Here is a 57,671-nt window from a genome sequence, read left to right as displayed (position 1 = left end):
AACGGACGATATCGAATTAGCTTTTTAAGACACGGTAGTGCAGGCGCAGCGTTGGACTACGCCTGTCGTCTACTCCCAAGAGACTCAAACGAAGATCCGATGCGTTCGGCGCTACCATCGGAATCCCTTTCGCAATGACGACAGGTTCGATTGCCAAGATCACTTCGTCGATTAGCCCCTCCTGAGCGAATGCGGCGTTAGGCTGCGAACCACCAGCGAGCAAAATTCTGTTCGACCCGGATCGCATGAGAAATGCAACCGCTTCCTGCGGCGACGATGCGCGGATCGAACCCGGCTGGGTGGCGAACATGCTATCCCGCGTCACGACCACCAATGGCAGTTCCGCAAACTGACGGCGTACGGATTGTTCGAAAAGCTGGTGTGTTACGCGGCCCCAAATGATGCCATCACAGGCGCCAGCGAGCTCGAGAAACATCTCCCAATCAGTCTTCGACAGGAAGTCTTCTGATTGATCCTCGCGCGCGGCCATCCCGTTAAGCGAGACGGCCATCCACAGCGTTACAGTCATGACGGGCACCTCTTCTTGAACACGACGGCTCCGAACTATCGCGACAGGTCGATCCGAGAGCCTCGTGCCATCACGTCAAGACGTCAGCCTTGAACGAATGTGTTGCCTGGATTGAAGATATAATTAGAGGTTGCTGATGCCAAGCACGGAATCGAACTGGCGTCGCCTCACTGGCCCTCGCCGGGCCAGGGAACCCACAGGTCGAGATTGAGGCCGCGCTTCATCGAGAGGGTCGCCGCGTGGCTCGGCGAGGCCAAGGCCAGCAGCACGAGCAGTGCGGTATCCACGAGCAGTGCGGTATCAAAGTCTTGATCATCGCCCTCAACAGTGCAATCCGATGCCATGTCGCGCGCGGAGCAGGTGCCTTGCCGCGACTGAAAAAGGAAGCGCAATGGGCGATCATGGTGAATCGGTGGCGCTGCTGGCCGGCCTTTCCGGTGCGCTGACGGCATTCGGCCACCGGCTGCTGGCGCGGGTCTATTACGCCGACACCGATTTCTCCGGTGTCGTCTACCACGCACGCTATCTCGAATTCCTCGAGCGTGGCCGCTCCGATTATCTCAGGCTCACCGGCGTGCATCACACGGAACTTGCCGACGGCAAGCATGGCGAGAAGATCGTGTGGGTGGTGCGCCGCATGGAGATCGATTTCCGCATCCCTGCCCGCATCGACGACATTCTGACCATCGACACCCGCACGGAGGCCATTTCCGGCGCGCGCATCTTCATGGCGCAGCAACTCAAACGCGGCGACGAGGTGCTGGTCGAGGCCAAGGTCGAGGCGGCGATCATCGGCGAGAACGGCCGCCCGAGGCGCTTTCCCAGGGAATGGGTCGCGGCCTTCATGCCCAAGGCGGTTTCCGACAGCTGAACAGGCGGATAGGCCGGACAACTGCCCCTGGGGCGCGGCAATGCGCCGCGCCTTATATACTAACCCATCGTTAACCATAACGGTTCATGAAGAGAGTGGTGAAGATTGACGCTATCCAGCGCCTTCCTTTCACCAATATTTGCCCCGAAAAGGCCGGGAAAGGCACGGTTTGGGGTGTCCGGTAGCTTCGTGCGAACCGATCACAAGGGATGCCAGGGGCCAGCCGGCAGCTTCGCCCGGAAAATCTTAAGGACGTTACGATGGAAAATATCGCACTCGCCGAACCGGGCGCGCAATTGTCGATTTGGGCGCTGTTCATGCAGGCCAGCTGGGTGGTCAAGCTGGTCATGATCGGGCTGCTCTGCGCCTCGGTCTGGACCTGGGCGATCATCGTCGACAAGCTGGTTGCCTATGGCCGCATGCGGCTGGCGCTGAACCGCTTCGAGCAGATCTTCTGGTCGGGGCAATCACTGGAAGAGCTCTACCGCACGCTTGCCGACCGCAAGACGTCAGGCATGGGCGCGATTTTCGTCGCGGCGATGCGCGAATGGAAAAAGAGCTTCGAGAAAGGCGCCAAGTCGCCGCTCGGCCTGCAGACCCGCATCGACAAGGCGATGGATCTGGCGCTGACCCGCGAGATGGAGAAGCTCGAGGGGCGCCTTGGCTTTCTCGCCACCACCGGCTCGGCCGCCCCGTTCATCGGCCTGTTCGGCACGGTCATCGGCATCATGACCTCGTTCCAGGCGATCGCCGGTTCCAAGAACACCAGCCTTGCGGTGGTCGCGCCCGGCATCGCCGAGGCGCTGCTGGCGACGGCCATCGGTCTGCTCGCCGCCATTCCGGCCGTCATCGCCTACAACAAGCTGTCATCGGATGCGAGCAAGCTCGCGGTGCGCATGGAAGGGTTCTCCGACGAGTTCTCCGCCATACTCTCGCGCCAAATCGATGAAAAAGTCGCGCCGAAGGCCTGAGGAGCAAAAAGATGGGTATGTCGGTAGGCATGGCAGGGCGCGGCGGGCGCGGCCACCGGCGGCGCGGCCGTCACCATGGGCTGATGTCGGAGATCAACGTCACGCCGATGGTCGACGTCATGCTGGTGCTGCTGATCATCTTCATGGTCGCGGCGCCGATGCTGACGGTCGGCGTGCCGGTCGACCTGCCGGACACGCAGGCCAAGGCGATGAATGCCGACACGCAGCCGATCACCGTCTCGATCGATGCCGCGGGCAAGATCTACCTTCAGAATACCGAAATCCCGATGGACGATCTGGTGGCCAAGCTGCAGGCGATCTCCAAGACCGGCTATGATGAGCGCATCTTCATCCGCGGCGACAAGTCGACGGACTATGGCACCGCCATGAAGGTCATGGCCCGCATCAATGCGGCCGGCTACAAGAACATGGGCCTGGTTTCATTGCAGGAACAGGACCAATAGACGCGCGATGAGGACCGGCCTCACCACATCGGTGATCTTGCATGCCGCGGTGCTGGCCTTCGGCCTGTTCACGCTGTCGGCACCAGCCGCGCTTCCGTCGGCGGACGTCGAGTCGGTCGCGGTCGATATCGTGCCGATGGAGGCCATCGCGCAGACCTTGCAGGGCGACAAGAAGGCCGTGATGCATGAAAAGCCGGCGCCGCTGCCGACGCAGCGTCCGGACATCGTGCCGAACGCGCAGAAGGTCGGCGAAAACAGCGTCGATACCGACAAGCCGATAACGCCCGAAGCCAAGCCGAAGCCCGTCGACATGACCTCGGCTCCGCCGCCCGCCCCGACTCCGACCGAAAAGCCCAAGCCGGAGGATGTGCCGAAGCCGCAGGAGAAGCCCAAGCCGATACCGGCGACGGAAGTGGCGCCGGCGCCGCAGCCCAAGGAAGAGGTGAAGCCCGAGCCCGTCAAGCAGACGGAGCCCAAGCCGACGCCTGCCAAGGAGCCGACCCCGACGCCGCCGCCGGACAAGACCGCGGCCATCGAGCCGACGCCCGCGGTCAAGCCTGATGCCGTCGCCCAGGCGATCGCCAAGGACCAGCCCGACGACGCCCAGCTTCCGGACTCCGCGCCCGCGCCGCAGGCGCGACCAAAGCCGCAACCGCAGCCGGCCCAGGCCGAAAGCGCCAAGGCGCCAGAACGCAAGGATGCCGAAAAGCCGGTCAAGGAAGCGTCATCCAAGCCGAAGTCCGACGACAAGCAGTTCAACGCCAATGAAATCTCGGCCCTGCTGGACAAGCAGAAGCCCTCCGGCGGCGGCGCCAAGCGCTCGACCCAGCAGGCTTCGCTCGGCGGCGACAAGGATCAGGGTCAGAAGCTGTCGAAGTCGGAGCAGGGCGCCTTGGAAAGTCAGTTGGGTGGCTGCTGGACCTTGCCGGCCGGGCTGGAAGGTTCGGAGAATTTCGTCGTCGTCGTCCGTTTCAATCTGGACACCTCCGGCAAGCTCAATGGCCGTCCTGCCGTCGAGAAATCGAGCGGCAACCGGCAGTTCGACGAAAGCGCGGTGCGCGCGGTTCAGAAATGCGACATGGCCGGCCTGCAGGTGCCCGCCGGCAAACAAGACATCTGGTCAGACATCAGGGTCACCTTCGACCCAAGGGAAATGCTCGGCCTCTAGGCCCGGCGTCCACACAGTCAAGAAGAGAAGCGAGAAGATATGAGATCTTTCCTCAAGCCGCTCCTGACGATTGCAGCGATGGCGCTGGGCATGACGGCTGTCGTTCCCATGCCGGCATGGGCGCTCGTCGAGCTCAATGTCAACAAGGGCAATGTCGAGCCGCTGCCGATCGCCGTCACGGATTTCCAGGGCGGCGATGCGCTTGGCGCCCAGATTTCCCAGATCGTCACCGCTGACCTGAAGCGCTCGGGCCTGTTCGCACCGATCGACAAGAGCGCCTTCATCGAGAAGATTTCCAACCCGGACGCGGCCCCCCGCTTCGACGACTGGAAGGTAATCAACGCGCAGGCGCTGGTCACCGGCAGCGTCAGCAAGGAGGCCGATGGCCGGATCCGCGCCCAGTATCGGCTGTGGGACACCTTCGCCGGCCAGCAGATGGCCGGCGAGCAGTTCTTCGCCAACGATGCCAATCAGCGGCGCGTCGCCCACATCATCGCCGACGCCATCTATGAGCGGCTGACCGGCGAGAAGGGCTATTTCGACACGCGTGTGGTGTTCATCGACGAGTCCGGCGCCAAGAACGCACGCAAGAAACGGCTTGCCATCATGGATCAGGACGGCGCCAACGTGCGCTACCTCTCGGACGGCAGGTCGATCGTGCTGACGCCGCGCTTCTCGCCGAACCGGCAGGAAATCACCTACATGTCCTATGAAAGCGGCCAGCCGCGGGTCTATCTCCTGCAGATCGAGACCGGGCAGCGCGAACTGGTCGGCAACTTCCCCGGCATGACCTTCGCGCCGCGCTTCTCGCCCGACGGCCAGAAGGTGATCATGAGCCTGCTGCGCGACGACGGCAATTCCAACATCTTCGCCATGGATCTGCGCAGCCGCTCGACGACAAGGCTGACCAATTCGACGGCCATCGACACCTCGCCGTCCTATTCGCCCGATGGCAGCAAGGTGGTGTTCACCTCCGACCGTGGCGGCCGCGCACAGATCTATGTGATGGGCGCCGACGGGTCGGGCCAGACTCGCATCTCCTTCGGCGACGGCGTCTACTCGACGCCGGTGTGGTCGCCGCGCGGCGACCTCATCGCCTTCACCAAGCAGACCGGCGGCGAATTCCAGATCGGCGTCATGAAGACCGACGGTTCGGGCGAACGCATCCTGTCCTCCGGCTTCCAGCAGGAAGGGCCGACCTGGGCGCCGAACGGCCGCGTGCTGATGTTCTTCCGCGACTCCAATGGCGGCCCGAAGTTGGTTTCGGTCGATCTCACCGGCCGCAACGAGCAGCCGATCCCGACCTCGAACTTTGCGTCCGATCCGGCCTGGTCGCCGCTGCTGGAATGAGTTGCACAGAGAAACACTGCATTGTCGAAAAGGGGCTTCAAGGCCCCTTTTCACGCCTTGGTCGCGTTTTGGCCGCATTTCCGCCTAGGGTCCGCGCGCAATGTCGCCCCTGGTTCAGCGTTGGGCGTAACGGTCGCGGACGGCGGCCTAAACCAAATTTTAACCGTGTTTCTTGAATGCCGGTTAACCCAAACGTGGTTACTGGGTGATCAACGAAATCACTCGAATGCGAAGGAGAGGCGGCATGGGCCGTATCGCAGCACTGACCAGAAATCCCGTCATGATCGCGCTTGTGGCGATGCTCGCCATCGCCGGTTGCGCCTCGAAGAAGACGCCCAACAGCGCGGCTGACCTCGGCCTCAACGGCGCCGGCGCCGCAACGCCCGGCTCGGCGCAGGACTTCACCGTCAACATCGGTGACCGCATTTTCTTCGATACGGACTCGTCCTCGATCCGCGCCGACGCGCAGACGACGCTTGCCCGCCAGGCGCAGTGGCTGAACCAGTACAAGCAGTATGCCATCGTCGTCGAAGGTCACGCCGACGAACGCGGCACGCGCGAATACAATCTGGCGCTCGGTGCCCGCCGCGCCGCCGCCACCCGCGACTTCCTGGTTTCCAAGGGCGTTTCCGCCAGCCGCCTGAAGACCATTTCCTACGGCAAGGAACGTCCGGTCGCGGTGTGCGACGACATCTCCTGCTGGTCGCAGAACCGCCGCGCGGTCACCACGCTCAGCGGCGCCGGCTCCTGATCGGCAAAAATACAACACCGGTTTGGGAAAGGCGGCCGTGAGGCCGCCTTTTTCATATCTGGGCCGCGGAAACAAAATTTGGCCGAAGTCTCGCGCCCTGCTATGAGCCGAGGGCGCTTGGCTGGTCCCACCCCGATTGGAAGGCGCGGACAGACTAACGACACACGCGAGAGGCACATGCATTTGAGATCGGTTCTGAGCGGCACGCTTGCGGCGCTACTCCTATCAGGCGTCACCGCCCTGGCTAGCGGCCTGGGGGCTGATGGCAAGGCGCAATCGACCGACAGCGGCTTTTCCTTCCATCTGCCCAGCATCGAACTGCCCAGCCTCTTCGGCGAGAAGAAGCAGCAGGACCAGGTTCAGCTCGCGCAACAGTCGAACGGCGCGGGCGCGACCGGCCTCGAGGACCAACTGCGCCAGATGAACGGCAAGATCGAAGAGCTCAATTTCCAGATTCTGCAGATGCAGGAGCAGATCCGCAAGCAGCAGGAAGACAACGAGTTCCGCTTCCAGCAGCTCGAAGGCGGCGCGCAAGGCGGGCAGCCAGCCGGACAGAAGAAATCGCAGGCTGCACCCGCCAATGGCGACAACAGCGTGGCCGAGGCACCGGCCACGCAGGCGCCGGTCGATACCGGCAACCGGGCTGCCAGCCAGTCGTCCGGCGGCCAAAGCGTCGAAGACGTCATCGTCGAATCCTCCGATGGCGACCCGGGCAAGGTGATCCCTGGAAAGGGCGCGCCGGAAAAGAATTTCGGCACCATCACGGTCGACAAGAACGGCAATGTGGTCGATGCCGGCGGCAGCACCCAGGCGACCGCGCCTGCGCAGGATGCCGCTCCGGCCACCAGCGCTCCGGTCCCCAACGCTCCGGCCAAGTCCGGCAAGCCCAACGGCACGGTGGTTGCCGCACTGCCTTCGACAAAAGATCCGGAAGAGCTCTACCGCAATTCCTACCAGTTTATCCTGTCGGGCGATTACAGCACCGCCGAGCAGGGGTTCCGCGACCATATCTCTCGTTTCCCCAAGGACGCCAAGACGGCGGACGCGCATTACTGGCTGGGTGAATCCCTGCTCGGCCAGCAGAAATACCGTGACGCCGCCGAGGTCTTCCTCGCCGCCAGCAAGGATTATCCCAAGGCCAAAAAGGCTCCCGACATGCTGTTGAAGCTCGGCGTGTCGCTGGTTGGCCTCAAGCAGCACGATGTTGCCTGCGCCACCTTCAGCGAAGTCGGCAAGCGCTACCCCGATATCTCGAATGCGCTCAAGGAACGCGTCAAGCAGGAGAAGGCCCTGGCTGCCTGCTGATGCTCGATCCGGAGCCTGATCTTTCGACAAGACTTCTTTCGCATATCGATTTTACCAGCGGCGCCGTTGCGGCCGTGTCCGGCGGCAGCGACTCGACCGCCCTGCTTCTCCTCCTCAAACAGTATCTCGACCGAACCGCGCCGTCCGCCAGGCTGCTTGCGGTGACGGTCGACCATGGCCTGCGGCAGGGTTCGGCTGCCGAGGCGCAAGCCGTGGCGAAGCTTTGCGCGGAACGCGGCATCGCCCACCGAACCCTCGTCTGGTCCGGGCGCAAGCCATCGACCGGCCTGCCCGCCGCGGCGCGGGAAGCGCGTTACCGGCTGCTGGCGGAAGCGGCGCGAAGGGAAGGCATCGACCTGATCGTGACCGGCCATACCGCCGACGACCAGGCCGAGACAGTGCTGATGCGGGAAGCCCGCGAAGAGGGGCTGGCCCGTGAAGAGGGAGCGGGCCGCGAGGAGGGCCGTGGCCTTGCCGGCATGGCGCCGGCCACCCTTCACGACTGGCGCGAATGGATCGTGCGGCCGCTTCTGGGCACGCGGCGCGCGGCGCTTCGCGACTTCCTCAGGCGCCAGAATGTCGGCTGGGCCGACGATCCGACCAATGCCGACGAGACCTACGAACGGCCGCGTCTGCGCGCGGCACTTGACGGGGGTGCCGGCGCGCAACGCATGGATAGCGCCCTGGCACTGGCGGCGCGGGCGGCCTTGGACCGCACGCAGCTTGGTCTGGCCGCCGCCGAGGTCATCCTTCGCTTTGCCAGCCAGCCAGCAACGGGGCTCATCAGGCTCGATCCGGCTCTGCTGTGCGCCGGCGACGACCGTGCGGCCGTCTATGCCTTGCGCATTCTCCTGGCGGCGTCAGGCGGGATTGCCTTCCTGCCGGACAAGGCCCGCAGCGAGGCGTTGTTCGGCCGGCTTAGGGCTGGATTTCTTTGCGCCACATTGTCGCGGACCGTCGTCGATTTCCGTCGTGCTGGCATCTTCCTGCACCGCGAGATGCGCGGCTTGCCGCCGGCAGCCACCGTCCTTGACGCCGCCATCTGGGATGGCCGTCGCCAGATCACGTTGCACGACGGCAACGGCGCATTGTTGATCGCGCCGCTTGGGGCAGCAGCGGCGAAACGGCTGGCGACCGGCGAGGGCGAGACACCGCAAAGCCTGATACGCGCGGCGTTGGCGGCCGAGCCCGCAGCGCGGCAAGCCGTTGAGAATCCTGGTTCGGCGCCGGACTGGCCGGTATCGCCACGGTTTGAGGCGCGGCCGGTCATTGCTCCCTTTGCGCGCTTCCTGCCGTCTTTCGATCTGGCGCCGGCGCGGGCCGCGGCCTTGCTGATCGGCACGCCACCGGTTCCAGCGCCGCCATTGGCCGGCCATAGTGCAGGCCGATCATGGGCGAAAGCTTAACCCACACGTGCTGTTATGCTTGGCAAGGGGAAGTGCTCTCCCTATGTTAGGCCCAAGTTTCCTCTCATGATGCGTGTCCGCCCGCGGACGCCAACGGGACAATTGATGAATCCGAACTATCGCAACCTCGCGCTCTGGGCGATCATAGCGGTCCTGCTCATTGCCCTGTTCAATCTGTTCCAGACGCCGCAGACGCGCGGGGCTTCGAGCGATGTGCCTTATTCGCAATTCCTGCAGGATGTCGCGGCAGGCCGGGTCAAGACGGTGACCATTGCGGGTGCCCGCATCAACGGCACTTACACCGACAATTCCAGTGGCTTCCAGACCTACTCGCCCGGCGATCCCTCGCTGGTCTCGCGGCTACAGGACAAGAACGTCACCATCAATGCGCGTCCTGAAACCGACGGCTCCAATTCGCTGTTCGGCTATCTGATCTCGTGGCTGCCGATGATCCTCATCCTCGGCGTCTGGATATTCTTCATGCGCCAGATGCAGTCCGGATCCGGCCGCGCTATGGGTTTTGGCAAGTCGAAGGCCAAGCTTCTGACCGAGGCGCATGGCCGCGTCACCTTCCAGGACGTCGCCGGCGTCGACGAGGCCAAGGAAGACCTGGAAGAGATCGTCGAGTTCCTGCGCGATCCGCAGAAGTTCCAGCGGCTCGGCGGCAAGATTCCGCGCGGCGTGCTGCTGGTCGGCCCTCCCGGCACCGGCAAGACGCTGCTCGCCCGCTCTGTCGCCGGCGAAGCCAACGTGCCGTTCTTCACCATTTCGGGTTCGGATTTTGTCGAGATGTTCGTCGGCGTCGGCGCGAGCCGCGTGCGCGACATGTTCGACCAGGCCAAGAAGAATGCGCCCTGCATCATCTTCATCGACGAAATCGACGCGGTCGGACGCCATCGCGGCGCCGGTCTCGGCGGCGGCAATGACGAGCGCGAGCAGACGCTGAACCAGCTGCTGGTCGAGATGGACGGCTTCGAATCCAACGAGAGCATCATCCTGATCGCCGCCACCAACCGTCCCGACGTGCTCGATCCGGCGCTGCTGCGTCCGGGCCGTTTCGACCGCCAGGTGGTGGTGCCGAACCCCGACATCGTCGGCCGCGAGAAGATCCTCAAGGTGCATGTGCGCAACGTGCCGCTGGCGCCCAATGTCGACCTCAAGGTCGTCGCCCGCGGAACGCCAGGCTTCTCCGGCGCCGACCTGATGAATCTCGTCAACGAATCCGCGCTGATGGCGGCGCGGCGCAACAAGCGCCTCGTCACCATGGCCGAGTTCGAGGACGCCAAGGACAAGATCATGATGGGCGCGGAGCGCCGCTCGTCGGCCATGACGCAGGCCGAGAAGGAGCTGACCGCCTATCACGAGGCGGGTCACGCCATCCTGGCGCTCAACGTGCCGTCGGCGGACCCGCTGCACAAGGCGACCATCATTCCGCGCGGCCGCGCGCTGGGCATGGTGATGCAGTTGCCGGAAGGCGACCGCTACTCCATGAGCTACAAATACATGATCTCGCGCCTCGCCATCATGATGGGCGGCCGCGTCGCCGAGGAGTTCAAGTTCGGCAAGGAGAACATCACGTCCGGTGCCTCCTCCGACATCGAGCAGGCGACCAAGCTGGCGCGCGCCATGGTCACCCGCTGGGGCTTTTCCGACAAGCTCGGCCATGTCGCCTATGGCGACAACCAGGAGGAAGTGTTCCTCGGCCATTCGGTGGCGCGCACGCAGAACATCTCGGAAGAGACGGCGCAGATCATCGACGCCGAAGTGCGCCGCCTGATCGACGACGCCTATTCGACGGCCAAGTCGGTGCTGACCAAGAAGAAGAAGGAATGGATCGCGCTGGCGCAGGGCTTGCTCGAATACGAGACGCTGTCGGGCGACGAGATCAAGCAGCTGATCGCCGGCCAGAAGCCCGCGCGCGACCTCGGCGACGACACGCCGCCCAGCCGTGGCTCGGCGGTGCCGAAATCCGGCGGCCGCCGCAAGAAAGGCCCCGAGCCCGAAGGCGGCATGGAGCCGCAGCCGTCAAGCTGAGGAAGAGCAAACACCCACGACAAACGCCGCGGATCAAACCGCGGCGTTTTGCTTTTGGGGCGGGAGAAGATGTAGAGCTGTCCGGGAATCGCATCGCGGCGTTGGCGATTTGTGAAAGTCGATGTGACGTGCAATCCCCCTTGGTAGGGGAGATGCCCCGGCAGGGCAGAAGGGGCGCTGTCCCGTCGGTATGTCAAGGAAAGCCTTGCGCCCACGGGCTTTGGACTCCACCACGCATATTTTTCCTTCCTCAATCGCGGTTTCGCCGAACCACCGGTCCCGCCTGCGCGAAGGTGAACCCAAGCGGGATTGAAGCCGCGATCCCCCGCGCCCCTCTGTCCTGCCGGACATCTCCTCCAAAAGGAGTGAGATTGGCGGTGTCGCCGACGGCGCTTCCTTGCAGCGCCCATTGACCTCGAGCCCAACAAAAAGCCCGCGAACCTTGCGGTCCGCGGGCCTTCGTCAACCGTTGCGAAACGAGATCAGCTCTTCAGCTTGGCATTGCAGAGGCTGTAGAAGCCGCCACCCTTCTGGATCCACTTCAAGCCGCCAAGCGTCTTGGCATCCTTGTTGGCGTAGTACTGTTCAAGGCAGGTGTGCATGCGACCCTTGGCCGGGGTCTCGGTGGCGAATTTCGGCGAGATGGCGGTCGGGAAAGTCACGCCCTTCGGCGCGGCGACAGTCGGCGTTGCCGGTTCCTTGGTGTAATTTGCCTCGCTGGGAGCTGGCACGGTCTCGTCATCGGATGCGCCGGCACCGCATTCGCTCTTGCGGAAGTCGTTCCACTTCGTGCCCTTCAGCGTATTCGCCGTCTTTGCAGCCTGGTACTTGGTGCTGCATTCGGCCATGGTCAGGCTCTTGCCACCGCTGGCGGCGGGAGCCGCGGCAGCCTTGGTGGTGGCCGGCTTGGTGGTGGCCGGCTTGGTGGTGGCCGCCTTGGTGTCGACGGCAGCCGATGCTCCGGCGGCGCATTCGGTCTTGCGGAAGTCGTTCCACTTCATGCCGTTCAGCGTGCCGGCGGACTTTGCAGCCTGGTACTTGGCGCTGCATTCCTTGGCGGTCAGGCCCTTGGCCATGCTGTCGGCGGTCGCGGCGGCGGGTTTGGTGGTCTTCGTGTCTGCTGCCTTGGTGTCGGTGGCCTTGGCATCGGTCTTGGTGGCCGCGGCGTCGGTGCCGCACTGTGCCTTGCGGAACTGGTTCCAGGTCTGCCCGGCAAGTGTCCCCGCATCCTTGGCGGCGTTGTACTTCGTGCTGCACTCGGCCATCGTCAGTGCGTTGGCTGGCGCGGCCAGAAACAACGTCACGACGGCAAGGCCGGTCAGAGTGGCAAGTCGGTGGATGAGCATAGCGTTTCTCCGTTGCTGCAGCCCATTAATACGTCCCAGCAAATCAATAGCGCTCAACGGTCGGTTGCGCCAGATGCCAAGTGAGGTATATATCGGCGGAAGCTGGTTTTCCCGATAAGGTGATGAAATCATTGTCCCTTACCGGCCCGAAACAAGGTTTTCCGCGTGCATTTGCGCCGAATGGCTCGCAAAACTGGTATATTGCGGTGTCGGAGAGCCGCCATGCTGCGTTGCGGCCATGTTGTGTACGGTGCACAACAATGATTTTCTAAGGATCGTAACATATAATCACACAATGTGATCATGGCGCATCGGCCAATTGTGGCATGACGTGCCGGATAAGAACAATCGGGGATACCGACTGGCATGGCAGGAAATTACTTCGGAACGGACGGCATTCGCGGGCGCGCCAACAAGTTTCCGATGACCGCGGAAGTGGCCATGCGGGTCGGCATGGCCGCCGGCCTTTCATTCCAGCGCGGCAGCCACCGCCATCGTGTGGTCCTGGGTAAGGACACCAGGCTTTCCGGCTACATGATCGAGAATGCGATGGTGGCCGGGCTTTGCGCCGCCGGCATGGATGTGTTCCTGCTCGGCCCGATTCCGACGCCGGCCGTCGCCATGCTGGTGCGGTCGCTGCGCGCCGACATCGGCGTCATGATCTCGGCTTCGCACAATCCCTATTACGACAACGGCATCAAGCTGTTCGGCCCCGATGGCTACAAGCTCTCGGACGAGATCGAAGAACGCATCGAGAGCATGCTCGACAAGGATATCGAACTGGCACTCGCCGATTCGGACGGGCTTGGCCGCGCCAAGCGTGTCGATGGCGTGCATGACCGTTATATCGAATTCGCCAAGCGCACCTTGCCGCGCTCGATGTCGCTTTCAGGCCTCCGGATCGTCGTCGATTGCGCCAATGGGGCGGCTTACAAGGTGGCGCCCGAGGCGCTGTGGGAACTCGGCGCCGAGGTCGTGGCCATCAATGTCGAGCCCAACGGCTTCAACATCAACAAGGAATGCGGTTCGACCCATTCGGCCGGACTGCAGAAGAAAGTGCATGAAGTGCGCGCCGACATCGGCATTGCGCTCGACGGCGATGCCGACCGCGTCGTCATCGTCGATGAAAACGGCGCCATCGTCGATGGCGACCAGATCATGGCGCTGATCGCGGAGTCCTGGCATCAGAGCGGGCGGCTTGCCGGCGGCGGCGTTGTCTCGACCGTCATGTCCAATCTCGGCCTCGAACGCTTCCTGGGCGACATGAAGCTGCAATTGCACCGCACCAAGGTCGGCGACCGCTATGTGGTGGAGCATATGCGCGCGCATGGGCTCAATGTCGGCGGCGAACAGTCGGGCCACATCGTGCTGTCGGATTTCTCGACCACCGGTGACGGCCTGGTGTCGGCATTGCAGGTGCTGGCCTGCATCAAGCGGCAGGGCCGCCCGGTCAGCGAACTGTCGAAGAAGTTCGAGCCGGTGCCGCAGATCCTGAAGAATGTCCGCATCGCCGGCGGCAAGCCGCTCGATGAAGCCCCGGTCAAGGCCGTCATCGAGGATGCACGCCACCGTCTCGGCAAGGCCGGGCGGCTGGTCATCCGCCCGTCCGGCACCGAGCCGCTGATCCGTGTCATGGCCGAGGGTGACGATCCACAACTGGTCGAGGCGGTCGTCAACGACATCGTCGAGGTGATCTCGGAAACACGCAGCGCCGCCTGATCCCAATCGCGCCCGAAGGACGTCGCGTCCGGTGCGCCCGGAGTGCGTCACGCGCTCCGCTTGCATCGAAGCCCGCCCTGCCGGCGGGCTTTTCGTTGGCCGGAGAACCAGCCTCCGGCTTTGTCGAAATCCTCGTCGAATTCCCTCGGATTTCAGAGATTCGTGGTTAATCGACAGGGTTAAACGGCTTTTAACCTTTGCAATTCATTATCCACGCCTGAAAGCCAATCTTATTCGGGCGCGATCGCGCTCCGGGGTTCCGAGGGGTGACAAGCATGTTCAATACAGCAAGAAAGGCCTTGTTTGCCGCGCTGTTCGCGGGCCTGGCCTGGCCGGTGTTCGCGGCCGACCTTCCAGAACCGGTGGTCGAAGAGGCCCCGCCACCGGTCTACGAGCAGCCGGTCGATGTCGGCGGCTGGTACATCCGTGGCGATATCGACTATCACAAATCCGATGTCCGCGGCATCGACTATATGACTTACACCGTCGACCCCTGTAACTGTTCGGTCACGCCGGGCAGCAAGAGTTTCGACTATGGCAGGCTTAAGGGCGGTTTCTCGCTCGGCGGCGGCGTCGGCTACAAGATCAACGATCATTTCCGCACGGACCTGACCGCCGACTACTGGTTCAAGTCGAACTTCAACGGCGGTACCTCGGATATCAACGGGACTTCAACCGAAGTATCGAAGATGAGCGCCTTGCTGCTGCTTGCCAACGCCTATGTCGATATCGGCACCTGGCACGGCATCACGCCCTATGTCGGCGCCGGCATCGGCGGCGCGCGCGTCAAGTGGGATGATGTCTACGATCCGAACACCACCGAGCATAATCCCGGAGCATCGAACTGGCGCTTCGCCTATGCGCTGATGGCCGGCGCTTCCTACTGCCTGACCGATAAAATCATCCTCGATGCGGGCTATCGCTTCTCGCATATCCAGGGCGGCCGCATGTTCGAGTGGGACGTGACCAGCTCGGGCCCTGGCTTCGACCGTGGCATCAACACACATGAAGTGCGCGGTGGCCTGCGCTATCAGTTCGGCGGCAACAACGGGTGCGCCGCACCTGTTGTGGCCTACCAACCCGAACCCGAGCCGGTCTACACCAAGTAAGACCTACCTGCTTCCGATGGTTACGAACCGCCCGGCTCAGCCGGGCGGTTTTCGTTCGGGCGGTCTTTCGCCGGGTGGCTTGAAGATGTTTCCGTTCGAAATCAAATCGCTAACGCTCTGTTAGCCTTAACCGTGACTTAACCACTATGGTTAACAATGCTCCCTGAAACGATGGCGGCCGCCGTGATTGCAGGCGCCAAATCCGGGAGTCGGGATCATGACACTCACATCGCGTATTGTGCTGGCGGTTGCCGGACTCGGCCTTTTGCCACTGACACCGGCACTCGCCGCCGACTACGATCCGCCGATCTATGTCGACCAGGCGCCTGATTACGTGCCGGTCGAAGTCGGCTCGGGCTGGTATCTGCGCGGCGATGTTTCGTATCTGGCGCAGAAGAGCTTCAAGAACGAGGATTTCGCCTTTACGCCTGCCAGCTTCGACGACAAGGAAGATCCGGTCTTTGCCAGCATCGGCTTCGGCTATCACTTCACCGATTATCTGCGCGCCGATCTCAATTTCGGCTATCTGCCCGGCAACAAGATCGGCGTCGGCTATGACGATACCGCGATCGTAACGCCGCCGGCAACTTCGACCGTCGCTTCGGCGTCCCTGACGAATTACGCCTTCACGGGCATGCTCAACGGCTATGTCGATCTTGGCACCTATGTCGGGATAACTCCTTACCTCGGCGCCGGCGTCGGCATCGTGCGCAGCACGCGCAAGCTCTCGGCGAGCTATTTCACCAACAATAGCGACCCCACCGACGATTTCGTCCAGAGCGACAACAAGACCCAATACTCCTTCGCCTATACGTTGAATGCGGGCCTTGCCTATCAGGTGACCAAGAACGTTTCCGTCGACCTGGGCTATCAGTACTTCTCCGCCCCCAGCGCCGAGTATGTGACGGCAGCAAGCCTGACCTCCTTTCCCGTTCACAAGGGGATCAGCAATCACCAGGTCAAGCTCGGGCTGCGCTACGACCTCTGGTAGGCTCCGGACGCATCAGGACTTTGACGGCGGATCCGTGCGGTCCGCCGTTTGCGTTTGAAGTCACGACATCCTGATCGCAGAGTGCCAGTATCCTGGCAGCGACAAAAACTTTTCCCTTGACGCCTGAAGCCTGAACGCATATCGCCGTCCGTGGGCCACCCCTCCCCAACGAGGGGCCACTATCTGGAAGGATAGACCACGATGACGACTCCCGCGAAGCCCGGACTCCGTCCGGCAAATCCCAATTTTTCCTCAGGTCCTTGCGCAAAACGCCCCGGCTGGTCGGTCGAGGCACTTAAAAACGCTGCGCTCGGGCGTTCCCACCGTGCCAAGATCGGCAAGACCAAGCTCGAACAGGCGATCGAGCTGACACGAGAAATCCTCCAGGTTCCTGCCGGCTACCGCATCGGCATCGTGCCGGCGTCCGACACCGGCGCGGTCGAGATGGCGCTGTGGTCGCTGCTCGGCGAGCGCGGCGTCGACATGGTCGCCTGGGAGAGTTTTGGCTCCGGCTGGGTCACCGACGTGGTCAAGCAGCTGAAACTCGCGGATGTGCGCAAAATCGAAGCTGGCTACGGCGAATTGCCGGACCTGTCCAAGATCGATTTCGACCGCGACGTGGTCTTCACCTGGAATGGCACCACATCGGGCGTGCGCGTGCCGAATGGTGATTTCATTGCGGCCGATCGCAAGGGGTTGACCATCTGCGACGCCACCTCGGCGGCTTTCGCGCAGAGGCTCGATTTCGAAAAACTCGATGTCGTCACCTTCTCCTGGCAGAAGGTGCTGGGCGGCGAGGGCGCGCATGGCATGCTGATCCTCAGTCCGCGCGCCGTCGCGCGGCTGGAAACCTACAAGCCGGCCTGGCCGCTGCCGAAAATCTTCCGCCTGACCTCGGGCGGCAAGCTGATCGAAGGTATCTTCAAGGGCGAGACCATCAACACGCCGTCAATGCTGTGCGTCGAGGACTATCTCGATGCCCTTCAATGGGCGAAGTCGATCGGCGGTCTGGATGCGCTGGTCGCCAGGGCGGATGCCAATGCCGCGGTTCTCGACGGTTTCGTCGACAAATCCGCATGGCTCGGCCATCTCGCCGTTGAGCCCGCGACGCGATCGAACACGTCCGTATGCCTGTCCTTCACCGACCGGCAAGTCGCAGCGCTTGACGCGGACGGGCAGGCGGCGTTCGCCAAGGCTCTCGTCTCGGTGCTCGACAGGGAAGGCGTCGCCTACGACATCGGCTCCTACCGCGACGCGCCTCCTGGCCTGCGCATCTGGTGTGGCGCGACGGTCGAGACCGCCGATCTCGAAGCGCTGCTGCCCTGGCTCGACTGGGCCTTCGCCGCGCAGAAGGCATCGCTGAAAGCGGCTGCCTGAGATTTCGGTGGCGGCCCGCGGGCCGCCCATTCCCCGGATCAATCCCATTTTCAAGGAGGCCGCCATGGCGCCCCGTGTTCTCGTTTCCGACAAACTTTCTCCCACCGCCGTGCAGATCTTCAAGGATCGCGGCGTCGAGGTCGACTATCTGCCCGATCTCGGCAAGGACAAGGAAAAGCTGCTCGAAGTTATCGGCCAGTATGACGGTCTCGCCATCCGCTCGGCGACCAAAGTCACCGAGAAGCTGATCAATGCCGCGACCAACCTCAAGGTCATCGGCCGCGCCGGCATCGGCGTCGACAATGTCGATATCCCGGCGGCCAGCCGTAAGGGTATCATCGTGATGAACACGCCCTTCGGCAATTCGATCACGACAGCCGAGCATGCCGTCGCGATGATCTTCGCGCTTGCGCGCCAGATTCCGGAGGCCAACGCCTCGACCCATGCCGGAAAATGGGAGAAGAACCGCTTCATGGGCGTCGAGATCACCGGCAAGACGCTGGGCGTCATCGGCTGCGGCAATATCGGTTCGATCGTCGCCACACGTGGCGTCGGGCTGAAGATGCATGTCGTCGCCTTCGACCCGTTCCTGTCTGACAAGCGCGCCGAGGAGCTCGGCGTCGAGAAGGTCGAGCTCGACGAGCTCTTCGCGCGCGCCGATTTCATCACCCTGCACACGCCGCTGACCGACAAGACGCGCAACATCATCGATGCCGCCGCCATCGCCAAGATGAAGAACGGCGTGCGCATCATCAACTGCGCGCGCGGCGGGCTGATCGTCGAGGCCGACCTCGTCGCGGCGCTGAAGAGCGGTAAGGTGGCGGGTGCCGGCATCGACGTGTTCGAGGTCGAACCGGCGGAGCAGAACGCCCTGTTCGGCATGGACAATGTGGTGGCGACACCGCATCTCGGCGCCTCGACGGCGGAAGCGCAGGAAAATGTCGCGCTGCAGGTTGCCGAACAGATGGCCGACTATCTGATCAAGGGCGCCGTCTCCAACGCCATCAACATGCCGTCGATCACGGCGGAGGAAGCGCCGCGGCTGAAGCCGTTCGTCAAGCTTGCCGAAGTGCTCGGCGCCTTTGTCGGCCAGGTCACGGAAGATCCGATCAAGGAGGTCGAGATCCTGTTTGACGGCTCGACCGCGACGATGAACACACGCGCCCTGATCAGTGCCGCACTCGCCGGCCTGATCCGGCCGCAGGTCGCCGACGTCAACATGGTGTCGGCGCCTATCATGGTGAAGGAGCGCGGCATCATCGTCGCCGAGGTCAAGCGCGACAAGTCGGGCGTCTTCGACGGCTACATCAAGCTCACCGTCAAGACCGAGCACATGACGCGCTCGATCGCCGGCACCTGCTTCTCGGACGGCAAGCCGCGCTTCATCCAGATCAAAGGCATCAACCTCGATGCCGAGGTCGGCCAACATATGCTCTACACGACCAATGCCGATGCGCCCGGCATTATCGGCCTGCTTGGCACCGTGTGCGGCGAGAACGACGTCAACATTGCCAACTTCCAGCTTGGCCGTAACCGGCCGGGCGGTGATGCCATCGCGCTGCTCTATCTCGACGCGCCGTTCCCGGAAAAAGTGCTGGAGCAGGTGCGGGCGCACAAGTCGATCGACTCGGCCAAACGGCTGCAGTTCGACGTGAGCGCGGTTTAGGCCCACACCGTCGCAATCAGGCGCACGAGACGTCCCGTGTGCGGGCAAGCACGCGGGACGTTTCGTTTAGCCTCGGTTTCAGCCGGCGGACCGCATCCCGCGGCGGACGCTGCCTTACCCGATTCCTGCATAGTTCGGTCCTTCCCGGGCCGTGATTGACCGTGCGAGCTTGGCGCCTGGTCCAAGGATTACTTTTCAACTTCCTGATATATTAGCCGGCGCCGATAAGCATAAAGCCTGGCCTAATCTAACGATTTTGTGATCTGCTTGACGATGCGGATTTCTTTCCGCAGGCTGTCATCAATCGACCCGCCTGGCTTGAACTTAACGGTTTTGGTCATGATTTAACGCGCAACTTCCGGTGCGCGCTCGTTGCTGTCAAGGTGCCTTGGATGGATCATCGCAATACTGTCAGGCTGAATCGGCGCCTTTTCCTTTCATCGGTCGCGATGTTTACGGTCACGGCGACTTCGGCAAGCCTTGCCCGCTCTTTCTCCGGCTCCCTGCCTTGGGCACCCCTGTCGTCAGATCCGCCGATGCAGGTGGTCCCTGGCGGCTGGCAATTTTTCACACCGCAGGAAGCGGCTCTTGTCGAAGCCATCGTCGACCGCATCATCCCCGCCGACGATCTCAGCATGGGCGGCAAGGAGGCGGGCTGCGCCGTCTATATCGACAGGCAGTTGATGGGCGCGTTCGGAACCTCGAGCCGGCTTTATACGCAAGGGCCATTCCTGCCCGCATTGCCGACGCAGGGATATCAGGGTGAGGCCAATCCGGCCCAGCGCTACCGCGTCGGCCTCGCCGCCATAGATGCCTTCCTGAAGCAACGCGACGGCAAGACATTCGCAGAACTGCAGCCGGCCGATCAGGATGCGTTCCTGACGGCCATGGAGGCGGGTAAGATCGAACTGCCCAATGGCGTCAAGGGGCCCGGCTTCTTCGGACTTCTTCTGCAGAACACGATGGAAGGGTTCTTTGCCGATCCGGTCTATGGCGGCAACAAGGACATGGTGTCGTGGCGCATGCTCGGCTTCCCCGGCGCGCGCTATGACTACCGGGACCATGTCAGCAAGCACAATCAGCCCTATCCGCGGCCGCCCGTCTCCATCGAAGGCAGCCCGGAATGGCTGGGCAAGAGGAGCTGACCATGACGACGATACTGCCCCGAAAGGATGTCGTGATCGTCGGCCTCGGCTGGACCGGGTCCATCCTTGCGCATGAATTGACGGACCAGGGCCTCGACGTGCTGGCCATAGAACGCGGTCCATGGCGCGACACGGCCACCGATTTCAACATCGGCTATGCACAGGACGAATTGCGCTACAGCGTGCGGCGCGACCTCTTCCTGCAGCCCGCCGTCGAAACGATGACGATGCGCAACGACCCGTCGCAGACAGCGCTGCCGATGCGCGATTTCGGTTCCTTCCTGCCCGGCAACGGGGTTGGCGGCGCCGGCGTGCACTGGAACGGCCACACCTGGCGATTCTGGGATTCGGACTTCCAGACGAAAACCAACCTGACCAAGCGCTATGGCGCGGCCAGGATCGCGGATCTCCAGGTCGAGGACTGGGGCGTGACCGGCGCCGAAATGGAGCCTTACTACGACCAGTTCGAATATTTGGCGGGCATCTCGGGCAAGGCCGGCAACATCAAAGGCAAACTGCAGGAAGGCGGCAATCCGTTCGAGGATCCGAGGGCGCGGGACTATCCGAACCCGCCGATGGAAATGACCTACGCGCCGACCTTGTTCGCCAATGTCGGCCGGTCGATGGGGCTGCATCCTTTCCCGACGCCATCAGCCAACATGTCTCGCACCTATGTCAATCCGCTCGGCATCACCATGGGGCAGTGCACCTATTGCGGTTTCTGCGAGCGTTTCGGCTGCGCCAACTATTCCAAATCGAGCGCCCAGACCACCATCCTCCCCGTCCTGATGAAGAAGGCCAATTTCGAGGTCCGGACCGACAGCGAAGTGCTGCGTGTCGATCTTGCCGCCGGCGGCAAGTCGGCGCATGGCGTGACCTATGTCGACACGTCAGGGCAGGAATTCTTCCAACCGGCCGATCTCGTGCTTCTGTGCGCCTATGGGCTGCACAATGCCCGCCTGATGATGCTCTCCGGCATCGGCAAGATCTATGATCCCAACACCGGCGAGGGCACGGTCGGCCGCAATTACTGCTATCAGACCAATGCCGGCGTGCAGGTGTTCTTCGACGACAAGAACTTCAATCCGTTCATCGCGGCCGGCGCGCTCGGCCAGACGATCGACGATTTCAACGGCGACGCTTTCGATCACGGTGCGCTGGATTTCGTCGGCGGCGCGGGCATCAACTGCATCCCCACCAATGGACGCCCGATCGGCACCAGGCCGACGCTGCCCGGCACGCCGAAATGGGGCGGGGCGTGGAAGAAAGCGACCGTCGAGGGTTACAAGAGCACGCTCGGCTATTCCTCGCAGGGCAGCAGCTACGCCACGCGCACCAACTATCTCGATCTCGACCCGACCTACAAGGATCGCTTCGGCCGGCCGCTGATGCGCATGACGTTCGATTTCCCCGACAACGACATCCGGATGTCGAACTATGTATGCGACCGGATGGAGGACATCGCCAAGGCGTTCGGCGGCAAGCAATACAGCGTCGGCCGCCGCAAGAAGGGCTGGGACAGCGTCCCCTATCAGAGCACCCACAATACCGGCGGCGCCATCATGGGGACCGACCCGAAGAGAAGCGCGGTCAACACCTTCCTGCAAAGCTGGGATGTGCCGAACGTCTTTGTCATCGGCGCGTCGGCCTTCCCGCAGAACGCCGGCAAGAACCCGACGGGAACGGTCGGCGCGCTTGCCTTCCGTGCCGCCGACGCCATCCGCAATCAGTATCTGCGCAATCCCGGCGCACCGCTGGTGCGGGCATGAGAACGCTCACCGCCATCCTCGCCACCGGCGCGGCACTCCTGGCGATCGCTCCGGCAATCGCCGCCGACCAGGCGGACCAGATCATACGCGGTCAGTACCAGGCCGTGCTCGGCGATTGCGCGGGTTGTCACACGAGGCCGGACGGCAAGCCCCTGGCCGGCGGCCTGCCACTGGAAACGCCGTTCGGCACACTGGTGCCGCCCAACATCACGCCCGACCACGAGACGGGCATCGGCAATTGGTCGGAAGACGATTTCCGCAACATGATGAAGACCGGCATCGGCCACAATGGCGTGCGGCTCTACCCCGCCATGCCATATCCCGCCTATACCAAGATGAACGAGCAGGACATTTCCGACCTCTGGGCCTATCTCACCACGGTCGAGCCGGTGCCGAACAAGGTGCAGGCCAACCAGCTGCCGTTTCCCCTGAACATCCGGCTGGCGATGTGGGGCTGGAATCTCCTCAACTTCACCGAAAGCACTTTCACGCCGGATCCCTCCAAGTCGGCGGAATGGAACCGCGGCGCCTATATCGTGCAGGGGGCGGGGCACTGCGGCATCTGCCATACGCCCAAATCTTTCCTCGGAGCCGACCAGGACAGCGGCTTCGTGCAAGGGGCATCGCTGCAGGGCTGGTTTGCGCCCGATATCACCAACAATGCTCAATCCGGCCTGGGAAAATGGTCGCAGGAGGATGTGGTCGCCTACCTCAAGACCGGCGTCAACGCGCATTCGATCGCGTCCGGTCCGATGGCCGAGGCCGTCGAAAACTCGACCTCGAAAATGACGGATCCGGACCTCAAGGCTGTTGCCGTCTATCTCAAGAGCCTAGGCTCGGACACCGGCAATGCGCAAGCGCCAAAGCCGGACGAGGCACGGATGGCCGCGGGCGAGGCGATCTACCATGACAATTGTTCGGCCTGCCATGGTGGCGATGGTGCCGGGGCCGGAGCTCTGTTCCCGCCGCTCGTCGGCAACTCGATCGTGGCGCAAGGCAATGCCGAAACGCTTGCCCGGGTGGTTCTCGCCGGAAGCCAGGCTGTCCATACGGCCGGCGCGCCGACGACACCTGCCATGCCTTCGCTCGCATGGCGCCTGAAGGACCAGGAACTCGCCGACGTGCTGACCTATGTGCGCGGCAGCTGGGGCAATTCCGCTCCGGCGGTCTCATCCGACGATATTGCGGCGGTGCGCAAGGAATTGGTGCGGTAGCACTTTACCGGCGGGCCGGCACGGCCATCCTTCGCCCGCTATATTCGGCAAGCGCGATGCCGCCCAGCACGAGCACGAGTGCCAATGCCTGATAGAGCTGGAACGTCTCGCCGACGATCAGCACCGAAAGCAGCGTGCCGAAGATCGGCACCAGATTGATGAACAGGCCGGCGCGGTTGGCGCCGATCAGCTCGTTGCCCCTGATGTAGAGGATCTGCGAGATGACCGAGGCGCCGATCGCGGTGTAGACGATGACTGTCCAGCCGCGCGCATCGGGCACGATGACCTTGCCGGCGGCTATTTCCCACAGGACAAAGGGCAGCGAGGTGATCAGCGCCGCGACCGACAGGGACAGCATCAGGCTCTGCCAACGCATCACCGGCTTCAGGCGCAGGCCGACCGAATAGCCGCTGTAGAGGATGACGGCGACCAGCATGATGGCGTCGCCGAAATTGAGCTCCAGCGTCAGCAGCCGGCGCGGGTCGCCATGGCAGGCGGTCAGGATCACGCCGGCGATGGTCAGCACGACGCCAGCAATCTGCGCCCAGCTTACGCGCAGGCGGAAGAAGATGAAATTGGCTGTCATGATCAGGATCGGCATCGCCGCCTGTTCGATCGAAACGTTGATCGCCGTCGTGTAGTTGAGCGCCGTGTAGAAGATGGTGTTGAACAGAGTGAAGCCGCTGGCGCCCAGCGCCGCCAGGACGAGCCAGTGCCGGCGCACCACCGGCCAGTCCTCCCGGATTGTCCGCCAGCCGATCGGCAGCAGGATCGCTACCGCCAGCACCCAACGCAGGAAGACCAGCGTCATCGGCGAGACATGATCGACAGCCAGCTTGCCGGCCACCGAATTGCCGCCCCACAGCAAGGTGGTGAGCAGCAGGAATATGTAGGCGCTTCGATGCATGGCGGCATTCCGGCCGCGGCGGATGCGCCGCGGTGTTTGTCGGCCTATTGCCCCGGTCGGTCCAAGTAAATGATGTCAAAGCCGAAAATTGTTGTGCCTCAGGGCATTTTCGGCGGCAAAGAAAGGTCGCGCTCGCGAGGTCTTGACGCTATAGAGGCCTGTCGTTTCGAACCATATCCAAGCCGCTCGGCGGCGTCTCAAGGGAAAAGAAACATGGCCAATGTGGTGGTCGTCGGCTCGCAGTGGGGCGACGAAGGCAAGGGCAAGATCGTCGACTGGCTGTCGGAGCGTGCTGACGTCGTGGTGCGTTTCCAGGGCGGCCACAATGCCGGCCACACGCTGGTCGTCGACGGCAAGGTCTACAAGCTGTCGCTATTGCCGTCCGGTGTCGTGCGGCAGGGCAAGCTGTCCATCATCGGCAATGGCGTGGTGTTCGATCCGCACGCTTTCGTGGCGGAAGTCGCCAAGCTCAAGGCACAGGGCGTCGAAGTGACGCCCGATCGCCTGAAAATAGCCGAAAACACAGCGCTTATCCTGTCGCTGCACCGGGAGCTGGATGGATTCCGCGAGGACGCCGCCTCAAATTCCGGGACGAAGATTGGCACGACCCGCCGCGGTATTGGCCCCGCCTATGAGGACAAGGTGGGCCGGCGCGCGGTTCGGGTGATGGATCTGGCGGATTTGGAAACACTGCCCCTGAAGGTCGACAGGTTGCTGACGCACCACAATGCGCTGCGCCGCGGGCTTGGCCATGCCGAAGTCACGCATGAGGCGATCATGAGTGAATTGACGTCGGTCGCCGACGAGATCCTGCCCTATATGGACCGTGTCTGGAAAGTGCTGGACGACAAGCGCCGCGCCGGCGAGCGCATCCTGTTCGAGGGTGCGCAAGGCACGCTGCTCGATATCGACCACGGCACCTATCCCTTCGTCACTTCGTCCAACACCGTGGCCGGGCAGGCGGCCGCCGGCTCCGGCGTCGGGCCTAGCGCCATCGGCTATGTGCTCGGCATCACCAAGGCCTACACGACGCGCGTTGGCGAAGGTCCGTTCCCAACCGAACAGAAGAACGAGATCGGCGAGTTCCTCGGCACGCGCGGTCACGAATTCGGCGTCGTCACCGGGCGCAAGCGCCGCTGCGGCTGGTTCGACGCGGTGCTGGTGCGCCAGGCCGTCGCCGTCAACGGCATCAAAGGCATCGCGCTGACCAAGCTCGACGTGCTCGACGGGCTGGACGAGATCAAAGTCTGCACCGGCTACCGGCTCGACGGCGAGATGATCGATTATCTGCCGGCCAGCCAGGGCGCGCAGGCCCGCGTCGAACCGGTCTACGAGACGCTGGAGGGGTGGAAAGGCACCACCGCCGGCGCGCGCAGCTGGAACGATCTGCCGGCCCAGGCGGTCAAGTATGTCCGTTATATCGAGGAGTTGATCGGCGCGCCGGTCGCACTCCTCTCCACCAGCCCGGAACGGGACGACACGATACTTGTGACCGACCCGTTTCAAGACTAGTTTCTGAAGCCTTTCCGGGCATCGCGGCTGATTTGCGGGGGCCGGCGCGGGAGCAAAAATACAGGTCGACTGAAGCATGGCAGATTTCGTTGCTGTTCTGAAAAAGGCGCTCGACAGGCACGGCGACGAGACGCCTGACAAGCGTACGCGCATCTACGACAGCGTGCGTGCCATGCTGGTGAAGAAGCTTGCGGATTATTCGCCGCCGCTCGCCGCCGAGGCAATAGCCAAGCAGAAGCGCACGCTGGAGGACGCCATTGCGAGCGTCGAACGCGACTACGCCAAAAGCGTGCCGGAAACGGACCCGCTCGCCGAGCTGGAACACATCTTTTCCTCCATCGACCGCAACAAGAATCAACCGAGTCACACGCGCCAGCCGGCGAAGGCGGAGCCCGTCCGACCGGCGCCGCCCGCCGCCAGGCCGGAGCCTTATCGCCCCGCGCCACCGCCCGAGCGGCCCGCGCCACCACCCGCCGCCAAGGCCGAGCCAAGCTGGCAAAAGCCCCTACCGGCGCAATCAGCAGCCCCGAACCTTGCCGACCCGAACCTTGCCGACCATGCCCTGCCTGTCCTGGACGCGGACCAGAACGACGAGCACGCCGATGTCTTCCCGAACGACGAGGAACCGGCGGAGGCTGACACCTTCCAGCGTCCGCGCCCGGCCGAGCGCAAGCGCAGCTATGGCGGGCTGATCGCCGCCGTCGTCGCGTTGCTGGTCATTGCTGGCGGCGGCTATGGCATTTGGCTGAACAAGGACGCCTTCGGCAAGATGCTGGGCCTGGGCGGCAGCAAGGTTGTTGCCAAGATCGAGCCGGTGAAATCGGCGCCGGCCAAGCCGGCCAAGCCGGCGACCGACGTCGCGCCGCCACCGGCGCCCGCGACAGGCGCCGAAGGGACGAAATTCACGCAACGATTGACGCCTGGAGGCGGCGAAACCGACCCTGGCCCGGCCGGAGGACAAAGCGGCGTAGGCGAGGGTGAATCCGTCGCCGCGCTGACGACGCCGCCGCCGCCGGCGACAGCGCCGGCAACGCCGCCGCCGGCAACACCGCCACCGGCAACACCGCCGCCGGCAACACCGCCGCCGGCCAGTCCGCCCCCGGTCACGGGCGCGCCGGCCGCGGCGACGCCTGCCGCAACTTCACCTGCGGGCGGCACCGCGCCCGCGACACCCCCCGCCAACGGAACCGCACCCGCGGCCCCGGCCAATGCCGCCGCCACGCCGCCGGCACCGGCGGGTACGACACCAGCAGCGCCTGCTGCCGCTCCCGCTCCGGCGCAAGCCTCGGTGCCGGTCGGCCAGAAGGCGATCTTCTATGAGGAGCGCACCAGCACCGCGCAGGGTTCGGCCGAACCCGGCAGCATCGTCTGGTCGTTGGTGCAGGAATCGCCCGGCGGCGACCTGCCGCCCGAGCCGGCGATCCGCGCTGAGGCGACCATCCCGGGCAAGGATATCCAGTTGCGCATGACCATCCGCCGCAACACCGACCGGACGCTGCCGGCCAGTCACATCATCGAGATGATCTTCCTGACGCCCGACGGCTTCGAAGGTGGTGGCGTCGACAACATATTGCGCGTCGCCATGAAGAGTTCGGAGCAGGACGCCGGCAGTCCGCTGATCGGAATTCCGGCCAAGATCGCCGACGGCTTCTTCCTCGTCGCGCTCAACGACACCAAGGCCGACGAGGACGCCAACATGACCTTGCTGCGCGGCCAGGACTGGATCGACGTGCCGGTGGTCTACAAGACCGGACGGCGGGCGCTGCTGACCATGGAAAAGGGCATTCCCGGCGAGAAGGTGTTCGACGAGGCGATCAAGGCTTGGCAGGCCAAGACGGCGGGTTGAGAGGGCCGGGGATACGTATCGCCGCCTTCGTTCAGAAACCCTGAAATAGCATGTCGAGCGCGGCGATGATGTCGTCGTGGTGCTTTGTCAGGTTCATCCGACTTTCACCCAGTTCGCTCGCTGGAACGGTGGCGATCAGGTGAGTCGCCATTACCAGTTTTCGGCCATTGATCTCGAAAATCGGATGAAGTTTTCGCATCGGTGGCGGCACCGTCGCGACCGGGAGAAGCGGGACGACCGCCCGCGTCTTGAAGTTGTCGAGCAGATCGGATTGAACGTCCAGCAAATAGCTGCCTTCGACGCGACCGGCAAAGACATCATGGCGCGCCATCAGAACTGCCGATATTCTTCCAACGGAATGCCGTGCTTTTCGACGTAATCGTTCCACGCATCAATCGTGGCGCGGTTCTCGAGCTTCCACAGCCGCGTTTTTTCGGCCGCCACCGCTTCCGCGATGCCAGCTTCCGCGGCACGCGAGACATTCACGTCTAGCCCTTTGGCTTCCCTCATGAGGTTCGAGTCGATCGACAGGTTTGCTGGCTGACGGATCGCATTCAAAGCAATCTTGCGCATAATAGCCTCCGCAACATGCGCATAACTTATGCGCACTCTCGTGCGGAAGCAATAATCAAGGGCTAGGTTGCAGGTGGCCTAGCCCTCCATCTCCTCGCGCAGCATCTCCAGTTCCAGCCATTCTTCCTCGAGCGCGGCGAGCGTCGCACGCTCCTTGTCGAGGGCGGCGATGGTTTTCTGGAACGATGCCGGATCACGTTCGTAATAGGCCGGATCGGCAATATTGTTCTCCAGTCGCGAGATCGATGCGGTCACGGCCTCGATCTTCTTGGGCAAGGAATCGAGCGCGAATTTCTGTTTGAACGACAGTTTCTTCGCCGGTCCCTTTGGCGTTGCCGGCTCGCTCTTGCCCGGTGCCGGCGCTTCGCCGGGCTCGGCCTTGGCCCGCGCCTTGCGGTCGTCGAGCCTGGTGCCGCCGCGCTGGGCCAGCATGTCGGAATAACCGCCGGCATATTCGACCCATCGGCCGCCGCCGTCCGGCGCGATGATGCTGGTGACGGTACGGTCGAGGAAATCGCGGTCGTGGCTGACGAGGATGACGGTGCCGGCAAAACCGGCGACCAGTTCCTGCAGCAGTTCCAGCGTCTCCATGTCGAGATCGTTGGTCGGCTCATCGAGCACCAGGAGGTTTGCCGGCCGGGCCAGCACGCGCGCCAGGATCAGCCGCGCCCGCTCGCCGCCGGAAAGCTCGCGCACCGGGGTGCGCGCCTGCTCCGGCTTGAACAGGAAATCCTTCATGTAGGAGACGACATGGCGCTGTTCGCCGTTGATGACTAGGTTTTCGCCGCGCCCGTCAGTGAGATATTGCGCCAGCGTCTCCTGCGGGTCGACCGCCTCGCGCTTCTGGTCGAGCGTGGCGATTTCCAGATTGGTGCCGAGCCGTACCGAGCCCGCATCCGGCGCCAATTCGCCGGTCAGCATCTTCAGAAGCGTCGTCTTGCCGGCGCCGTTCGGCCCGGCAAGGCCGACGCGGTCGCCGCGCTGGATGCGGGTCGAGAACCCCTTGACCACGGTGAGATCGCCAAAGCTCTTCTCGATGTTTTTCGCCTCGATGACCAGTTTGCCGGATTCGGCGGCGTCGCTCGCCACCATGGTCGCGGTGCCTTCGGCGCCGCGATGGCCGCGAAAGCGCTGGCGCATGGTCTGCAACTCGCCCAGTCGGCGCATGTTGCGCTTGCGCCGCGCCGTCACGCCATAGCGCAGCCAGTGTTCCTCGCGCACGATCTGGCGGCCGAGCTTATGCTGCTCGCGCTCTTCTTCTTCCAGCACCAGGTCGCGCCATTCCTCGAAATGGCCAAAACCCTTGTCCAGCCTGCGGGTCTGGCCACGGTCGAGCCAGACAGTGGCGCGCGACACGCGCTCGAGAAAGCGGCGGTCGTGCGAGATGACGATGAGCGCCGAGGAGGTGCGGACGAGTTCCTCTTCCAGCCATTCGATGACCGACAGATCGAGATGGTTGGTCGGCTCATCAAGCAGCAGAATGTCGGGCACCGGCGCCATGACGCGGGCAAGGGCGGCGCGCCTGGCCTCGCCGCCGGACAGGTCACCCGGCCGCTCCTCGCCCGACAGGCCGAGATGCTCCATCAGGTAGCTGGCGTGGTAGGGATCGTCGGCAGGCCCGAGCCCGGCCTCGACATAGGCCCGCACGGTGGCAAAACCTTCCATGTCGGGCATCTGCGGCAGATAGCGGACAGTCGCCGAAGGCTGGCGGAAAACCTCGCCGTCCTGGGGCTCAATGAGGCCGGCGGCGATCTTGAGCAGCGTCGATTTACCCGATCCATTGCGGCCGACGAGCGCGATCTTGTCGCCGGCCGAAGCGGTCAAGGCGGCGCCGTCGAGCAGCGGCGTGCCGCCGAAGGTCAGTTTTATCCCGTCGAGATTGAGAAGAGGCGGGGCCATGTCAGCTTTCGGGCAAGGGATAGGGATGGGCGAGCAGCAGCGCTCGGCCGCGGCCAAGCGCGATTTCGAGGCGGCCGTTGACCTCGTTGGAGATGGTCAGTGACGATCCGAAAGCCACTTCGACCTGGTTGAGCGGCCATTTGGCGCCGGTGACGGTCAGGCCAGCCAGTTCGGAAAAGCCAAGGATCGAAAACAGCGTGCCGTCGTCGTAGTCGAAGCCAGCCGCTCCGTTGAGCAGGGGGACGCCTTCCTGGGCCCCGCTGGTCAAAAGCACGTCGGTTCCCGCCTCGGCCAGGCGTAGGCCGAGCGCCAGATGCAGGAAGGCGTGATCGGCCCGCTTGCCGCCGAAGGCGCCCACCAGCACAAGGCGGGTTGCCCCGCGCTCGAGTGCCGCCGCGATCGCGAGTTCGCCGTCGGTCTTGTCCTTCTCCGCCGGGAAGGTTTGGCGGGTCACAGCGGCGAGGTTGGCGGGCAGATCGGCCGGAACCGAATCGAAGTCGCCTACCCACAGTTCCGGCACAACGCCCAGCATCCGTGCATGGCCGATGCCGGCGTCGGCGGCGATGACGCGCGAGCCTTCGACCTGGCGGTCGAGCCGGGGCGTGCGGATGAGATCGCCGCCAAGCAGGATGGTGAATGTGCTCATATCCCGTCGCCCTTACCAGCCCGGCACGGGAAACGGAAGGCGGCAAACTCCCACTTGCGCGGTTCGGCGGCCGGGCCTATGTGTCGAAACGCTCTAACGGGGTGCCGGCTGCGATGTTCGCGGACCGGCTGAGAGGCAGTCTCGCCAACCCGCTGAACCTGATCCGGTTTGTACCGGCGGAGGGATTAGACGTTTCGGACAGTCCGACGCCTCAATTCCTTGTCACGTGAACGAAAGGAGGCGCCGATGCGCACGCTTTTATATTCTCTTTGCACAGCCATGGTTGTGGTGCTGTCCGGCCCGGCCGTGGCCAAGGACAAGCTCACCGTCTACACCTATGAGAGCTTCACAGCCGACTGGGGTCCTGGCCCGGTGGTGAAGAAGGAATTCGAGGCCGAATGCGGCTGTGATGTCGAATTCGTTTCGGTCGCCGACGGCGTGGCCCTGCTCAACCGCGTCAAGCTCGAAGGGGCATCCACCAAGGCCGATATCGTGCTCGGCCTCGATACCAATCTCACCGCCGATGCCAAGGCTTCGGGCCTGTTCGCGCCACATGGCGCGGTGACCGGTATCAATGTGCCTGGCGGCTGGAGCGACGATACTTTTGTCCCGTTCGACTACGGCTATTTCGCTGTCGTCTATGACACGCAGAAGCTCAAGACGCCGCCCAAGAGCCTGAAGGAGCTGGTCGAAGGCAGCGCCGACGACAAGATCGTCATCCAGGATCCGCGCACCTCGACGCCCGGGCTCGGCCTGCTGTTGTGGGTGAAGTCGGTCTATGGCGACAAGGCGCCGGAAGCCTGGGCCAAGCTCAAGACGAAGGTGTTGACCGTGACGCCGGGCTGGAGCGAAGCCTATGGCCTGTTCACCAAGGGTGAGGCGCCAATGGTGCTGTCCTACACCACCTCGCCGGCCTACCACATGGTCGCAGAGAAGACCGAGCGCTACCAGGCGGCCTCATTCGATGAGGGTGAATATCTCCAGATCGAGGTAGCCGGCATCACCACGACCGGAGCCAAGAACCCGCTGGCGGAAAAGTTCATGGCCTTCATGATCGGGCCGAAGTTCCAGGACGCCATCCCCGAGACCAACTGGATGTTCCCGGCCGGCAAGACCGACAAGCCGCTCAACCCGGCCTTCGACAAGCTGGTCAAGCCGACCAAGACCTTGCTGTTCAGCCCCGAGGAGGTCGCCGCCAACCGCAAGGCCTGGGTGGATGAATGGCTGGCGGTGGTGAGCAAGTAGTTTGAGACAAACTGATCGAAGATAACCGCTCTACGGTGCCCCCCTCTGTCCTGCCGGACAGAAGGGGGGCGCGAAGGATCGCAATTCTTTGTAAGTGTCGCGATGTAAGTGTCGCGATCCTAAAACTGGCGGCCCAGCATGCAACGCGCGTCTTCTGATCCCCGCGTCACCGCCGGCGTCATCGCGCTTATGGCAATCGCCCTTTTGATCGGTGGCGCGTTTGCCGGCCTGCTCGTCGAAGGCGCCGGTGACCTTTCGGGCGCCTGGGCAGCCTTCGATCCCTATCTGCTGCGCGTCGTGCGCTTCACGCTGTGGCAGGCAGGCCTCTCGACGCTTCTTTCGGTCCTCCCGGCATTGTTCGTGGCGCGGGCGCTGTCGCGGCATCCGCGCTTTTTCGGCCGCGCCTTCATCCTGCAGCTCTTCGCCGTGCCGCTGGCGCTTCCGGCGATCGTCGCGGCACTCGGCATCCTGGCGCTCTACGGCCGCGCCGGCTATTTCGCCGGTCTATTCAGCGCGGTCGGCGGCGAGGGCTGGCCGGGCATCTACGGGCTCTCAGGCATTCTGGTCGCCCATGTCTTCTTCAACCTGCCGCTCGGCGTGCGGCTGTTCCTCGAAGCGCTGCAGACCATACAGGCCGACCAATGGCGGCTGGCGAACCAGCTCGGCATGGGCGCGGGGCCGGCATTCCGGCTGATCGAATGGCCGACGCTGCGCGCCGCCTTGCCCGGCGTCGCCGGGCTGGTCTTCATGCTCTGCATCACATCCTTCACCATCGTGCTGACGCTTGGCGGCGGACCGGCGGCGACGACGCTGGAGGTCGGCATCTACCAGGCATTGCGCTTCGATTTCGATCCCGCGCGAGCCGTTGCACTGACATTGCTGCAGATCGGCTTGACCTTCATCATCGTGCTGGCGCTGACGCGGCTCGGCGCCAATGTCGTCGGCGACACCAACCTGCCGGTCGCGCCGCGCCGCTATGTCTCGGTCAAGGCCACCGAGGCGTGGCTGAATGGAGCGTTCATCGCGCTGGCGCTGCTGTTCGTTGTCGGGCCCATGGCGGCCACCGTGGTCGCCGGACTTGGCGCCGATCTCGGCCAGCTGGCCGGCGAGGCCACTGTCCGGCAGGCGACACTGACCAGTGCTGCGCTGGCCTTCCTGTCGGCCCTGCTTTCGGTGATGCTGTCGCTGGCCCTGACCATGGCGCGCCGGGCGCTGGCGCTGGATCGCCGCGCCGGACCAAGAACAGTGCTCGAATATGCCACGGATACCGGCGCGGGGTTTGTCCTGGTCGTGCCGCCGATCGTCATCGGCGCCGGCTGGTTCCTGCTGCTGCGCCATGCCGGCGATGTCTTCGCCATCGCTCCGGTCATGGTCGTCACCGTCAATGCGGTTATGGCGATGCCTTTCGCGCTGCGCGCCGTCCGCCCCGCCTATGATGCGGGGAGCGAACGCCACGAACGGCTCTGCGCGCAACTTGGGATTTTCGGCTGGACCAGGCTGCGGCTGATCGACTGGCCATCGCTGCGGCGTCCGCTCGCCACCGCCTTTGCCTTCGCCATGGCGCTGTCGCTCGGCGATCTCGGGGTCATCGCGCTGTTCGGCAGTGATTCCGTGCAGACCTTGCCCTACCTTCTCCTGGCGCGCATGGGCAGCTATCGTACCGAGGATGCCGCCGGCCTAGCGCTGCTGCTCGGCCTCGTCTGCCTGGCTCTGGTCATGGCGGCCCACTGGATGGGCAGGGAGAAGAACCGGGATGCCTGACGGGGCGGCCAGCAGGCTTGAAAGAGGCGCTTCGGTGCGGCTGGACCACGTATCGTTCAGTTATGGCGAAGCGCCGCTCGTTTTCGATGTTGATTTCGCCGCGACAAAGATCATCGCCATCATGGGACCGAGCGGCTCGGGGAAGTCGACGTTGCTCAACCTGGTCGCCGGGTTCGAGACACCCCGGTCCGGCCGGGTGCTGATCGGTGGGACGGATGTCAGCGCCCAGCCACCCTCGGCGCGGCCGGTGTCGATGGTGTTCCAGGAGAACAATCTGTTTGCCCATCTTTCCGTCGAGCAGAATGTCGGGCTCGGCCGCTCGCCGTCGCTGCGGCTGACCGAGGCCGACCGCACTGATATCGCGGAGGCGCTTCTGCGCACCGGTCTTGCCGGCAAGGAGAAGCGGTTGCCGCGCGAACTTTCCGGTGGCGAACGGCAGCGCGTTGCCCTGGCGCGCGTGCTGGTGCGCGACCGCCCAGTGCTGTTGCTCGATGAACCGTTCGCTTCGCTCGGGCCGGCCTTGCGCGACGACATGCTCGACCTGGTTGCCGGGGTTCATGCCGAACGTGGGATGACGGTGCTGTTCGTGACGCACCAGCCGCAGGATGCCCGGCGCATCGGCCAGAATGTGGTGTTTCTGGACAATGGCGCTGTTGCGGCGATCGGCAAGGCGGACGATTTCTTTGCCGGGGCTGGTCCGGAGGCATTCCGACGCTACATCGGTTCAGGTGCTGGGGATGCCGTATCACGAGATATTGCCCGGAAGCGGACATAATTTACGGTCAAACCAGCTCAGGGCGATGGGGCGCTTGCTTGCCATGGTCAAAGTAGTGTGGCTAGGTCCGCCCTACTGGTCCGGCACACGCCGTGATTTGCCTGCAGTATTCGCCGCGCGCCTCGAGGGACGCGTGACGGATGCTGTAGCAGTTTGTTTTTTGCGCATGACACGTTCCGAAGATCGCCTCCGATTTTCGTGGTCATGCGCCGGGACCTGAAAGGAAGCCGTTCTGGCGATCGGCGTTGACAGACCAAGAAGGAATCCGCTGGCGCGCTTTCTGGCGCTGGCCGGCTTCGCCGTGGCCTTGGCAAGCTGCCAGATGTTCACGCCTCCGGAAGTCCAGGAATCCGGCTTCCAACCATCCGACAAGCCGATCACGGTCGACAATGTCGCCGCCAACAACAAGCTTGCCGAACTGGCCAAGGCACAGCATCCGCGCATCCTAGCGACCTATGGCGGCGAATATTCCGATCCCAAACTCGAGCGCATGGTCGCCAAGGTCGTCGGCAATCTGACCGTGGTGTCGGCGAACCCGACCCAGACCTATCGCATCACCATCCTCAATTCGCCCAATGTCAACGCCTTCGCGTTGCCGGGCGGCTATCTCTACGTCACACGCGGCCTGCTGGCGCTGGCTAATGATTCGTCCGAGCTCGCCGCCGTCATCGCCCATGAGATGGGCCATGTCACAGCCAATCACGGCTTGCAGCGCCAGCAGCTGGAGGCCGAGGAAGGCCTGGCGACCAAGGTGGTCTCGGATGTGCTTGGCGATAGCCCGACCGCCAAGGCGGCACTCATCCGTGGCAAGCTCCGGCTGGCGCAGTTCTCGCGCAACCAGGAGTTGGAAGCAGACGCCATCGGCATCAAGTCGATCGGCGAGGCCGGCTATGACCCTTACGCCGCCGGCCGCTTCCTGCAGTCGATGTCGGCCTATACCGATTTCCGTTCGATCAGCGGTGCCACCGACGCCAGTCTGGATTTCCTGGCCACGCATCCCAACACGCCGCAGCGCATCGACCTGGCGCAGCGCCACGCCCGCCAGTTCGGCGCCCCGGGTGTGGGCACGCGCGACCGCGATTCCTTCCTCGCCGGCATAGACGGCCTGCTCTATGGCGACACGCCGGAGGAAGGATATGTGCGGGGCGAGACCTTCCTGCATCCGGGCCTCGGCGTGTCGTTCACGGTGCCGGATGGGTTCATCATCGACAATTCGGCGGCGGCGGTGACGGCGACCGGACCAGGCGACATAGCGATCCGCTTCGATGGCGTTTCGATCGACAAGAACCGCTCCTTGACTGACTACATCAGAAGTGGCTGGGTGGCTGGCCTCGACGACAGCACCGTCAAGCAGGAAACGATCAACGGCAATGACGCCGCGACCGCGCATGCCGGCGCGCAAGGCTGGCAGTTCGACATCGCGGTGATCCGTGCCGGCGGCCAGGTCTATCGGCTGCTGACAGCGGCCCCCTCGGCCAGCACTTCGCTGGATTCGGTGGCGCGGTCGGTCAGCGGGTCGTTCCGGACCCTGAGTGCCGCGGAAAAGGCGGCGCTCAAGCCGCTGCATATCCGCGTGCTCACCGTGCAGCCCGGACAGACCATGGGCTCGCTTGCCGCGCAAATGGTGGGCGTCGATCGCAAGCTCGACCTGTTCCGGGTGCTCAATGCGTTGTCACCGGGGGCCGCGGTCTCGGCCGGTGACAAGGTCAAGATTGTCACCGACAAGTAGCCCGTTGTTGCCGGGATATTAGAGCGGTTCAGCGTTTGGTTTCTACCCAGTTCCGAACGGAAAACCGCTACGCGCTTTTCCTTGAATTGCTTTAGGCTGCTGTCGCCAGAAATTCTGGATTCTGCTTCACCAGCGCGACTTTGAGCTTTTCCATGGCGCGCGCCTCGATCTGGCGGACGCGTTCCTTGGAGATGCCGAGGGTCTCGCCGAGTGCCTCGAGCGTCGCGCCCTCGTCGGTCAGTCGCCTTTCCTCGATGATGCGCAGTTCGCGGGCGTTGAGGGCGGCGAGAGCGGCTTTCAGCCAGAGCGAGCGGCGCGCGACGTCGATCTTGTCGCCGACGATCTCGTCGGGCAGCGGGTCGTCCGAGACCAGGAAATCCATCCGTTCGGTGGCGCCTGAATCATCGGCAAGCGGCACGTTGAGCGAGGAATCCGGCGCCGACAGCCGCGAATCCATCATCGCCACATCAGCTTCGGAAACGCCGAGCGCCACCGATACTTCGCGATAGAGGGTTTCGTTGGAAAGCGGCTCGGCGCCGTTTGCCAGACGGGCACGCAAGCGCCTGAGATTGAAGAACAGCGCCTTTTGCGCCGAACTCGTGCCGCCACGCACGATCGACCAATTGCGCAGAATGTAGTCCTGCATCGAGGCGCGAATCCACCAGGTCGCATAGGTCGAAAACCGCACCTCCCGTTCCGGCTCGAAGCGGGCGGCGGCTTCCAGTAGGCCGACATGCCCTTCCTGGATCAAATCGCCGAGTGGCAGGCCGTAATGGCGGAATTTGGAGGCCATGGAAATGACCAGCCGCATATGGGCCACGGTTATGCAGTGCAACGCGTTCTGGTCGTTGTCCTCCTTCCAGAGCAAGGCCAGCCGGTGCTCTTCGTCCCGTTCGAGGTAGGGAGCCTTCATTGCCGCGCGGACCATTATCCGTCCTGCCGTGTCTTCCATCATGAGGCGCTCCCTGGCTCAGGCGATGCGAATGACGTCTGCTTGGAGACACCGGGTTGAAATCACGGCGTCGTGCCCTACAACAGCCAAAACTGCCACGCGCGAGAAAGGTTCCGCTGGCGCGGGCAGCGAAGCTATCCTGCGCGCGCGATTTCAGCACAGTTGCCCTTTGAATGCGCGAAGAAATCCATTTTGGAGAATATGGTTTCGGAAATTCGTTGTTTTTGAAATTAGATTCCTTATTCTTTCTGCTGACATCTGGCATTTTCCAGCCCTCACAACATGCCTGACATCAGGCCAAGGATGGGATCACAGAAAAATGAAATGGCTCAAGTCGCTTATCGTCGCCGGAACGCTGCAGGCCCTGGCCGTCGCATCGGGCCATGCCGGTGCCAATCTCGACCAGATCAAGCAGGCTGGCGTCATCAAGGTCGGGACGGAAGGCACTTACGCGCCCTTCACCTATCATGATGCGTCCGGCGCGCTGGTCGGCTTCGACGTCGAAATCGCCAAGGCGATCGGGGAAAAGCTCGGGGTCAAGGTCGAGTTCCTCGAAGGCAAGTGGGACGGGCTGATCGCCGGTCTCGACGTCAAGCGCTACGACGCCGTCATCAACGAGGTCGGCATTACCGATGCACGCAAGGCCAAGTACGATTTCTCCGACCCCTACATCGCCTCCAAGGCGGTGCTGATCGTGCGCGGCGACAATACCGACATCAAGACCTTCGCCGACCTCAAGGGCAAGAAGTCGGCACAGTCGCTGACCTCCAATTTCGGCAAGCTGGCCGAGGCGAATGGCGCAGAGCTTGTCGGCACCGATGGCTTCGACCAGTCGATCCAGCTGCTTCTGACCGGCCGTGCCGACGCCACCATCAACGACAGCCTGTCCTTCCTCGACTTCAAGAAGCACAAGCCCGACGCCAATGTGAAGATCGCAGCGCAAGAGGAAAACGCCGATTATTCCGGCGTCATCGTGCGCAAGGGCGATCCCGAGCTGGTCGCGGCCATCAATAAGGCGCTGGCCGACATCAAGGCCGACGGCACCTATCAGAAGATCGCCGACACCTATTTCGGCCAGGACGTTTCGAAGTAAATCACGCAGCGGGGCCGGTTCGGGCCCGCAACCCATCCAGCGCGGCGGGCCGTCTTTGACGGCTCGCCGCTTTTGTCGTGGTATGGCGCCTGCATTCGCACTTCGGTCACACTGCCTCGTCTAAAGCGCGTCGCGTCGAAACGGATTCATGCGACGCGCTTCAGGTCTTTGTCTATATGCATGTCGGTCCCCCAAACCTGGGGTCACCTTTGGGCGACACAGCGGTTCAGCGTTTGATAGAATCGGTGATCCGCTCTAACTCTTTGTTTCTACGCAATTCCGGACGGAAAGCCGCCACGCACTTTTCCTGGAATTGCTCTGGTCTGGAGGGTCTTTCGTGCTGCACTGGCTGCAACTGATGCTGGAGTCGCTGCCTTCGCTGCTCTGGGCTGCCCTGATCTTCACCGTGCCGCTGACGCTGCTGTCTTTCGTCCTTGGCCTGACCGTCGGCCTCGGCGCGGCACTCGGCCGGCTGTTCGGGCCAAGGCCGCTGGTCGCGCTGGTGCGCTTCTATGTCTGGATCTTCCGCGGCACGCCGCTTCTGGTGCAGCTGTTCCTGATCTTCTATGGCCTGCCGTCGGTCGGCATCCTGCTCGACGCCTTCACGGCGGCACTGATCGGCTTCACGCTCAATATCGGCGCTTATACGTCGGAAATCATCCGCGCGGCCATCGGCTCGGTGCCGAAGGGCCAGTGGGAGGCCGCCTATTCGATCGGCATGACCTGGAGCCAGGCGATGCGGCGCACCATCCTGCCGCAAGCAGGCCGCGTCGCGGTGCCGCCGCTCTCCAACACCTTCATCTCGCTGGTCAAGGATACCTCGCTGGCCGCCGCCATCACCGTGCCGGAGATGTTCCAGGCGGCGCAGCGCATCGTCGCCACCACCTATGAGCCGCTGATCCTCTATGTCGAGGCGGCGATCCTCTATCTGGCGATGAGTTCGGTGCTGTCTGCCCTGCAGACGCGGCTGGAAGAACGGCTCAACCGCTATGGCGGCTTCCTGGAGGCACGCTCATGATCAGCCTCACCGACATAGAAAAGCGCTTCGGCGACAATCTGGTGCTGAAGGGGGTAACGGTCGCCATCGCCGAAGGCAGCGTTACCGCGCTTGTCGGCCCGTCGGGCGGCGGCAAGAGCACGCTCTTGCGCTGCATCAACCTTCTGGAGATCCCGACATCGGGCACGGTGCGGATCGGCGACGAGTCTCTCGCGTTCCGTCCGGGCGTCAAGGTGCCGGCCGCGGACATAAGACGCCTGCGCCTGCAGACCGGCATGGTGTTCCAGAATTTTCAGTTGTTTCCGCACCGCACCGCAATGGAGAATGTCATGGAAGGACTGGTGACGGTGCTCAAATGGTCGCCCGAGAGGGCCCGCGAGCGAGCGCTCGCCCTGCTGGAAAAAGTCGGGATGGCGCACAAGGCCGATGCCTGGCCGGCGACGCTGTCAGGCGGCCAGCAGCAGCGGGTGGCGATCGCCCGGGCGCTGGCCCCGTCGCCGAAAGTGCTGCTGTGCGACGAGCCGACCTCGGCGCTCGACCCGGAACTGGCGCAGGAGGTGGTCGATGTGCTCGGCCAGCTTGCCAGCGAAGGCACGACCATGGTGATGGCGACGCATGATTTGCGCTTGGCTTCCAAGATCGCGCGGGAAGTGGTTTTCCTCGACGCCGGCGTTGTGGTCGAAAAGGGGCCGGCGGCTGTGCTGTTCGGCAATCCGGAGCGTGAGCGGACCAAGCGGTTCATCGCCACGCTGAAGCAGGAGGCGGAGAGGGAAGGCGGAGGCGAGAGGTAGGCGAGAGATTTCCGTAGGTCAGACGCCCTTAGACGCCCCGCAACAAAAAACCCGGCGCGAGGCCGGGTTTTTCGAATTCAAAGCGAAAAGGCTCAGGCAGCTTCTTCCTGCTCGGCTTCCTCATTGTCGGCCTTGGCGCCGCGCTTAGGGCCCTTGTTGAGATTGACCTCGATCAGGCGGACGGCTTCGGTTTCCGACATGCGGTTGACAGCCGCGATCTCGCGGGCCATGCGGTCGAGCGCCGCCTCGTAGAGCTGGCGTTCGGAATAGGACTGCTCCGGCTGGTTGTCGGCGCGATAGAGGTCGCGCACGACTTCCGAGATCGAGATCAGGTCGCCCGAGTTGATCTTGGCATCGTATTCCTGGGCGCGGCGCGACCACATGGTGCGCTTGACGCGGGCGCGGCCCTGCACGACCTTCAGCGCGCGCTCGACATAATCCTCTTCCGACAGCTTGCGCATGCCGATGGAGGTCGCCTTGGCGACCGGCACCTTCAGGCGCATCTTGTCCTTCTGGAAGTCGATGACGAACAGTTCCAGCTTGTGCCCGGCCACTTCCTGCTCGTCGATCGAGACGATCTGGCCGACGCCGTGCGCCGGATAGACGATGTACTCGCCGGTCTTGAAACCGTGACGCGCTCCAGTGGACTTCTTCTGCGGGGTGATCGTTGCCATTACGCCCTGAACTCCTTGTTGTGGAACCGGCGTCCTGCCGGCCCGAACTGGTGTGACCGGGAAATCCCGATCATTAGCCGCACAACAGATGAACCCACCGGAAAGGCTAGGACCGGCAAACCGCACGATTGCGACCGCCTGGCCCAGATCGCTCTGGTCCGGAATGGGATTTTCACCTTTCAGTGATTTGGGGCGTCTGCGCCATAAATCGACGTTGTGTCACCGGCATGGTTCGCTGATGTAACACAAAAAGTCGGAAGAATCAAGGTTTTGCTACACAAGCGAAGGCCACAGATCACCGCCGCCTGTCAAGGCGGTTCATGTGCCGTGCCTCTTACGCGGCGTCATACCAGTCTGAACAGTAGCGCTGTCAATCGCCTTCGCCAGGTTCGGCGGAGAAATATTTCTCGAACTTGCCGGCCTCGCCGTCGAAGGTCTTGGCGTCGGCCGGCGGTTCCTTCTTGGCGGTGATGTTAGGCCATTTCTCGGCATATTCGGTGTTGATCTGCAGCCATTTGTCGAGACCGGGCTCGGTGTCGGGCTTGATCGCGTCGGCGGGGCATTCCGGCTCGCAGACCCCGCAGTCGATACACTCGTCGGGATGAATGACGAGCATGTTCTCGCCTTCGTAGAAACAGTCGACCGGACAGACCTCGATGCAATCCATGTATTTGCATTTGATGCAATTGTCGGTCACGACATAGGTCATCGGTCGGCTCCGGAACGTCCCAGCTTTATTGGGCTTTTTCCGTCAGGTAACGCCTTTGCCCGCTGCTTGCAAGGGCGGCCATACCTGCTTGGGTCGGGGTTTCGGAATGAAATTCCAGACTGCGGAGCACAGCAAGGGGCGGTGACGTCTCGCGGAGCGTCTTGTTTGCCGGGTTCCGTTCCGTCCTGCGTCCGTCGCGCCCGAAAACCGCCAACCGCGCTCTCGGCGGCAAGCCTCAATCCTCGCCAAGCAAGCGGTCGGTCTGGCGGCGCTCTCTTTTGGTCGGACGGCCGCTGCCGGCCTCGCGCAGCGCCGGAATCGCGTCGGGAAGCGCCTCGCCCTTCGGTGCGGGCGGTGGCGACATGTCCTCATAGAGGGTGCGGGCCTCTTCTGCCGGGCCGCGCCGCACACCCGCGCCGAGCACCTTCCAGACGAAAATGCGCTGGTCGAGCGTGATGGTCAGCACATCGCCGGGCTTGACCAGATCGGAGGCCTGCGCTGCTTTGTCGCGATTGATCCGCACGCGGCCGGCGACGACCAGCTTGGCCGCCAGCGAACGCGATTTTACCACGCGCGAGAAGAACAGCCATTTGTCGATGCGCTGGCGGCCTTCAGCAACCATCGCGGCGCCGAGCTTATTTCTTCAGTTGGTCGCGCAAGGCGGCGAGCTTGGCGAAGGGCGAGTCCGGATCGAAGCGGACCGGACGCTCCTCGCGCGGCTTCGGCTGGAAGGCGGGCTTGCCGCCCCTGTTCCCGTCGGCACCGCTCTTGCCTTCCGGCCTGCCGCCCTTCCAGTCCGGTCGGCCCTCGCGGCGGTCGGGACGCTCGCCCTGCGGACGGCTGTCACGGCGCTGTTCGCCTTCGCCCTGCGGCTTGGGCTTGAACTTGGAACGATCGAAGCGCGGCTTGCCGGCGCCGTCACGCCGCCCTTCATGGGCGGGGCGCTCGCCAGGTGCGCCTGGTGTCTGTGCGGCGGCACCCACCGGTGCATCGCGCCGGCCCCGCGCCTGCCCATTTTGCGGGCGATTGCCGCGGCCTTCACGATGACGCGGGCGCTGGTCGAAGCGAGCCTGCCGCCACAACAGGATCGGCTTGGGCGCTTCGGCTTCCGGCGCGACCTCGGCGGTCTCACCCTCCCCCTCTTGGGGAGGGTCGGCGCGCAGCGCCGGGGTGGGGACAGCGCCAGCGCTTTCAGCACTGCCGGCATCGTCGGCGCTGTCACCCCCGCCCGCGTCGCTTCGCGCCGCGACCTCCCCCATCGAGGGGGAGGTAAGGGCGTCGGCGCTTTCGGCGGCGGCAACAGGCTGGTTTTCTACGATCTCCGCAGATTCTGCCTGTGCGGGCTCGGCAGGCAACTCAACCACGGCCTCGGCTGTCGGAGCTTCTTCGTGCGTTGCCTCAACTGGTGCGGCCACGGGCTCTTCCGCGGCGGGTTCGGCCTCGACGGTATCGGCGGCAGGGGTTTCGGATGCCGGACCCACAGCGATGGCCATATCAGACGCAGGTTCCGAACCTTCGACGGACGCTTCCGCTGCAACATCTATAGCCGCGTCTTCCGCCGCCTTTGCGCGGGCGGCTTCCTCCGCCGCGAGCTTGGCGGCTGCGGCTTCCCGCGCTGCATTGTCCTGTGCCTCGATCCGTGCCTTGACTTCCGCCGCCGGCTTCGGCTCGGCACGATAGCCCAAACCCTTCAGGATCTCTTCCATGTCGTCGGCGGTGGCGCCGAGGATCGACATCATTGGCGGTGTCACCATGAAGGACTGGCCGTCATAGGCCCCATCCGGACGCTGGCCGAGGCCAGGCTTCCAGTTGGTCGCCGGGCGGATCAGGTCGGCCAGCCGCTCCAATATGTCGATGCGTACGGCGCGGCGGCCGAGATTGCGGTAGCCGGCGAGCTTGTAGAAGGCCTTGTCGAAGGCCGGGTCGATGACCACCGAGGTGCGGCCCGACGCCAGCGCGTGGACGACGTCGCCAAAGCCGGGCTTGTCCTTGCCGTCATTCTTCAGCGCCCACAGCAGCGTCACCAGCCCGGCGGGTGCCGGCTTGATCAGCGCCGGGACGAAGACATGGTAGGCGCCGAAGCGCACGCCCAACCGGCGAAGGGCGGCTCGGCCCTCCTGGTCGAGGGACTTCATCTCCTCGGCGATGTCGCGGCGGTTGATGAGGCCGAAATTCTCGACCAGCTGGAAGGCAATGCCGCGGCCGATGCCGGAAATCTGGTCGGCATTCTTCAGATCGACCAGCGGCTTCAACAGCGACTCGATCTGGAAATTGACGAAACGTTCGGCACGCGCCGCGACCTTGTCGCGCGCCGGCCCGGTCAGCTGTTCGTCGGCCAAAAGCACGAGGCGCGGCTTCAGCGCATCCTCGCCGGAGACCAGTGTGCCGATCGGCGCGCCGATCCAGCGCAGCATGCCGTCCGAGCCAAGCGCGAGGTCGCCATTGGCGCAGGCGCCGAAGCGTTCGGCACGCGCCTCGAACTCGGCGGCCAGCGCCTTCTGGGCGGCCGTGCGCACGGCCTTGGCGTCTTCGCCGCCGGCGCTCTGGTCGGCGGTGAAGCGGAACCCTTGCAATTCACCGACATGGTGGCCTTCGACGAGGACGGTTCCGGTAGGACTAATTTCGGCTTCAGGCATGGTATTTTCTCTAAGGCGCCGCATGAGGACGGAAGTCCTGCGGTCTACGAAGCGTTTCGTCAACCGCTCATGCAGCGCATCCGACAATCTGTCTTCGATTTCACGCGTCTTTTCCTGCCAGTGTGCCTGATCGGCCAGCCAGCCGGGCCGGTTCGACACGAATGTCCAGGTGCGGATCTGGGCAATGCGGTGCGACAGCGTGTCGATGTCGCCCTCGGTGGTGTCGGCGCGGCGCACCTGCTCGGCCATGTAATTCTCGTCGACATGGCCATGCCGGGCGAGGTCCATGTAGATCGACGCAATGAGGTCGGCATGCTGGGCCGGGGCGATCTTTCGGTAATCGGGAAGCGCGCAGGCCTCCCACAGCAGCGCCACGCGTTTGGCGTCTGTGGCTAGCGCGCGGATGTCCCCGTCGCGCGACAGATATTCGAGCGCCTGGGCATCCACCGCCGGCAGCGCGCGCGTCAGGCCTTCGACCGGCGCGTTGGTCTCGATCGAGCGCTTCAGCGCATCGAGGCTGGCAAAGTCGAAATGCGCGGTGCGCCACTGCAGCACCTTCACCGGATCGAAGTCATGACTCTCGATCTTGTTGACCAGCTCCTCGTCAAGCGGATCGACCTGGCCGGTGACGCCAAAAGTGCCGTCGCGCAGATGCCGGCCGGCGCGCCCGGCGATCTGGCCGAGTTCGGCCGCCGTCAGGTTGCGATACTGGTAGCCGTCGAATTTGCGGTTCTGGGCGAAGGCGACGTGGTCGAGATCGAGGTTGAGGCCCATGCCGATGGCATCGGTGGCGACGAGATAGTCGACATCGCCGGACTGGAACAGCGCCACCTGGGCGTTGCGGGTACGGGGCGAGAGCGCTCCGAGCACAACGGCCGCACCGCCCTGCTGGCGCCGGATCAGCTCGGCGATGGCATAGACCTCGTCGGCGGAGAAGGCGACGATTGCAGTGCGCCGGGGCAGGCGGGTCAGCTTCTTGGACCCAGCATAGGCCAGATGCGACAGCCGTGGGCGTGTCACCACCGAGACGCCCTTCAGCAGGCGCTGGAGGATGCCGTGCATCGTGGCCGCGCCGAGGAGCAGCGTTTCCTGGCGGCCGCGCAGATGCAGGATGCGGTCGGTGAAGATGTGGCCGCGCTCGAGGTCGCCCGCGAGCTGCACCTCGTCGATGGCGACGAAGGCGGCGTCGGTCTCGCGTGGCATGGCTTCGACGGTGCAGACCGAGTATTTGGCGCCTGGCGGCTGGATCTTCTCCTCGCCGGTGACCAGCGCGACCTTGTGGGCGCCAACTTTTTCGCAGACGCGGCTGTAGACCTCGCGCGCCAGCAGCCTGAGCGGCAGGCCGATGACGCCGGTTTCGTGCGCCACCATGCGCTCGATGGCGAGATGGGTCTTGCCGGTGTTGGTCGGCCCAAGCACGGCGGTCACGTCGCGGCCCGACAGGATCAGCGGCTGGGTGTGTTTCGGCTGGATGTTCATCGGCTCGGAAATAGGGCTTTCTGGCCTCTCATTGTCGGGACGTGCCCCGGACGGCGCGTATGACAGGCGACACATAGGGATTTCGAGCGCGAAGCGAAAGCGGAATGTTCCGCCGGCGGCTCGAAGGTGTCTGTGTGAAACTCCCGGTCGGTCGCTGATTAACGGATGGAACGAGTCTGGAACGAATCAGCGACGAATCGCTGACTCTTCCAGATTCAGCTTTTGTTCACGGCTACATATGGATTTTGTGACCATGAGTCTCACCACATGCTGAATCGTCGAACTGGCCCATTTTATGCAAGGCGAGCTTTGCCGTTAACCTTTGCCAGGAAACGAAGAAAGCGGTGCGACACGCTTCGCTCAACATTGTGAAATTGTTAATCTTTCTGAATCTGGCATTAAGGAACCGCAGGCGATTCCGGCCCTATTAACATTAACTTCCGCTCAAACCCGGAACGAATCGGCGACAAACCGGCGCCAGCGGTATTTTCCCTTTTTGTTCCGCCAATATCGGTGTTGTGAACAGCTTATGCACCGGGAATCCACAGGTTTGGCCACCGGTTTCGCACCGAGGGTCCCGCCGCCATTAACCTTGCGGATTGGGGATTGCGCTGCGGCGAAGACAGGCCTCAGCGTCAATTCGCAAACGGACCGTTTTCCCGATCCGTTTGTCGCCAGTGCGAGGCCGTTGGCCTCGGCGACGTGTCAGACGAAATACTGGCCGCCGTTTGCGGTGAGGGTCGAGCCGGTGATGAAACCGGCCTCTTCCGAAGCGAGGAAGACGACGCAGCGCGCGATCTCTTCCGGTTCGCCGAGGCGGCCGACGGGGATCTGCGGCAGGATGCGCTCGTTGAGCACCTTCTCGTCGATCGCCTTGACCATTTCGGTGGCGATGTAGCCGGGGCAGATGACGTTGACGGTGATGCCAGCGCGAGCCCCTTCCTGCGCCAGCGCCTTGGAGAAACCAATATCGCCGGCCTTGGCGGCGGAATAATTGACCTGACCGGCCTGGCCCTTCTGGCCGTTGATCGAGGAGATGGTGATGACGCGGCCGAACTTGCGGTCGCGCATGCCGCCCCACAGCGGGTGCGTCATGTTGAAGACACCAGACAAATTGGTGTCGATCACCTCTTTCCACTGCTCACGCGTAATCTTGTGGAACATGGCGTCGCGGGTGATGCCGGCATTGTTGACCAGCACCGAGACCGGGCCGAGGTCGGCCTCGACTTTTTTGATGCCGGCGGCGCAACCGTCATAGTCGGCAACCGACCATTTGTAGACCGGGATGCCGGTCTCGGCCTTGAATTTCGCCGCCGCGTCGTCGTTGCCGGCGTAGTTCGCGGCGACCGAATAGCCGGCGGTCTTCAAAGCGATCGAGATCGCCGCACCGATGCCGCGCGACCCACCCGTGACGATTGCAACCTTGGTCATGCTTTTCCCCTTTTGGATATCGCCCTGTTGGCGGGCTTGGCAGGCACTGGATATGGAACGGGCGGCTAAAGCGCGTCGCCTGACGTAAATTCAGGCGCTGCGCTTAGCTCTTTTTCTTGATGCATGTCGGCCTCCCAAAACCGCTGCGCACTTTTGGGCGACGTGCATTGACGCCGCCCGTTCGTTGATTTGTCAGAGCGCTTCCAAGCACATGGCGACGCCCATGCCGCCGCCGATGCACAGGGTGGCAAGACCCTTCTTGGCGCCTCTGCGGCGCATCTCGTAAACCAGGGTGTTGAAGATGCGGGCGCCCGAGGCGCCGATCGGATGGCCGATGGCGATAGCGCCGCCATTGACGTTGACGATCGAGGGATCCCAGCCCATGTCCTTGTTGACGGCGCAGGCCTGCGCCGCGAAAGCCTCATTGGCCTCGACAAGGTCAAGATCACCAACCGACCAGCCGGCCTTTTCCAGGGCCTTGCGCGAGGCGGGGATGGGTCCGGTGCCCATGATTGCCGGATCGACGCCAGCGGTTGCCCAGGACGCGATGCGCGCCAGCGGAGTGATGCCGCGCTTGACGGCTTCCGCTTCGCTCATCAGCAGCGCGCCGGCCGCACCGTCATTGATGCCGGATGCGTTGGCGGCGGTCACGGTGCCGTCCTTGTCGAAGGCCGGCTTCAGCTTGGTCATGGCGTCGAGCGTCGCGCCGTGGCGAATGTATTCGTCCTGGTCGACGACGGTGTCGCCCTTCCTGCCCTTGATGGTGAAGGCGACGATCTCGTCCTTGAACTTGCCGGCCTTCTGCGCGGCCTCGGCCTTGTTCTGCGAGGCCAGCGCAAACTGGTCCTGATCATCGCGGGTGATCTGGAACTGGCGGGCGACGTTTTCGGCGGTGTTGCCCATGTGGTAGCCGTTGAAGGCATCCCACAGCCCGTCCTTGATCATGGTGTCGATCATCTTGTAGTCGCCCATCTTGACGCCGGCGCGCAGGTGCTCGGCGTGCGGCGACAGCGACATCGATTCCTGGCCGCCGGCAATGATCACCTTGGCGTCGCCGGTGGCGATCTGCTGCATGCCGAGCGCAATGGCGCGCAGGCCCGAGCCGCACACCTGGTTGAGGCCCCAGGCGGTGGTCTCCTTCGGCAGGCCGGCGATGATCGAGGCCTGCCGGGCCGGGTTCTGCCCCTGAGCGGCGGTCAGTACCTGTCCGAGGATGACCTCGTCGACCTCGGCCGCTTCGACGCCGGCACGCGACAGCAATTCCTTGATGACGATGGCGCCCAGTTCATGGGCGGGCGTGGCGGCGAAAGCGCCGTTGAAGGAACCGACGGCCGTGCGCGCGGCGCTGGCAATGACGATGGAATCGGACATTTTGTTCTCCAGACCTCAAGCTGATGTTCTGTCGTTGAGGACTTTTCTTGCCCTTTCCCAACCTCAAGTCAAACCGGAAATCGGCATGGCGCGCATGCGTCGCAAGCAGAGCGCGCGTCGCCGCGGCGGTCGTTGGTCCGTTGCTGCGCAGCATATTTTGCCCGCTATGCAGCATTATGTGATCCCGCACTGCACAAACCGCTTGGAATTATGAGGCTTTTGCGCATATCCTCAAAAAGGGCGCAATCGTTACCGGCTGCTTACTCAGGCGCGCCGGTGTCTGGGGAGGATGCAGATGGCCGCAAAAGACGATCCGATCATTATCAAGAAATACGCCAATCGCCGCCTCTACAATACGGGCACGAGCACCTATGTGACGCTCGAGGATCTGGCCGAGATGGTCAAGAAGGGCGAGGAGTTCACCGTCCAGGACGCCAAGACCGGCGACGACATCACGCACCCGGTGCTGACCCAGATCATTTTCGAGCTGGAGAACAAGGAGGGGCAGAACATGCTGCCGATCCCCTTCCTGCGCCAACTGATCGCGTTCTACGGCGACCAGATGCAGATGATCGTGCCGAGCTTCCTCGAACAGTCGATGATCGCCTTCTCCAAGGAGCAGGAGCGGTTCCGCGAGCAGATGAAGGGCGCCATCGGCAAGTCGCCCTTGGACGTGATGAAGATGGCGACGCCGATGAAGGCGCTGGAGGAACAGACGCGCCGCAACATGGAAATGTTCCAGAACGCAATGCGGCTGTTCACGCCATTTCCACCCGCGGGCTCGGCACCGGCCGCGGCCCCCGCCGAACCGGCCAGGAAGGAAGCGCCGGAAAAGCCCGACGATTTGCAGCAGCTGAAGGACCAGATCGCGGCCATGCAGCGCAAGCTCGACACGATGTCATAAGCCACGCGCTTATAGCAACAATCCCTCATAGCGGCCGCGCGGTCGGATGATGCTGCCGCTCACCATCTGTTCGACCATATGCGCGGCCCAGCCGACGCTGCGTGCGAGCGCGAACAGCTGAAACGGTGCATCGCGCGGCAAGCCGAGGCCGCGCGTCAGCACGGCCAGGGCAAAATCGATGTTCGGTCGGGCGCCGGTCGCGGCAATGGCGGCGGCTGCCAGCGACCGCAATGTCTCGTCGGTGTTGTCGATGGCCGCCAGAAGTGCCGTGGCTCGAGGGTCGCCCTCGGGATAGAGCTGATGGCCGAACCCCGGCAGCGGCCGGTCATGGCCGAGCCAGCGCCGGATCGCAGCATCGGCGCCGTGCCGTGCCGCATCTTCCGCCAGTTGCATCACCGCCTCGCCGGCGCCGCCGTGGCGCGGGCCGGACAGTGTCGCCAGGCCCGCTAGCAGGCAAGCGGCGGGCGAGGCTCCCGTGGATGCCGCGACGCGGGTGGCAAAGGTCGATGCGTTGAGTTCGTGGTCGGCGAGCAGGACAAGGGCACGGCGGATCGCTTCCGCGCCGCCATCATCGACCGACCAGCCCCGCGCCAATCGCCGATGCACCGGATCCGGCCCCGCCGAGGCACCGAGGGCGCCCGCCACAACGCCGATTGCCCGCGCGGCGTCGGTGCACAGCGAGGCGGCGCTACGTCCCAGCGAAGGCCGCCCCTGGCCGGCAAGCAGGGCAAGCTGCGCAAAGGCCGGGGCTCGACCGAGCTGGCCTGACGCGTCTTGCGCCGGTGCTTCGAAACGGACCGGTTCAGGCAGAGCCCAAAGCAGGGCGGCGGTCTCTTCCAGCGTGGCATGGTCGGACAGCGCAACGGCGTCCCGGCCCCGATAGATGAGATGACCATGCCAAATGGTCGAAATCGCCGTTGCGATCGACGGCTCGCCCCAGGAGATGGCGCTTTCGGCGATGGCCGAGGGGCTGCGTCCGCGCGCCCGGCGGGTTGCCAGCGCCGCGATATCGTCGGCGCGATATTCGCTACGGCGCGGATCGGCGCGGTCCGGGCGCATGCCGATGCGCCCGCGGCTGACATAGGCGTAGAGCGTCTGCGGCCTCACCTGAAGCCTTTCCAGCGCCTCTTCCCGCGACAGCCATTCGGACATATCGAGCCATGATGTTGATTCTATTGATCAAGATTGATGCTTATGTCGCCCATCCTTATCTCCCATCGGGAAAAGCTTCAAGGAGACAAGGCCATGGCGAATGGGCTCGATGATGTGGTGGCGGCTGAAACCGTGCTGTCCGACGTGGATGGTCTGGGTGGCCGCCTGACGATCCGCGGCCATTCGTTGCCGGAACTCGCCGGGCGATGGAGTTATCCGCAGGTCGTGCGTCTGCTGCTGGACGGGTTCTTCGACGATTTGCCTGGTGACGTCGATCTGGCGGCGAGATTGGGCAAGGCACGCGTCGAGGTGTTCGACCGACTCCTGCCTTCGCTGCCCTTGCTGGCCCCGCTTGACGTCTACAGCGCCATGCGTGCCGGCATGGCGCTGCTGCCGGATGGCGAGACGCTGGCCGATGCCTTGCTGCTGATCGCGGCACCCGCCGTGCTGACTCCGGCGCTCTTGCGTCTGGGACGCGGCGAGCAGCCGATCACTCCAGACAGCAAGGCCGATCATGCCGCCGACATGCTGCGGATGCTGAGGGGTTCCGACCCTTCGCCTGATCTTGCCAAGGCGCTCGACACCTATCTGGTGACCGTCTGCGACCACGGCCTCAATGCCTCGACCTTCGCCACCCGCGTCGTCGCTTCGACATTGGCCGGCCTGACATCGTCGGTGCTGGCAGGCCTAGGCGCGCTGAAAGGGCCGCTGCATGGCGGCGCGCCCGGCCCGGTGATCGAGATGCTCGATGCCATCCAGGCACATGGCGACGCGGCCGTCTGGCTGCGCGACGAGATCGCGCATGGCGAGCGCATCATGGGCTTCGGCCATCGCATCTACCGCATGCGCGACCCGCGCGCCGATGTGCTGAAGGCGGTCGTTCGCCAGCTTGGCGGCGAGGGCGAAACCGGCCGCCGGCTGGCCTTCGCCGAGACTGTCGAGCAAACGGCGCTCGATGTGCTTCGGATCGCCAAGCCGCAGCGCTCGCTGCAGACCAATGTCGAGTTCTACACCGCGCTGGTGCTGGAAGCGGCGGGTTTCCCGCCGCGAGCCTTCAGCAATGTCTTTGCCGCCGGGCGCGTCGCCGGCTGGGTCGCGCATGCGCGCGAGCAGCAGACGACCGGGCGCCTGATCCGTCCGCAGTCACGCTATGTCGGCCCGGTGCCGGATCTCGTCGCCTAGGCTCGATGTCGGTTTCGAACAGAACGCCTCTTCGCGTTGAAGCGGAGGGGCTTTTTCCGCATGGCCGAAAAATTCATGTGATCACGCGACCGTGTTCGTGTTCTTGCCTTGGTCCATCCTTATATGCTGCACTGCAACATAAACTCCCGGCAACCGCATCCTTCCGACGACGTTGGGGCATGCTGGAGCATCAGGATGACAGGGACGCCATGACGAAGAACGGCAAGGCGGAGGAAAAGAAGAAGATCAACATCGCCCTTCAGGGCGGCGGCTCGCACGGGGCTTTTTCCTGGGGCGTGCTCGACCGGCTGCTGGAGGATGGGCGGCTGGAGATCGCGGCTGTGTCCGGCACCAGCGCTGGCGCCATGAATGCCGTGGCGCTGGCCGATGGTTTTGTCAGAGGCGGGGTCGAGGGCGCGCGCAAGAAGCTTGACGATTTCTGGCGCGCGGTGGCGGCGAAGGGCCGCTTCAGCCCGGTGCAGCGCATGCCTTGGGATGTCGCCTGGGGCAACTGGTCGATCGAGAACACGCCCGGCTACGTCTTCTTCGACACCATGTCTCGAGTGTTCTCGCCCTATGTCGCCAATCCGCTCGGCCTCAATCCGCTGCGCGATGTGGTGGCGCGAGAGATCGATTTTGGCAATGTCCGCGCCTGCAAGTCGATCGAACTGTTCATCTCCGCCACCAATGTCGAGACAGGACAATTGCGGGTCTTTTCCGATGGCGAGATCGACCTCGACACGGTGATGGCCTCTGCCTGCCTGCCGCAACTGTTCCGCGCCGTGGAGATCAAGGGTGTGCCCTATTGGGATGGCGGCTATGGCGGCAATCCGGCGCTCTACCCGTTCTTCAAGACGGCGGCGACCGAGGACGTGCTTCTGGTGCAGATCAACCCCGTGGTGCGCGAGGGGACGCCGAAAAGCGCCAACGAAATCCAGAACCGGATCGACGAGATCACCTTCAATGCCGGGCTACTGCGCGAATTCCGCTCGATCGCCTTCGTCAAGGAACTGATCGCCGCCGGCCGGCTGCCGCATGGCGAATATCGCGACATCCGCATGCACCGCATTGATGCCGACGAGGCGTTCAAGGACCTGTCGGCGTCGTCCAAGATCAACGCCGAATGGGCGTTCCTGACCTATCTGCGCGACCTCGGCCGCACCGCCGCCAGCGACTGGCTGGAGGAGAACTACGATGCCGTCGGCAAGCATGCAACGCTCGATCTCTCGGGCGAACTGGACGACGGTTTCAAACCGGTGCGCGGCCCCGCACCTGGTCGGCGGGTCAAGGAGTTTCTTGCCGCACGCAAGACCCCGGAAGCAGAACGCCGCCGGGCCTGAACCCATCAGCCGCCAAAGAGCGCGATAGCCGAGCCGCCGTCCGGCACTGCCCGGTTGTCGCGCGAGGGTGCCGGATCGATCAGGACCATCGGCGAGGTTTTCCGGATCCGCGTAGCGTCCGTGGACAATGGGCAAGTGACAACCAGCGCGTGTGAGGATCACATCATCATGCTGACGCCTGCTGCCACCGACACGCCGATGCTGCCGCGCACCGTTACGCACTGCTGCCGGGAAATGATGAGCGGATCGGTCGACACCAGGCTTGCGAATGGCACGGAGTTTCCGCAGCCGCGCTGTGGTCAGCGCCATGTCGCTGGCTCCGGGCCCCAGTGATCCGACACACCCCATTGCCGGGCGCGTCGACGTTCTTGATGGTAGGCTAAACGTTGACGGACGGCTTGGCGCAAATCCCAACTTGAGTGGCATGTCCCGCTATTTTGCGAGTAATTCCAACTGGTTGGTTGGGATCGCTGTTGCCGAAATCTGATAGCGTTCGCCGATCGGAAATGATCTGGCCCGTCGGCCGAAATCCGCATCCCGATTAAAAAATCCGCGCAGGATGGCGCCGGTTCCGCGGGAATGCGGTGCTGCCCCGTTTGGCAATGGCAGACCGGTCATTCGGGCCGGCGATGAGGGGCGGACCGTGAGCCGGCTGAGCAGGTATTTTAGGGGATCGAGAACAGTATCGCGGTGGTCACACCTTGTCCGGCTACGCAATGCTGCAACTTTCGGACTATATCGCGGTGCGACTTTGATGTAGAAAGCGCGCTCGCCGTTCACGGCAAATTGAACAGGGTCAGGCGCGCACCCATATCGGCGACGCGCCCGCGCTGCGGAGGCGCGGTGCTGGCCGAACCCGCAACGGAAAAATGACGATGCCGAGAATCAGGTTTCACAAGCTTGCAGCCATTGTTGTGCTCATTGGCTTCGCGGCCTGGATGGCGACAGGCGAGTTCTCGTCGGTCGGCAGCGTCGCGGCGAACAAGGCCAAGGCAGCCGAAGTCGAGCAGGGCAAGGCGCCGGACGCAGGCAAGCCGAAGACGGTAGCCGAGCCGAAGGCGCCGCTTCGCACGGTCGCCGTGGTGACGCCGCCGCGCAAGACTTATGCACGCGCCATCCGTATCTCCGGGCTAACCGAGGCCGACAAGCGCGCGGTGCTTGCAACGCGCGTCGCCGGCGTCATCGACAAGCTGCCGGTGAAGCAGGGCCAGCACGTCAAGACAGGCGATCTGGTGCTGATGCTGGCGGCGGAGGAAAAGATCTCGATGGTCGACAACGCCAAGCAGCTTGTGGCGCAGCGCAAGGCCGAGCTCGATGCCGCCGAGCGGCTGGCCAAGACCGGCAATTTGCCCAAGCTGCAGCTTGACACCGCTCGCTCGAACCTCACCCAGGCGCAGTCCCAGCTCGATACCGCGCAGGCCGAACTCGACCGCAACGAAGTCAAGGCGCCGTTCGACGGCGTCATCGACCGGGTGCCGGTGGAACTCGGCAGCTCCGTCATGCAGGGCGGCGAGGTGGCAACCATCCTCAAGCTTGATCCGATCATCGCCCGTGGCGAAATCAGCGAGCGCGATCTCGGCTACCTCAAGCTAGGTGACAAGGCCAGCGTGCGGCTGGTCAACGGCCAGACCGTCGAAGGCACCGTGCGCTACATCAGCCGCGATGCCTCGTCGGCGACCCGCACCTTCCGCGTCGAAATCGCCATCCCCAATGCCGATGGCAGCGTTCCCGCCGGCATGACCGCAGAGATCGGTCTCAGCGCCTTGCCGACCGACGCGATCATGCTGCCGCGTTCGGTAGTGACGCTCGGCGACAAGGGCGATCTGGGCATCCGCGCCGTGGGCAAGGACAACAAGGTGGCGTTCTTCCCGATCGACCTGGTCGACGACACGCCGACCGGGCTCGTGCTTGGCGGCATCCCGGCCGATGCGCGCATCATCGTTGCCGGTCAGGAACTGGTGAAGGAAGGCGATGAGGTCAATCCGGTCGAGGCAGACCAGGCGACCATCAACAAGCTGATTGGCGAAGCCACCGCCGGTACCCAGTAGCGCGACGTCAGCGCGGCGGACTTGTCCGGCGCCTGGTCAGTTCGCCGCTCCGAAGAAAACAGCAGGTCCAATTCATGGATATCGTCAGACTCGCAATCAACAATGCCCGCCTGACCATCTCGGTGCTGGTCTTCCTTCTGCTTGCCGGCTGGGTCGCTTATCAGTCGACGCCGAAGGAAGCGGAACCCGACGTTCCGATTCCGATGATGTATGTCAGCCTGGTCTACCAGGGCATTTCGCCGGAGGATTCCGAACGGCTCCTCTTGCGCCCGATGGAAAGCAAGCTGAAAAGCCTGAAGGGCCTCAAGGAAATGCGCTCGGCCGCCTTCCAGGGCGGCGGCTATGTGCTGGTCGAGTTCCAGCCACAGACCAACCTGGCGACGGCGCTGCAGGATACACGCTCCAAGGTGCAGGACGGCAAGGCCGACCTGCCGCAAGCGGCCGAAGAACCTGTCGTCACCGAGGTCAACGTTTCCGAATTCCCGGTGCTCGTCGTCACGCTATCCGGCGAACTGCCCGAGCGCGTGCTGGCCGCCGCGGCGCGCGAACTGCGCGACCGCATCGAGGAAGTGCCCGGCGTTCTCGAAGGCTCGCTGCAGGGCTCGCGCGACGATCTTGTCGAGGTCGTCATCGATCCGATGAAACTGTCTTCCTATGGCTTGCAGCTCGACCAGCTGATCGGCGCCGTCGGCGCCTCGAACAGCCTCGTCGCCGCCGGCAATATCGAAGGTTCGCAGGGCAAATACGCCGTCAAGGTGCCGTCCCTGATCGAAACCCCCGAGGATGTGGCGGCACTGCCCGTGGTCGCCGGCCCCAATGCCGTGGTGCAGGCGAAGGACATCGCGACGATTCGCTCGACCTTTGCCGACGCCACGACGATCACGCGTCTCAACGGCAAGCCGGCCATCGCCATCGAAGTCAAGAAGCGCATCGGCGCCAATCTGATCGACACGCTGACCAAGGTGAGGGAGGTGTCCGACGCCTTCGTCAAGACGATGCCCGAGGGGATGCACGTCACCTACACGCAGGACAAGTCGGTCTTCGTCAACCAGTTGCTCGGCGATCTGCAGAATCACGTGATGATCGCCGTGATCCTGGTGTTCATCGTCATCCTCTACGCGCTGTCGGGCCGTGCCTCGCTGCTGATTGGCCTCGCCATTCCGTCGTCCTTCCTCATCGGTATCCTGCTGCTCGCGATGATGGGCTACACGATCAACATGATCGTGCTGTTCAGCCTCATCCTGGCTGTCGGCATGCTGGTCGACGATGCCATCATCGTCACCGAATTCGCCGAACGACGCATGAGCGAAGGCATGCCGAAACAGGAAGCCTTCGCGCTTGCCGCCAAGCGCATGGCCGGTCCTGTCATCGCCGCGACCATGACGCGCATCGCCGCCTTCTCGCCGCTGCTGTTCTGGCCAGGCATCATCGGCGATTTCATGAAGTATATGCCGATCACGCTGATCGTCACGCTCTCGGCCTCGATGCTTTATGCGCTGGTTTTCGCGCCGACGCTGGGCGCGATCTTCGCCAAGGCGCCGGAGCATCACAAGGATGACAATCGCGACGGTTGGTATATGGCCGTCGTCAAGCAGGCGGTGCGCTTCCCCATTACGGTGATGGTGCTCACCGTCGTTCTTCTGGCCAGCATCTTCGTTGGCTACTCGAAGTACGGCGCCGGAGTCGAGTTCTTCCCGAGCGTCGAACCGGATTACGGACTGCTCTATGTGCATGCCCGCGGCAACCTTTCGCTCGCCGAAATGGATACGGCGACCAAGATCGCGGAAAACAGGCTGCTCGGCTGGCCGGGTGTGAAGTCCGTCTACACCCGGGTCGGCAAGTCCCAGGGCGGCGGTCAGGATGTGCCCGAGGACGTTGTCGGCGTCATCCAGTACGAGTTCATCGACTGGCGCGAGCGCAAATCGGCCAACCAGATCCTGAATGATCTGCGCGGCGTCATGGCCGGCATTCCCGGCGTCGACGTCGAGGTTCGCGTGCCGGAAGCTGGCCCGCCGACCGGCAAGCCGATCCAGATCAGGCTTTCGGCCGTCGATCCGAAGGGATTGGACGAGAAGGCGCGCGCGGTGGCGGCGCGCATCGCCAAGGTGCCCGGCGTCATCGACATTTCCGACGGCTTGCCGCCGCCCGGCGTCGACTGGGCGCTCGAGGTCGATCGTGCCAAGGCCGCCCAGTATGGCATCAGCCCGACCTCGGTTGGCACCGTTGTGCAGCTCGTCACCAACGGTCTGAAGCTGTCGGAATACCGGCCCGCCGGCGCCGACAAGGCGGTCGACATCCGCCTGCGCTTGCCGGAGGACCGGCGCACGCTGTCGACCCTCGACGAGCTCAGGGTGCAGACCTCGCAAGGGTCGGTGCCGATCTCCAACTTCGTCGTCCGCAAGGCGAAGCCGAGCGTCGGCGTCCTCAATCGCATCGACGGCGCGCGCACCGTGGTGGTGCAGGCCAACGTCGCCGCCGGCGCCCAGGTCGCCGCCGTACAGCAGGAGGTCACCAAGGCCGTCGCCGACATGGGTCTGGGCAGCGGCATCCGCTGGAAGCTGGCTGGCTCGAACGAGGACAGCGCGGAGGCCAGTGCCTTCCTAAGCAAGGCTTTTGGCGCAGCGATCTTCCTGATCTTCCTGGTGCTGCTGGCGCAGTTCAACAAGTTCACCAGCGTCTGGCTGGTGCTGTCCTGCGTGGTCATGGCGACTATCGGCGTGTTCCTCGGGCTGCTGATAACAGGCGAGACATTCGGCATCGTCATGTCGGGCATCGGTGTCATCGCGCTGGCCGGCGTGGTGGTGAACAACAACATCGTGCTGATCGACACTTAT

General features: G+C 63.7%; 48 protein-coding genes and 1 riboswitch (1 of these 49 only partly in view). Of the genes, 32 read left to right on the top strand and 16 right to left on the bottom strand.

Annotation, left to right across the window (positions count from 1 at the left end; genetic code table 11):
* Nucleotides 1-16: 16 nt before the first annotated feature.
* Together FJW03_RS21830 and FJW03_RS21825 are read right to left on the bottom strand one after the other, a co-directional pair.
* Entirely contained in the window at nt 17-529 is a 513-nt protein-coding gene (locus FJW03_RS21830; protein WP_140760961.1) for a dihydrofolate reductase family protein, read from the bottom strand.
* A 167-nt stretch (nt 530-696) separates the two neighbouring features.
* On the bottom strand, nt 697-921 hold the full coding sequence (locus tag FJW03_RS21825) for a hypothetical protein (protein ID WP_181173143.1): 225 nt from the start codon (nt 919-921) through the stop codon (nt 697-699).
* Between FJW03_RS21825 and ybgC the strand changes: the two genes are divergently transcribed.
* From ybgC to ftsH, 9 genes are all read left to right on the top strand, one after another.
* On the top strand, nt 921-1,400 hold the full coding sequence (gene ybgC, locus FJW03_RS21820) for a tol-pal system-associated acyl-CoA thioesterase (RefSeq protein ID WP_140760959.1): 480 nt from the start codon (nt 921-923) through the stop codon (nt 1,398-1,400). The genes FJW03_RS21825 and ybgC overlap by 1 nt on opposite strands.
* Nucleotides 1,401-1,660: 260 nt before the next feature.
* On the top strand, nt 1,661-2,371 hold the full coding sequence (gene tolQ / locus FJW03_RS21815) for a protein TolQ (RefSeq protein WP_140608298.1): 711 nt from the start codon (nt 1,661-1,663) through the stop codon (nt 2,369-2,371).
* A gap of 11 nt (nt 2,372-2,382) precedes the next feature.
* Nucleotides 2,383-2,835 (top strand): protein TolR, encoded by a 453-nt coding sequence (tolR, locus tag FJW03_RS21810; RefSeq protein WP_140608296.1) that lies wholly within the window; start codon nt 2,383-2,385, stop codon nt 2,833-2,835.
* Between the two features lie 7 nt (nt 2,836-2,842).
* Entirely contained in the window at nt 2,843-4,003 is a 1,161-nt protein-coding gene (locus FJW03_RS21805) for a TonB family protein (RefSeq protein WP_140760956.1), read from the top strand.
* Between the two features lie 39 nt (nt 4,004-4,042).
* A complete protein-coding gene (gene tolB / locus FJW03_RS21800) occupies nt 4,043-5,353 on the top strand; it encodes a Tol-Pal system beta propeller repeat protein TolB (RefSeq protein ID WP_140608292.1) in 1,311 nt (436 codons plus the stop codon).
* 244 nt (nt 5,354-5,597) lie between these two features.
* Nucleotides 5,598-6,104, top strand: coding sequence for a peptidoglycan-associated lipoprotein Pal (gene pal, locus FJW03_RS21795; RefSeq protein ID WP_140608290.1), 507 nt, complete (start codon nt 5,598-5,600; stop codon nt 6,102-6,104).
* Nucleotides 6,105-6,281: 177 nt separating this feature from the next.
* Nucleotides 6,282-7,409, top strand: coding sequence for a tol-pal system protein YbgF (ybgF, locus tag FJW03_RS21790; protein ID WP_140760954.1), 1,128 nt, complete (start codon nt 6,282-6,284; stop codon nt 7,407-7,409).
* A complete protein-coding gene (tilS, locus tag FJW03_RS21785) occupies nt 7,409-8,815 on the top strand; it encodes a tRNA lysidine(34) synthetase TilS (RefSeq protein ID WP_140760952.1) in 1,407 nt (468 codons plus the stop codon). Before ybgF ends, tilS begins: the two co-directional genes overlap by 1 nt.
* Nucleotides 8,816-8,920: 105 nt before the next feature.
* Nucleotides 8,921-10,849 carry an ATP-dependent zinc metalloprotease FtsH gene (ftsH, locus tag FJW03_RS21780; RefSeq protein ID WP_140608284.1) on the top strand — a complete coding sequence of 643 codons (1,929 nt, stop codon included), beginning with the start codon at nt 8,921-8,923 and terminating at the stop codon, nt 10,847-10,849.
* A 482-nt stretch (nt 10,850-11,331) separates the two neighbouring features.
* Here the strand turns inward: ftsH and FJW03_RS21775 are convergent, their stop codons facing one another.
* On the bottom strand, nt 11,332-12,195 hold the full coding sequence (locus FJW03_RS21775) for a hypothetical protein (protein WP_140760950.1): 864 nt from the start codon (nt 12,193-12,195) through the stop codon (nt 11,332-11,334).
* Nucleotides 12,196-12,561: 366 nt separating this feature from the next.
* Between FJW03_RS21775 and glmM the strand changes: the two genes are divergently transcribed.
* From glmM to FJW03_RS21735, 8 genes are all read left to right on the top strand, one after another.
* Nucleotides 12,562-13,914, top strand: coding sequence for a phosphoglucosamine mutase (glmM, locus tag FJW03_RS21770; RefSeq protein ID WP_140760948.1), 1,353 nt, complete (start codon nt 12,562-12,564; stop codon nt 13,912-13,914).
* A gap of 275 nt (nt 13,915-14,189) precedes the next feature.
* On the top strand, nt 14,190-15,023 hold the full coding sequence (locus tag FJW03_RS21765) for an outer membrane protein (protein WP_140760946.1): 834 nt from the start codon (nt 14,190-14,192) through the stop codon (nt 15,021-15,023).
* 217 nt (nt 15,024-15,240) lie between these two features.
* Nucleotides 15,241-16,014, top strand: a complete 774-nt coding sequence (locus FJW03_RS21760) for an outer membrane protein (protein WP_140760944.1) — start codon at nt 15,241-15,243, stop codon at nt 16,012-16,014.
* Between the two features lie 201 nt (nt 16,015-16,215).
* Entirely contained in the window at nt 16,216-17,391 is a 1,176-nt protein-coding gene (locus FJW03_RS21755; protein WP_140760941.1) for a phosphoserine transaminase, read from the top strand.
* Nucleotides 17,392-17,455: 64 nt separating this feature from the next.
* Entirely contained in the window at nt 17,456-19,057 is a 1,602-nt protein-coding gene (gene serA, locus FJW03_RS21750; protein ID WP_140760939.1) for a phosphoglycerate dehydrogenase, read from the top strand.
* Nucleotides 19,058-19,593: 536 nt separating this feature from the next.
* The gene (locus FJW03_RS21745) at nt 19,594-20,202 is read left to right on the top strand and encodes a gluconate 2-dehydrogenase subunit 3 family protein (RefSeq protein ID WP_226890429.1); all 609 of its coding nucleotides are present in this window, start codon (nt 19,594-19,596) and stop codon (nt 20,200-20,202) included.
* A gap of 2 nt (nt 20,203-20,204) precedes the next feature.
* Nucleotides 20,205-21,971 (top strand): GMC family oxidoreductase, encoded by a 1,767-nt coding sequence (locus FJW03_RS21740; RefSeq protein ID WP_140760937.1) that lies wholly within the window; start codon nt 20,205-20,207, stop codon nt 21,969-21,971.
* Nucleotides 21,968-23,185, top strand: coding sequence for a cytochrome c (locus tag FJW03_RS21735; RefSeq protein ID WP_140760935.1), 1,218 nt, complete (start codon nt 21,968-21,970; stop codon nt 23,183-23,185). Before FJW03_RS21740 ends, FJW03_RS21735 begins: the two co-directional genes overlap by 4 nt.
* Before the next feature lie 4 nt (nt 23,186-23,189).
* Here FJW03_RS21735 and FJW03_RS21730 read toward each other — a convergent pair whose 3' ends face one another.
* Nucleotides 23,190-24,092 carry a DMT family transporter gene (locus FJW03_RS21730; protein ID WP_140694919.1) on the bottom strand — a complete coding sequence of 301 codons (903 nt, stop codon included), beginning with the start codon at nt 24,090-24,092 and terminating at the stop codon, nt 23,190-23,192.
* Between the two features lie 213 nt (nt 24,093-24,305).
* On the opposite strand from FJW03_RS21730, the gene FJW03_RS21725 reads away from it, so the two are divergent.
* Nucleotides 24,306-25,604: an adenylosuccinate synthase gene (locus tag FJW03_RS21725; protein ID WP_140608267.1), complete on the top strand. Its 1,299-nt coding sequence runs from the start codon at nt 24,306-24,308 to the stop codon at nt 25,602-25,604.
* Between the two features lie 76 nt (nt 25,605-25,680).
* Nucleotides 25,681-27,450, top strand: coding sequence for a hypothetical protein (locus FJW03_RS21720; RefSeq protein ID WP_140760933.1), 1,770 nt, complete (start codon nt 25,681-25,683; stop codon nt 27,448-27,450).
* 31 nt (nt 27,451-27,481) lie between these two features.
* Here the strand turns inward: FJW03_RS21720 and FJW03_RS21715 are convergent, their stop codons facing one another.
* From FJW03_RS21715 to FJW03_RS21700, 4 genes are all read right to left on the bottom strand, one after another.
* Nucleotides 27,482-27,781, bottom strand: a complete 300-nt coding sequence (locus FJW03_RS21715; protein ID WP_140608263.1) for a CcdB family protein — start codon at nt 27,779-27,781, stop codon at nt 27,482-27,484.
* Entirely contained in the window at nt 27,781-28,023 is a 243-nt protein-coding gene (locus FJW03_RS21710) for a type II toxin-antitoxin system CcdA family antitoxin (protein ID WP_140608261.1), read from the bottom strand. Before FJW03_RS21710 ends, FJW03_RS21715 begins: the two co-directional genes overlap by 1 nt.
* Nucleotides 28,024-28,101: 78 nt before the next feature.
* On the bottom strand, nt 28,102-29,922 hold the full coding sequence (locus FJW03_RS21705) for an ABC-F family ATP-binding cassette domain-containing protein (protein ID WP_140760931.1): 1,821 nt from the start codon (nt 29,920-29,922) through the stop codon (nt 28,102-28,104).
* Between the two features lies 1 nt (nt 29,923).
* Nucleotides 29,924-30,568 (bottom strand): thiamine diphosphokinase, encoded by a 645-nt coding sequence (locus tag FJW03_RS21700; protein ID WP_140608257.1) that lies wholly within the window; start codon nt 30,566-30,568, stop codon nt 29,924-29,926.
* Between the two features lie 87 nt (nt 30,569-30,655).
* A riboswitch (TPP riboswitch) is annotated at nt 30,656-30,770 on the top strand.
* 44 nt (nt 30,771-30,814) lie between these two features.
* Here FJW03_RS21700 and thiB point away from each other — a divergent pair.
* The 4 genes from thiB to FJW03_RS21680 all read left to right on the top strand — a co-directional run bounded on the left by thiB (nt 30,815) and on the right by FJW03_RS21680 (nt 36,078).
* Nucleotides 30,815-31,813 carry a thiamine ABC transporter substrate binding subunit gene (gene thiB, locus FJW03_RS21695; RefSeq protein ID WP_140608255.1) on the top strand — a complete coding sequence of 333 codons (999 nt, stop codon included), beginning with the start codon at nt 30,815-30,817 and terminating at the stop codon, nt 31,811-31,813.
* A 138-nt stretch (nt 31,814-31,951) separates the two neighbouring features.
* Entirely contained in the window at nt 31,952-33,574 is a 1,623-nt protein-coding gene (gene thiP / locus FJW03_RS21690) for a thiamine/thiamine pyrophosphate ABC transporter permease (protein WP_140760929.1), read from the top strand.
* Entirely contained in the window at nt 33,567-34,349 is a 783-nt protein-coding gene (gene thiQ / locus FJW03_RS21685; RefSeq protein ID WP_140760927.1) for a thiamine ABC transporter ATP-binding protein, read from the top strand. The genes thiP and thiQ overlap by 8 nt, the downstream gene beginning before the upstream one ends.
* Nucleotides 34,350-34,671: 322 nt before the next feature.
* Complete coding sequence (locus FJW03_RS21680) at nt 34,672-36,078, top strand: M48 family metalloprotease (protein WP_226890428.1); 1,407 nt, start codon at nt 34,672-34,674, stop codon at nt 36,076-36,078.
* A gap of 91 nt (nt 36,079-36,169) precedes the next feature.
* On the opposite strand, the gene FJW03_RS21675 is transcribed toward FJW03_RS21680, so the two are convergent.
* A complete protein-coding gene (locus FJW03_RS21675; RefSeq protein WP_140694934.1) occupies nt 36,170-37,033 on the bottom strand; it encodes an RNA polymerase factor sigma-32 in 864 nt (287 codons plus the stop codon).
* A 316-nt stretch (nt 37,034-37,349) separates the two neighbouring features.
* Between FJW03_RS21675 and FJW03_RS21670 the strand changes: the two genes are divergently transcribed.
* From FJW03_RS21670 to FJW03_RS21660, 3 genes are all read left to right on the top strand, one after another.
* Nucleotides 37,350-38,123 (top strand): amino acid ABC transporter substrate-binding protein, encoded by a 774-nt coding sequence (locus tag FJW03_RS21670; RefSeq protein WP_140760922.1) that lies wholly within the window; start codon nt 37,350-37,352, stop codon nt 38,121-38,123.
* 337 nt (nt 38,124-38,460) lie between these two features.
* Entirely contained in the window at nt 38,461-39,141 is a 681-nt protein-coding gene (locus FJW03_RS21665) for an amino acid ABC transporter permease (protein WP_140608243.1), read from the top strand.
* The gene (locus tag FJW03_RS21660; protein ID WP_140760920.1) at nt 39,138-39,911 is read left to right on the top strand and encodes an amino acid ABC transporter ATP-binding protein; all 774 of its coding nucleotides are present in this window, start codon (nt 39,138-39,140) and stop codon (nt 39,909-39,911) included. Before FJW03_RS21665 ends, FJW03_RS21660 begins: the two co-directional genes overlap by 4 nt.
* A 92-nt stretch (nt 39,912-40,003) precedes the next feature.
* Here FJW03_RS21660 and FJW03_RS21655 read toward each other — a convergent pair whose 3' ends face one another.
* The 6 genes from FJW03_RS21655 to FJW03_RS21630 form a co-directional block, all read right to left on the bottom strand.
* Nucleotides 40,004-40,585 (bottom strand): CarD family transcriptional regulator, encoded by a 582-nt coding sequence (locus tag FJW03_RS21655; protein WP_010911999.1) that lies wholly within the window; start codon nt 40,583-40,585, stop codon nt 40,004-40,006.
* Nucleotides 40,586-40,955: 370 nt separating this feature from the next.
* On the bottom strand, nt 40,956-41,294 hold the full coding sequence (gene fdxA, locus FJW03_RS21650) for a ferredoxin FdxA (RefSeq protein WP_008873823.1): 339 nt from the start codon (nt 41,292-41,294) through the stop codon (nt 40,956-40,958).
* 235 nt (nt 41,295-41,529) lie between these two features.
* Nucleotides 41,530-41,916 carry an RNA-binding S4 domain-containing protein gene (locus FJW03_RS21645; RefSeq protein ID WP_140694943.1) on the bottom strand — a complete coding sequence of 129 codons (387 nt, stop codon included), beginning with the start codon at nt 41,914-41,916 and terminating at the stop codon, nt 41,530-41,532.
* Between the two features lie 13 nt (nt 41,917-41,929).
* Nucleotides 41,930-45,409 (bottom strand): helicase-related protein, encoded by a 3,480-nt coding sequence (locus FJW03_RS21640; RefSeq protein ID WP_140760918.1) that lies wholly within the window; start codon nt 45,407-45,409, stop codon nt 41,930-41,932.
* Nucleotides 45,410-46,114: 705 nt separating this feature from the next.
* Entirely contained in the window at nt 46,115-46,840 is a 726-nt protein-coding gene (gene phbB, locus FJW03_RS21635; RefSeq protein ID WP_140694949.1) for an acetoacetyl-CoA reductase, read from the bottom strand.
* Nucleotides 46,841-47,032: 192 nt separating this feature from the next.
* The gene (locus FJW03_RS21630) at nt 47,033-48,211 is read right to left on the bottom strand and encodes an acetyl-CoA C-acetyltransferase (protein ID WP_140694952.1); all 1,179 of its coding nucleotides are present in this window, start codon (nt 48,209-48,211) and stop codon (nt 47,033-47,035) included.
* Between FJW03_RS21630 and FJW03_RS21625 the strand changes: the two genes are divergently transcribed.
* Nucleotides 48,192-48,425, top strand: coding sequence for a hypothetical protein (locus FJW03_RS21625; RefSeq protein ID WP_140760916.1), 234 nt, complete (start codon nt 48,192-48,194; stop codon nt 48,423-48,425). The two genes, FJW03_RS21630 and FJW03_RS21625, sit on opposite strands and share 20 nt — an antisense overlap.
* Before the next feature lie 81 nt (nt 48,426-48,506).
* Nucleotides 48,507-49,115, top strand: a complete 609-nt coding sequence (gene phaR / locus FJW03_RS21620; protein WP_140608223.1) for a polyhydroxyalkanoate synthesis repressor PhaR — start codon at nt 48,507-48,509, stop codon at nt 49,113-49,115.
* Nucleotides 49,116-49,124: 9 nt separating this feature from the next.
* Here the strand turns inward: phaR and FJW03_RS21615 are convergent, their stop codons facing one another.
* Nucleotides 49,125-50,267, bottom strand: a complete 1,143-nt coding sequence (locus FJW03_RS21615) for a citrate synthase (RefSeq protein ID WP_140760914.1) — start codon at nt 50,265-50,267, stop codon at nt 49,125-49,127.
* Nucleotides 50,268-50,360: 93 nt separating this feature from the next.
* Between FJW03_RS21615 and FJW03_RS21610 the strand changes: the two genes are divergently transcribed.
* The 4 genes from FJW03_RS21610 to FJW03_RS21595 form a co-directional block, all read left to right on the top strand.
* Nucleotides 50,361-51,449, top strand: coding sequence for a citrate synthase/methylcitrate synthase (locus tag FJW03_RS21610; RefSeq protein ID WP_140760912.1), 1,089 nt, complete (start codon nt 50,361-50,363; stop codon nt 51,447-51,449).
* A gap of 209 nt (nt 51,450-51,658) precedes the next feature.
* A complete protein-coding gene (locus FJW03_RS21605; protein WP_140608404.1) occupies nt 51,659-52,789 on the top strand; it encodes a patatin-like phospholipase family protein in 1,131 nt (376 codons plus the stop codon).
* Nucleotides 52,790-53,664: 875 nt separating this feature from the next.
* Nucleotides 53,665-54,837 carry an efflux RND transporter periplasmic adaptor subunit gene (locus tag FJW03_RS21600; protein WP_140694961.1) on the top strand — a complete coding sequence of 391 codons (1,173 nt, stop codon included), beginning with the start codon at nt 53,665-53,667 and terminating at the stop codon, nt 54,835-54,837.
* 74 nt (nt 54,838-54,911) lie between these two features.
* Nucleotides 54,912-57,671: the 5' portion of an efflux RND transporter permease subunit gene (locus tag FJW03_RS21595; RefSeq protein ID WP_140760910.1), read on the top strand. It continues 417 nt past the right edge of the window; 2,760 of the gene's 3,177 nt are visible here — the first part of the coding sequence; it begins with the start codon at nt 54,912-54,914; its stop codon lies beyond the right edge, outside the window.

It is taken from the genome of Mesorhizobium sp. B4-1-4 (assembly GCF_006439395.2).
Taxonomy (GTDB): Bacteria; Pseudomonadota; Alphaproteobacteria; order Rhizobiales; family Rhizobiaceae; genus Mesorhizobium.
The sequence above is the reverse complement of the archived record's forward strand: the minus strand, read 5'-3'. Positions and strand labels throughout refer to the sequence as shown.

What these genes read in the sequence shown, in the direction of transcription:
- FJW03_RS21830 (WP_140760961.1), bottom strand. Translation starts at nt 529, where the DNA reads ATGACTGTAACGCTGTGGATGGCCGTCTCGCTTAACGGGATGGCCGCG.
- ybgC (WP_140760959.1), top strand. Translation starts at nt 921, where the DNA reads ATGGGCGATCATGGTGAATCGGTGGCGCTGCTGGCCGGCCTTTCCGGT.
- tolQ (WP_140608298.1), top strand. Translation starts at nt 1,661, where the DNA reads ATGGAAAATATCGCACTCGCCGAACCGGGCGCGCAATTGTCGATTTGG.
- tolR (WP_140608296.1), top strand. Translation starts at nt 2,383, where the DNA reads ATGGGTATGTCGGTAGGCATGGCAGGGCGCGGCGGGCGCGGCCACCGG.
- FJW03_RS21805 (WP_140760956.1), top strand. Translation starts at nt 2,843, where the DNA reads ATGAGGACCGGCCTCACCACATCGGTGATCTTGCATGCCGCGGTGCTG.
- tolB (WP_140608292.1), top strand. Translation starts at nt 4,043, where the DNA reads ATGAGATCTTTCCTCAAGCCGCTCCTGACGATTGCAGCGATGGCGCTG.
- pal (WP_140608290.1), top strand. Translation starts at nt 5,598, where the DNA reads ATGGGCCGTATCGCAGCACTGACCAGAAATCCCGTCATGATCGCGCTT.
- ybgF (WP_140760954.1), top strand. Translation starts at nt 6,282, where the DNA reads ATGCATTTGAGATCGGTTCTGAGCGGCACGCTTGCGGCGCTACTCCTA.
- tilS (WP_140760952.1), top strand. Translation starts at nt 7,409, where the DNA reads ATGCTCGATCCGGAGCCTGATCTTTCGACAAGACTTCTTTCGCATATC.
- ftsH (WP_140608284.1), top strand. Translation starts at nt 8,921, where the DNA reads ATGAATCCGAACTATCGCAACCTCGCGCTCTGGGCGATCATAGCGGTC.
- FJW03_RS21775 (WP_140760950.1), bottom strand. Translation starts at nt 12,195, where the DNA reads ATGCTCATCCACCGACTTGCCACTCTGACCGGCCTTGCCGTCGTGACG.
- glmM (WP_140760948.1), top strand. Translation starts at nt 12,562, where the DNA reads ATGGCAGGAAATTACTTCGGAACGGACGGCATTCGCGGGCGCGCCAAC.
- FJW03_RS21765 (WP_140760946.1), top strand. Translation starts at nt 14,190, where the DNA reads ATGTTCAATACAGCAAGAAAGGCCTTGTTTGCCGCGCTGTTCGCGGGC.
- FJW03_RS21760 (WP_140760944.1), top strand. Translation starts at nt 15,241, where the DNA reads ATGACACTCACATCGCGTATTGTGCTGGCGGTTGCCGGACTCGGCCTT.
- FJW03_RS21755 (WP_140760941.1), top strand. Translation starts at nt 16,216, where the DNA reads ATGACGACTCCCGCGAAGCCCGGACTCCGTCCGGCAAATCCCAATTTT.
- serA (WP_140760939.1), top strand. Translation starts at nt 17,456, where the DNA reads ATGGCGCCCCGTGTTCTCGTTTCCGACAAACTTTCTCCCACCGCCGTG.
- FJW03_RS21745 (WP_226890429.1), top strand. Translation starts at nt 19,594, where the DNA reads ATGCAGGTGGTCCCTGGCGGCTGGCAATTTTTCACACCGCAGGAAGCG.
- FJW03_RS21740 (WP_140760937.1), top strand. Translation starts at nt 20,205, where the DNA reads ATGACGACGATACTGCCCCGAAAGGATGTCGTGATCGTCGGCCTCGGC.
- FJW03_RS21735 (WP_140760935.1), top strand. Translation starts at nt 21,968, where the DNA reads ATGAGAACGCTCACCGCCATCCTCGCCACCGGCGCGGCACTCCTGGCG.
- FJW03_RS21730 (WP_140694919.1), bottom strand. Translation starts at nt 24,092, where the DNA reads ATGCATCGAAGCGCCTACATATTCCTGCTGCTCACCACCTTGCTGTGG.
- FJW03_RS21725 (WP_140608267.1), top strand. Translation starts at nt 24,306, where the DNA reads ATGGCCAATGTGGTGGTCGTCGGCTCGCAGTGGGGCGACGAAGGCAAG.
- FJW03_RS21720 (WP_140760933.1), top strand. Translation starts at nt 25,681, where the DNA reads ATGGCAGATTTCGTTGCTGTTCTGAAAAAGGCGCTCGACAGGCACGGC.
- FJW03_RS21715 (WP_140608263.1), bottom strand. Translation starts at nt 27,781, where the DNA reads ATGGCGCGCCATGATGTCTTTGCCGGTCGCGTCGAAGGCAGCTATTTG.
- FJW03_RS21710 (WP_140608261.1), bottom strand. Translation starts at nt 28,023, where the DNA reads ATGCGCAAGATTGCTTTGAATGCGATCCGTCAGCCAGCAAACCTGTCG.
- FJW03_RS21705 (WP_140760931.1), bottom strand. Translation starts at nt 29,922, where the DNA reads ATGGCCCCGCCTCTTCTCAATCTCGACGGGATAAAACTGACCTTCGGC.
- FJW03_RS21700 (WP_140608257.1), bottom strand. Translation starts at nt 30,568, where the DNA reads ATGAGCACATTCACCATCCTGCTTGGCGGCGATCTCATCCGCACGCCC.
- thiB (WP_140608255.1), top strand. Translation starts at nt 30,815, where the DNA reads ATGCGCACGCTTTTATATTCTCTTTGCACAGCCATGGTTGTGGTGCTG.
- thiP (WP_140760929.1), top strand. Translation starts at nt 31,952, where the DNA reads ATGCAACGCGCGTCTTCTGATCCCCGCGTCACCGCCGGCGTCATCGCG.
- thiQ (WP_140760927.1), top strand. Translation starts at nt 33,567, where the DNA reads ATGCCTGACGGGGCGGCCAGCAGGCTTGAAAGAGGCGCTTCGGTGCGG.
- FJW03_RS21680 (WP_226890428.1), top strand. Translation starts at nt 34,672, where the DNA reads ATGTTCACGCCTCCGGAAGTCCAGGAATCCGGCTTCCAACCATCCGAC.
- FJW03_RS21675 (WP_140694934.1), bottom strand. Translation starts at nt 37,033, where the DNA reads ATGATGGAAGACACGGCAGGACGGATAATGGTCCGCGCGGCAATGAAG.
- FJW03_RS21670 (WP_140760922.1), top strand. Translation starts at nt 37,350, where the DNA reads ATGAAATGGCTCAAGTCGCTTATCGTCGCCGGAACGCTGCAGGCCCTG.
- FJW03_RS21660 (WP_140760920.1), top strand. Translation starts at nt 39,138, where the DNA reads ATGATCAGCCTCACCGACATAGAAAAGCGCTTCGGCGACAATCTGGTG.
- FJW03_RS21655 (WP_010911999.1), bottom strand. Translation starts at nt 40,585, where the DNA reads ATGGCAACGATCACCCCGCAGAAGAAGTCCACTGGAGCGCGTCACGGT.
- fdxA (WP_008873823.1), bottom strand. Translation starts at nt 41,294, where the DNA reads ATGACCTATGTCGTGACCGACAATTGCATCAAATGCAAATACATGGAT.
- FJW03_RS21645 (WP_140694943.1), bottom strand. Translation starts at nt 41,916, where the DNA reads ATGGTTGCTGAAGGCCGCCAGCGCATCGACAAATGGCTGTTCTTCTCG.
- FJW03_RS21640 (WP_140760918.1), bottom strand. Translation starts at nt 45,409, where the DNA reads ATGAACATCCAGCCGAAACACACCCAGCCGCTGATCCTGTCGGGCCGC.
- phbB (WP_140694949.1), bottom strand. Translation starts at nt 46,840, where the DNA reads ATGACCAAGGTTGCAATCGTCACGGGTGGGTCGCGCGGCATCGGTGCG.
- FJW03_RS21625 (WP_140760916.1), top strand. Translation starts at nt 48,192, where the DNA reads ATGACGATGGAATCGGACATTTTGTTCTCCAGACCTCAAGCTGATGTT.
- FJW03_RS21630 (WP_140694952.1), bottom strand. Translation starts at nt 48,211, where the DNA reads ATGTCCGATTCCATCGTCATTGCCAGCGCCGCGCGCACGGCCGTCGGT.
- phaR (WP_140608223.1), top strand. Translation starts at nt 48,507, where the DNA reads ATGGCCGCAAAAGACGATCCGATCATTATCAAGAAATACGCCAATCGC.
- FJW03_RS21615 (WP_140760914.1), bottom strand. Translation starts at nt 50,267, where the DNA reads ATGTCCGAATGGCTGTCGCGGGAAGAGGCGCTGGAAAGGCTTCAGGTG.
- FJW03_RS21610 (WP_140760912.1), top strand. Translation starts at nt 50,361, where the DNA reads ATGGCGAATGGGCTCGATGATGTGGTGGCGGCTGAAACCGTGCTGTCC.
- FJW03_RS21605 (WP_140608404.1), top strand. Translation starts at nt 51,659, where the DNA reads ATGACGAAGAACGGCAAGGCGGAGGAAAAGAAGAAGATCAACATCGCC.
- FJW03_RS21600 (WP_140694961.1), top strand. Translation starts at nt 53,665, where the DNA reads ATGCCGAGAATCAGGTTTCACAAGCTTGCAGCCATTGTTGTGCTCATT.